This window comes from Fusibacter paucivorans (assembly GCF_018390735.1).
Taxonomy (GTDB): domain Bacteria; phylum Bacillota; class Clostridia; order Peptostreptococcales; family Acidaminobacteraceae; genus Fusibacter; species Fusibacter paucivorans.
In genome coordinates this window covers 1-50274 of record NZ_JAHBCL010000032.1, presented here as the reverse complement: position 1 = coordinate 50274, position 50274 = coordinate 1, and the positions used below count along the sequence as shown (strand labels likewise).

The window sequence follows — 50274 nt, the reverse complement described above, 5'->3', positions numbered from 1 at the left end:
TTTCTTCAGATTCCTCGTCGCCAAGGACACCCTTGCCTTAAGCTATACACTTCCCACTACCAGGGTGTGTTAGGGACTCTCACCCGTTAGATTACGCCCATACCGGGCACACCAAAAAAAGTGCCGTTGCTTATCTAATGGCTTAGATTTACAACAGCACTTTCTCACTAAATGCTCTAACGTCATGTGCTTAGCAAAATGCGACCAGCAATTCACCCGATTTTACAATTTGCTCCTGTTTGACGTAAATTTTTTCAATTGTTCCCGCTTGGCGTGCGCTGACAACCGTTTCCATTTTCATGGCTTCAATGATGAAGAGCGGTGTATTTTCTTCGACAGCATCCCCTTCCTGAACGAGAATTTTAAAGACTTTACCCGGAATTGGACTACCGACTTCACAAGGATTGTCTTCATCTGCCATGACGATACTAGATGTTTGCGCCACTTGTTTTGATGCCGTATCTTTAATCGAAACTTCTCTGCGATTCCCGTTCACTTCGAAAATAACGTTGCGCTGACCATCGTTTTGCAGTTTGCCAATTTCCAAAAGCTTCACAATAAGAATTTTGCCATCTTCGATTTCAACTTCACATGTTTCATTTTCCTTGAGACCATGGAAGAAGACATCACTGCCCATACGGCTAAAATCACCCGTTTTTTGAAGATAGTCAAAGTACTCATCAATCACTTTTGGATAGAGGGCATAACTGACGATATCCGACTTCGACGGTTTAATTTTATACTTATTTCTCAAATGCGTATCGATTTCACCAAAGTCTTCCGGCGGCAGCAAGTCTCCCGGACGACAAGTAATCGGCTTTTCGTCCTTGAGCACCAATTTTTGAAGCGGCTCAGGAAATCCGCCCTGCGGCTGACCCATAAGGCCTTTAAAATATGAAATAATCGAATCAGGATACGCTAGGTTCTTTCCTTTATCGTAAATGTTTTCCGGCGTCAACTCGTTCTGAACCATAAAGATCGCCATGTCGCCAACGGCTTTAGATGAAGGTGTTACTTTAATAATATCGCCTAACATATCGTTGACCGTTTTATACATTTCCTTCACTTCGCCAAATTTATGACCGAGGCCAAAACTCTCAACCTGTGGTTTTAGATTTGAATATTGGCCACCTGGAATCTCATATTTATAGATTTCAGCACTAGCTGTCTTAAGATCTGATTCAAACTGTTTGTATACCGGTCTAACATTGCCCCAGTAATCCGAAATCTGCTGAATATGATCAAGGTTGATCCCCGTATCCCGATTGGAATTCTGCATTGCCGCTACGATACTGTTCAGCGATGGTTGGCTTGACAGCCCCGACATGCTGCTGAATGCCGCATCGACAATGTCAACACCTGCCTCGGCAGCCATGAGCATTGCAGAAACACCGTTGCCCGTGGTATCGTGTGTATGCAGGTGAATAGGAATGGTCACTTCATTTTTAAGCGCCGTTACCAGTTTTTTTGCCGCATACGGTTTCAACAGTGCTGACATGTCTTTGATGCCGATCATGTGTGCACCCGTCTTCTCAAGTTCCTTTGCCATATTCACATAATATTTGAGCGAATATTTATCGCGTGACTCGTCGAGGATATCACCTGTATAGCAAATCGTAGCCTCTGCAACCTTACCGGTTTGAAGCACTTGATCAATGGTATATTTCATGCCGTCAATCCAGTTAAGCGAATCAAAAATTCTAAAGACATCAATGCCGCGCATTGCTGCTTCTTCTACCAAAGCCTTGATGACATTATCCGGATAATTCTTGTAGCCGACGCCATTTGAACCCCTGATTAACATTTGCAACAGGAGATTCGGAACGCGTTCCCGAATAACATCCAGACGTTCCCAAGGATTCTCTTTTAAGAAGCGGAACGCAACATCAAACGTTGCACCACCCCACATTTCAAGTGAAAAGAGTTCCGGTGCCATCGCTGCCGTCGCTCTGGCAATCTTTTTCATATCAACGGTTCGCACACGCGTCGCCATCAGCGATTGATGCGCATCGCGCATGGTCGTATCGGTAATGAGAAGATTCTGCTGTCCGCGAATCCAGTCCATTAGCCCCTTAGCACCTTTTTGATCGAGAATTTGCTTTGTCCCAAACTGCAGCGTTTTCTCATCAAATTTCGGAACGACAGGCACGTCGTACTCCTGTTTATTGCCCTTTGTTTCATTGACGACTTTTTCACCGATAAACGAGAGCACGCGAAGTTCTTTATCCGTCTTTGATTTAAAATCCGTCAAGGATTTATTTTCTGCGATAAAATTCGTATCACATTGCCCGGCTTTAAACGTCGGATGGTTGAGAACATTAATAAGGAAGTCCGTATTCGTCTTAACACCGCTAATCTTGATTTCCTTCACGGCGCGTATCGACTTGCGGATCGCATCTTCGAATGTTCGAGACCACGTCGTACACTTAACGAGTAAACTGTCATAGTATGGCGTAATAACGGCGCCGGTAAAACCATTGCCGCCGTCGAGACGAACGCCAAAACCGCTGCCTGTACGATACACATCTATTTTTCCCGTATCAGGCATAAAGTCATTTTTAGGATCTTCTGTTGTCACACGACATTGAATAGCATAACCGCGCGCTTCGATATCCGATTGTTTTTTAATGCCGATTTCATCTGAATCGAGTGCGTAGCCCTCCGCTACTAGAATTTGGCTTTGGACGATATCAATGCCCGTTACCATTTCTGATACTGTATGCTCGACCTGAATCCGCGGATTCATTTCAATAAAATAGTGTTTGCCGCTTTTATCGACGAGAAATTCTGCCGTTCCCGCACCACGGTAATTGACAGACGCCGCAATTTTAATCGCATCGCCGCAAATGGCCTCACGCTGCGCTGTCGATATACTAAGCGCCGGCGTAAACTCAATCACCTTTTGATGCCGTCTTTGGATGGAGCAATCGCGCTCATAGAGATGTACAATATTGCCGTGTTTATCCCCCAGCAGCTGTACTTCTATATGTTTTGGCGCTTCAAGATATTTCTCAATAAATATATCATCATTACCGAATGCCTTTTTCGCTTCATTCTTTGCCATGCGGTATTCTCCGAGCAATGCACGCTCATCTCTAACGATTCGCATTCCTCTTCCGCCTCCGCCTGCAGATGCTTTGAGGATCACAGGATAACCTGCCTGCTTTGCAAATGATACCGCTTCTTCATCCGTTGCAATTGGCTTTTCAACACCTGGAATAACGGGTACGCCTGCTGCCACTGCAACAATCTTCGACTTAATCTTATCGCCAACGGCAATCATCATCTCCGGCGTCGGGCCGATGAATTCAATGCCGGCATCTTGACATTTCTTTGCAAACTCCGGGTTTTCCGCAAGGAAACCATAGCCTGGGTGAATGGCATCAACACCCTTTTTTACAGCAATTCTTACGATTTCATCAATATCTAAATAAGCATCAATCGGCCCCTTGTTCTGGCCAATTAGATAGGATTCGTCCGCTTTTGTTCGGAAAAGTGAATTCTGATCTTCTCTAGAATAAATGGCAACTGTTCTAATGCCGAGTTCGTGGCAGGCTCTGAAAACCCGTATCGCAATCTCACCACGGTTTGCGACTAAAACCCTTTTAAACTTTTTCATTTGCTTGCCTCCATATATTTCATACTAATATAGCAATCTTTTCATAAAAATACAACCGTTTTGTTTAAGAAACTGTACTTTCGCCCCTTTATCATCACCTTTATCGAATATAATAAACAAAAGGGGACATTTAACTTTATTTAATTCGATTGCCTACCGCGGACAAAATAACATATCTTTATTTTTTAAAGCACCCACCTTGCATAATTATGCTTTTTATGCACTTTTCATTTATGGATATACGTTCTTTTATTTGCTTTCTATTAATAATGTTCATATTTTTCGTATTGTATCTCTACAGATCGCCGCTCTAAGCAACCATCATTTCGGTATTGTATCACTGCAGCTATGCTTTATGAACATTTTATACGGAATTATAAACAATTTATAAAATGCCTTGATTGAAGCTTCACAATCTTCTATACTTTGTATGTCAATTAGTTTGAATATCAAATGAATTTTATCATTATATAATTGAATATCAAGGAGGAACAAGCAATGACATTTGAAAAGGTAAAAGATTTACTGGTAGAGGAATTGGGTTTGGATGCAGATGAAGTAACACTTGAGAGCAATATCCGCGAAGATTTGGGTGCTGACTCATTAGATATGGTCGACTTAATCATGTCCATCGAAGATGCTTTCGGCATCAAAGTCGATGAGAAAGATACCGTCAATATTAAAACGGTTGGTGACATCGTTAATTATATCGACAAATAGAAACGGATTACTCATAATATAAATCAATTGAAAACATAAAAGTAAAAAAATCCTAGCCTTGTCTAGGATTTTCTTTATAAGGACATTTATAAACTTTTTATAAACAAGCGCCCTTATAATAAGGAAGACTAATGCGCTACTCCGGAGGTTTTATGATCAAGACATCTTTATGTGCAATGCTCGGAATTGAATATCCTATCATTCAAGGCGGCATGGCTTGGATTTCAGATGCATCACTTGCCGCTGCGGTTTCAGAAGCCGGCGGTTTGGGTGTTATTGCAGGTGGCAATGCTGAAAGGATCCACGTCGAAGCACAAGTAAAAAAAATTAAGACAATGACCACAAAGCCCTACGCGCTTAACGTCATGCTCCTCAGCCCGCACGCAGATGATATTATACAGCTCGCCATCGACGAAGCAGTTCCCATTGTCATAACCGGTGCAGGAAGCCCTGGTAAATATATCGACGCACTAAAAGCTGCCGGCATTATGGTCATACCAGTCGTCGCATCCGTTGCACTGGCCAGACGCATGGAAGGACTCGGCGTCAATGCCGTCATCGCAGAGGGCACTGAAGCCGGCGGACACATCGGCGAACTGACGACGATGGCGCTGACACCGCAAGTCATTGATGCCGTTCAATGTCCCGTAATCAGTGCCGGCGGAATTGCAGACGGTCGCGGCGCTGCCGCCGCCTTTATGCTCGGCGCTGACGGCATTCAAGTCGGCACGCGATTTCTCGTGGCAAAAGAATGTACCGTACACGATCATTATAAGCAAATGATCCTAGATGCCAAAGATACATCATCAGTGGTTTCTGGCCGCTCAACAGGCCATCCTGTCCGCATCCTGAAAAACAAACTGTATCGACAGTTTTCAGAACTTGAAAAAAACAACGCACCCGCTGAGGCGATTGACGCACTTGGCTCCGGCGCATTAAAACGTGCCGCTGTCGATGGTGATGTCGTCCTTGGCTCGGTCATGGCCGGCCAAATAGCCGGACTCGTTCGTCAATCGCAAACGGCATCGGAAATCATTACCGAGATGTTTGACGACTGTCACAAAGTCATTAACCGTACACTGTCAAAAATAAACTATTAATATAAGCGAACATAGCACACCGTTTGATTTAGAAGCTGCCTGATAACATTTGATGACATGCTGCCAAAAATGCTGTTTTCAGTATTATCGTTAAACGGTCACTGGTCTACCATCAATGAAAGTGAGGTTCAGAAGATGAAAATCGGTTATGTATTTGCCGGACAAGGCGCACAAAAAGAAGGTATGGGACAAGCATTCTACGATCAATTCGAAAATGCACGCGTGGTATACGACCGTGCAAATTTGGCTTTGGGTTACGATCTAAAAACCCTTTGCTTCAACGGTCCTCAAACAAAACTAAATGAAACTGAAATTACACAACCTGCGATCCTGACAACTTCCGTTGCCATGCTCAAAGCTTTCGAATCTAAAATCAATATCAAGCCGACAGCAGTTGCCGGCCTTAGCTTAGGAGAATATACCGCACACGTTGCATCGGGTTCCATTGCATTTGACGATGCCGTTCAACTCGTTAAAAAGCGCGGCGCCTTTATGCAGGAGGCCGTGCCAATGGGGGTCGGCGGCATGGTTGCCGTCATGGGATTATCCGTCGAAGATACAGAACGCGTTGCCGAAGAAGCGTCTGCCTACGGCACTGTCGAGGTCTGCAACTACAATTCGCCAAAACAGATCGTCCTCGGCGGTGAACTCAAAGCGCTGGACAAGGTCGAATCAATTGCAAAGGAAGCTGGTGCCAAACGCGCACTGCCGCTTCCAGTCAGTGCACCATTCCACACATCCATGCTTAAACCCGCAGAAGAACAATTAGCAGCTGAACTTGAAACCATCCGTTTCGGCGAGATGAAAGTGCCCGTTATTTCAAATGTCAACGGTCGTATCGTCCCTTCGGAAAACCATATTCCTAACTACTTGGCAAAACAGGTTACCAGTGCCGTTCGTTGGATCGAATGCATCGAGTCCATGACGGCGATGGGCATCGATACCATCGTTGAGTTTGGCCCGGGTACAGCACTTTCGAGCTTTATTGCAAAAATAAACCGAAAGATCAAAGTCCTCTCGATCAATGATATCGATTCATTGAATCAAGCTGTCGATTACCTGTCCGCTCAACACCAAGAGCGCGCCATCTAAAAATCGTCATCTACACTATTTCAGTTGTAATAATACAGAGTTGAGGTGAATACATGAAAGTTGCAATTGTCACTGGCGCCAGTCGCGGAATCGGCAGCGCCATCGCAAAGGCACTGTCTGAAAACGGATACAATTTAGTTTTAAATTACCGTGCGAGTCGAGATGAACTCGAAGCACTCGCCGCTACCCTTACCACAGAAGTTGTTTTGGTTCAGGGCGACGTCGGTTCCTTTGAAGAATCCGAAGCAATTATCAGTGCCGCCAAAACACATTTTGGCAGGGTAGACTTACTTGTCAACAATGCCGGCATTGCGCGCGATAACTTGATTATGCGTATGAGCGAAGCTGATTTTGATGCTGTTAACACGACCAATTTAAAAGGTACTTTCAACTGCACTAAACACGTCAGCCGCATGATGGTCAAACAGCGTTTTGGCCGCATCATCAATATTTCATCAGTCGTTGGCATTTTCGGCAATGCGGGACAAGCCAACTACGCAGCCTCTAAAGCAGGGATCATCGGTTTTACCAAAGCAATCGCAAAAGAACTCGCACCCCGTAATATTACCGTTAATGCCATCGCCCCCGGCTTTATCGAAACGCAAATGACCGATGCGATCAGCGAAGAAGCCAAAACAGCATCGGTTGACAGAATTCCGCTGGCGCGTTTTGGCAAACCGGAAGATATCGCAAAAGCAGTCGTCTTCCTCGCTTCAGATGATGCCAATTATATTACAGGACAAGTCATTCAGGTTGACGGCGGTATGACCCTGTAGCTTGCTCATATTACACATTTCTGGTTTATCGGTTGTTCAAAACCGCTTGATAACTATTCCTTATGAAATGGTTTTGAACAACTTATATCAACCAGATCAATCAAGGTTAAAATAAATCGGAGGATTAACATTCATGAAAAATAGAGTTGTCATTACAGGTATGGGAACCATTTCACCAATCGGGACCGGCAGAAAGAATTTTTGGGATGCCATCATGGCAGGCAAGTGCGGAATCAGTCCTATCGAATCCTTTGACACTGAAAACTTTAAAGTAAAAGTTTCAGGCGAAGTCAAAGATTTTGTCGTAACCGATTATATCAATAAAAAAGAAGCCAAGCGTATGGATCGCTTTACACACTTTGCCATTGCAGCATCAAAACTTGCCGTTGAAGATGCTAAACTCGAAATCAATGATGACAACGCAGAAAATATCGGCGTTTATCTCGGGAGCGGCATTGGCGGTCTCAACACGATTGAGGAAAATGCTGCAAAACTCACCACCGTCGGTGCAGATCGAATCTCACCATTCTTTATCCCCATGTCCATTTCCAACATGGCTGCGGGTAATGTTTCCATCGCATTGGGTGTTAAAGGATCGTGCTTGACATACAACACCGCTTGCGCTTCTAGCGCCAGCGCCATTGGTGAAGCACTGAAAGAACTGAGAGGCGGCTATCACGATGTCATCATTGCCGGCGGCGCAGAAGCTTCAATTTCAAAACTTGGCATCGGTGGCTTTCAAGCGATGACAGCACTCTGTGAAGCACATGATCCTATGCGCGCCTCCATTCCATTTGACAAAGAACGCAGTGGTTTTGTCATGTCGGAAGGTGCCGCAATGCTCGTGCTCGAAACACTGGAACATGCACAGAAACGCGGTGCTACGATTTATGCCGAGGTATTGGGTTATGGTTCTACCAGTGACTCCCATCATATCACAACACCAGCACCAGGCGGCGAAGGCGGCGCACGCGCCATTAAACGCGCACTAAAAGACGCAGGCTTAGCGCCAGAACAAATTAGCTACATCAATGCACACGGCACCAGCACACCGTATAATGACATCTTCGAAACCGCTGCGATCAAAGCAGCATTTGGTGATTATGCTTACAAAGTGCCCGTTTCATCCACCAAATCGATGACAGGCCACTTACTCGGTGCAGCGGGCGGCATTGAATCAATGGTGTGTGTCGAATCCATCTTAAATAATTATATTCCGCCAACCATCAATCTCCAAGAACTCGATCCCTTGTGCGATCTTGATTACGTACCAAACGAAGGCCGCCATCAGCCTGTTCAGTATACATTGACGAACTCACTCGGTTTTGGCGGTCATAATGCGACGCTAATCTTCGGAAAATTTGAAGCGTAGGTGACCATAATGTTAAACAGCAATGCCATTCAATCTATTATCCCGCACCGTTACCCCTTCATGCTCGTCGACCGCATCGTCGAAATCGAAGAAGGTCTCTCTGCAACGGGGATCAAAAACGTGACAGCCAATGAATACTTTTTTCAGGGACATTTCCCTCAGGAACACGTCATGCCCGGTGTACTCATCGTTGAGGCACTAGCGCAAGTGGGCGCGGTCACCTTGTTAAAAAAACCGGAAAACAGCGGTAAAATTGCCTATTTCGCCGGTATCGACAAATGTAAATTCAGAAAAAAGGTTATCCCTGGTGATACGTTGACACTTACTGTCACCATCATTCGCTCCAGAGATAATTACGGCATCGGAAAAGCAATCGCAACTGTAGATGGCAAGAAGGTCTGCGAAGCAGAACTCTCTTTTATGATCGGCTAATACAGTCCCGATACCATTCAAATAAGCGTTTAATACCCATTCTCTATATTGCCAGCAGGCGCATCGGCATGGTCTACCCCTTTAGACCTATCCCGTGCGCCTGTTGCTTTTACTGTGACATTTTAGCGCTTGTATCGGCTTCGAGCAGTCTTCTTTCCATTGTCGATTAAGACTTTACAAAACGGGCAACCGCATAGCTTTGACACCACTTTACAGCACCGCCTCAATATGTTATAATCACAGGATTAATTACAAAATTTTTGACAGATTATTTACATTAGGGGGCACGATATGAGAAGTAGTATTATTGGACTCAATCGCATCGTCATCAAAATCGGTTCTTCTTCACTTACCCATGAAAGCGGTCTCATCGATCTCTGGAAAATGGAAAAGCTCGTGAGACAGATCGTAAACGTTTACAATAGCGGCAAGGAAGTCATCATCGTATCTTCCGGCGCCATTGCAGCCGGCATGGGCAAGATGAAACTCAAGGAACGACCGAAGACAATCCCCGAGAAGCAAGCAGCTGCAGCCGTTGGTCAAACAGACCTTATGCACATGTACGAAAAGCTTTTTTCAGAGTACGGTGTCGGCGTTGCACAAGTCTTGCTCACCAAGGAAGATATGTATGAACCAACGCGTGTGGAACACTGCAAAAACGCGCTTGATAAATTATTAGAACATCAGGTTATTCCAATTATCAATGAAAACGATGTCGTTGCCATTGATGAAATCAAAGTGGGCGACAACGATACACTTTCAGCAGAAGTCTGTAAGCTCACCGATTTCGAAATGCTCATTATTTTATCGGATATTGACGGCGTCTTTAATAAAGATCCACACCGCTACGACGATGCTGAACAGCTGTTTGAAATCAAAGCACTCAGCGAACTCGAATCCATTAACGCCTCAGGCACCGACAGTAATGTGGGCACAGGCGGGATGATTACAAAATTCAACGCTGCGCGAATCCTGCACGGTGTTTCAAAAAGGCTGCTCATCGTCAACAGCGCAACAGAAAACGTCATCAACAAAGCACTCAATGGCGAAAAAGTCGGCACTTACTTCAACTTTCATTAAGGAGTTAACAATGGGATACATCGAAACGTTAAGCCAAGGGGCAAAACGCGCTTCCGTCCAGCTCAGAACACTCGATGAAAAATCGAAAAATGCGCTGCTGACAAATATCGCCGATGCACTCAACGATTATAAAACGCGAATCTTCGAAGCCAACGCGGAAGATATCGAACGCGCTCGTGTAAACGGCACCAAAGAAGCGATGATTGAACGCCTTGCCATCAATGAAAAAGTTTTTAAAAGCATCTTAACCGGTATTGAAGATACGATTAAACTAAAAGATCCAATCGGCAATGTCGATAAAATGTGGGTCAACGAAAACGGCCTGCAAATAGGGGTTAAGCGCGTCCCCTTAGGCGTTATCGGCATCATTTACGAATCGCGCCCAAATGTCACGGTAGATGCGGCGGTTCTCTGTCTCAAAACAGGAAATGCCGTTATCCTGAAAGGCGGTTCAGACGCATTAGGTACCAACCGCGTCCTGATTGAAGCCATTAAAGATGGCCTCAGGCGCTCTAATTTGCCTGTAGAAGCAGTTCAGTTCATTGATACAACAGATCGTGAAGCAACGAAACTTTTGCTCTTACAGACCGAATACGTGGACTGTGTCATTCCACGAGGCGGCGCCGGTCTCATTCAGTTCGTTCTGGAAAACGCCCGGGTTCCCGTCATCGAAACCGGTACGGGAAATTGTCATATCTATGTGGACAAAGGGTATGATGTACAAAATGCCATTGATATTATTCTCAATGCAAAGATGCAAAAACCAGGCGCTTGCAACGCCGTTGAAACCATTCTCGTCCATACGGATGAAATGGCAGCTCTGGCTGCACCGCTTGTCAAAGCGCTGGCGGAAAACGATGTTAAAATGCACGCTTGTCCTGCCTTTGCGAAAGTTCTGGATGAAACGGCACTTGCGTACAGCCCCGCAACTGAAAAGGATTACTTCACAGAGTATCTCGATTACGAACTGGCGTTAAAATGTGTCGATTCCATGACGGACGCCATTGATCACATTGAACAATATAGCACGCACCACTCGGAAAGCATTTTAACTGACGATTACAGCAATGCGACAACCTTTTTAAACAAAGTTGATTCCGCGGCTGTATACGTTAACGCATCAACACGATTTACTGACGGCAGCGTCTTTGGTTTTGGCGCAGAAATCGGCATCAGTACGCAGAAACTTCATGCAAGAGGCCCAATGGGACTCGAGGCATTGACCACGATTAAGTATATCGTCTATGGTCAAGGCCAAATTCGCCCTTAAATCAATACGTTGACATTTTTGTAAGAAAACGAAACTTTGAGATTACGAATTGCATTTTGGGCTTCAAAAATCTATAATCTATATAAGGAGTGATTTTATGAAGGACAAAAAAATCAAAAACATCATGAAGCAAGTCATTATCTTCAATGATATATATGAAGAAGTCATCCAAAACAGCTTTAAGAAAAATCAAAACGCTGAAGTCAGCAAATTGGAATTTAACTTGCTCCATACCGTTTACCGTCATAATGAGCTGACGATCTCTGAAGTTTCTGAACTCTTGAATATCTCACTTCCAAATTGCAGCCGTTACGTTAAGAACGCAATTCAAGAGGGCTATTTGAACAAGAGAGTCGATTCAGGCGACAAACGCATCTACTACATTTCGCTCAGCGAAAGAGGCCGACGTATAGTCGAAACAACACTTGACGATTTTTCAATGGATATCAGTACACATTTGAATTCGCTTGATCCAAAAGATCTAGACCGCCTGGATGAATCATTTTCAAACTTAAATTCAACACTAGCAGATACACTGCTCAGCAGCACAAGTTTAACGCGTCGCAACTAAAAACGCAATAAAAACAAATGCTGCGATAACCTTTGAGTACCTCGTAAGACAAATGCCTTACGGGGTGTTTAACATGAAAAAAACAATTTTGTAAGTTAAAAGACGCCAGCGGCGTCTTTTGTTTTATCAATCTCTTCACTTTTAACCATTCGCTTCAAGTAATTACGCCTTTGCCGTTTCAGATGCAAGTTCTGCTTTTAGAGTTTCTGAATGTTGACGACCAAAGATTTTATCATTCAGCTTTACATACCAAGCCGCCGACTGAACCTGAATAATATAAGCAGCTGCGATAACCAGTGCCGCATCAGATCCGGCTTCTGCAAAGACATTAATTGCAACGGCAAGTGCAATGGACAAGTTGCGCATCACCGTCCCATAGACAAGCGCAATAGCATTGCCGCGGTCCAATAACTTAAGGCCCACAAAAGTGCTGATTATATAATTGATCGCATATAAGATCACAAGCGGGATCAGCAGCTGCAAAAGCATGCCCGGCGATGCCGCAATGGTCTTGGCTTTTAAAGCGATGGAGATGAAAACAATCCCTAAGACGCCAATGGATGAAAGCGCCGGAAAACGAGGCGCCAATGTCGTTTGAAATGTCTTTTCTCCATAACGCCTGATGAGTCCCTGCTGCGTTATAAACCCAAGTACCATTGGCAAGAAAACAATTAGTACAATTTGTCTGACAATGCCGATCAAATCAATTGTCACATAGGCACCCATTAAAAATTTTAAATAGAAGGGCGTTAGCAATGATCCCAGTGTCAAACCAATAACCGTCATTTTGACCGCTGACGCGACATTGCCCTTCGCAAATCCAGTCCAAGATATCGTCATGCCGCTCGTTGGCAGCAGTGATGCTAACACAAGGCCCAACGCCATGTAGGGATAGTTTGCGAAAAACACTTTGCCAAGTGCATAGGCAATAAACGGAATGATTAAAAAATTAATCCCCTGCGACAGCAACTGCGCTTTCGTATCCCCCGCCGTCAGTATTTGTTTGACTTTTAATGTCACCATCATTGGATAGACCATTAAAAAAGTAAAAGGCAAAATAAAGCTCTTTAAAAATGCCGTTTGATTAAATAGTCCATAGATAAAGCCAATGACCATAATCGTCGGAATCGCAACGATAAGATTTTTGTTTATTTTTTTAAGTATTTGCCACATAATATTACCGCCTTTCTACCTCAATTGTTACTGACATGAATCCGCATCCAGTAATGCAGCCAATTCTTCTTTAGCCTGATCAAGCATTATTTCTCTAATCAGCGTACACGCCTCCAAGAGCTTTGGACTCGTAAGCCGATAGTATACTTTTGTACCTTCTCGTGACGTTGAAACTACATTTTTATCACGCATTAAAGCCAGATGCTGAGATACATTGGCAACGCGAACATCCATTTTCTTTGCAATCTCATCCACGCACATCGCCTCTTTGCCAATTAGAAAAATGATCTCCAACCGCTTTGGATTCGACATCAGCTGACAAAAAGCGGCATGTCTTTTATAGATTTCTTTCGCATCCATCGATAAACTCCTTCTATCATCTATTTGCATTATTTCGAATATATGAAACAAAAACAGTATAATTCACGTTCGAAAAAATGTCAATGAAAAAGATTATCATTTTCATTCGCGCTCTCTAAATTCAACGCTTTTACAGCGCCAACATGCCTCATTCCGGCTGTTTTAGCAATATCATCTCTTGCAGAATTAAAGAGACTATGATATAATTTAAACAATAACATATGAACAGTTGCTCATATATTCAAATAAAAACGAGGTATCTATATGGAAACAACTTGTCAATGCAATACCGCCAACAACGATACAGTTACCAAAGGCAAAGCAGTCCTTATGACTGAGCATGTTGCAGGGGATCTCGCTAACTTGTTCAAGGTTTTCGGCGATCCAACAAGGGTCAAAATCCTGCATTTGCTTTCTGTCACCGAGCTCTGTGTCTGCGATATCGCCAACGTGCTGGATATGACGCAATCTGCCATTTCTCATCAACTCAGAGTGCTCAAGCAAGCAAAGCTCGTTCGCAATCGAAAAGACGGCAAAACTGTTTATTATGCACTTGACGATGATCATGTGCATACCATCCTGCGACAAGGATTGGATCACATTTCACACGTCCTATAAGAGGTATTAACATGTCAAAAATTACTTATGTCCTAGAGGGACTAGGATGCGCTAACTGCGCCGCAAAAATTGAATCGGCTGTCAAAGCTGTTGAAGGCGTCGAAGAAGCTTATGTAGACTTCTCAAAGTCAAAACTCGTCTATGCTTTTGATGAAACACGTCAGCAGCAGCTTTCCATGGACGCCATTGTCAAAATTGTTCATACTTATGAACCCGATGTCATTGTAAAAACACCCGAAGCAGCCGTAAGCGAAGAAACAACCTCCAGCGAAGGGCGCGAACGCCTGCGTCTATTGTCAGGGCTCATCTTCTTTGCTGCTGCAATACTGTTAAAAGGTCTACCTGAAAGTGTAACGCTTGGGCTCCTGCTATTCACTTATCTGCTGTCAGGTTATCCAGTTATCATTAAGGCGATTAAGCATCTGGTTAACAGGCAGTGGTTCGATGAAAACTTTCTCATGTTTATAGCAACCATAGGTGCCATTGGCATTGGTGAATATCCCGAAGCCGTTGCCGTGATGCTATTTTATGAAATCGGCGAATACTTTCAAGATCTCGCCGTGGGCAAATCGCGCCACGCCATTGAAGCTCTGATGGATATCAGACCCGAAATCGCCCATCTCGTCGCAAACGGTGAAACAGTGGATAAATCCCCCGAATTCATTGCTGTGGGTGATATCATCCGTGTAAAACCGGGCGAGCGAGTCCCCCTTGACGGCACTATCCAAAAGGGTGAAACCTCTGTGGACACTTCAGCCCTGACAGGTGAATCAAAACCTGTTTTCCTTACGCGCGGCGAAGCGATTTTAAGCGGCAGCGTCGTTATTACAGGCGTTGTCGAAATCGCTGTAACAAAGCGCTACGAAGATTCCACTGTGACCAAGATACTCGAACTCGTTGAGGACGCCACTGCTCAAAAATCACCTACAGAAAATTTTATCACCAAATTTGCACGATATTATACGCCAATTGTCGTTCTGCTCGCAGCCATAATCATCATCATACCGCCATTTATACTCGGTTTTGATCAATTTAGCACATGGCTGTATCGCGGGCTTATTTTCCTCGTCATCTCCTGCCCTTGTGCCTTGGTTATTTCAATTCCACTGGGTTTTTTCAGCGGTATCGGCAATGCCTCCGGCAATGGCATTCTCATCAAAGGCAGCAACTATTTAGAAGCACTCAATACCATTGATACCGTTGTTTTTGATAAGACTGGTACACTGACGTATGGAAAACTTGCAGTTGCAGCTATTACACCCGAAAATGACTTAGAAGCAAATGCGCTGCTGTCTATCGCCAAACGCATTGAAGCACACTCTAATCATCCCATTGCCAAAGCGATTTTGTCGGCTGGCGAAACCGCTCATCCTCAGTTTAATTCAAGCGAGATGGGTTTTGTCGACTTAAGCGAACGGTATGAAGAACTGAGTGGGATGGGCATTAAAGCGACATTGGATGGCAAAACCTATCTAGCAGGTACTGAAAAACTTTTAAAAACGCATCAAATTGACTTTACACCACTGGTTTCACCAGCCAATACAGTTGTTTACATTGCCGCTGACGGCCTATACCTTGGCAGCATCACACTTGAGGATCATATAAAGGACGAAGCGCGTGCCGTTATTGAAATCTTAAAGAAAGCACACAAGAAAACCGTCATGCTTACAGGTGATCAAATTGCAGTCGCCAGCGCTGTTGCGAATGCCCTTCATCTCGATGACTATCATGCAGAGCTCATGCCGGCGGATAAATATAAAATTGTCAATCAACTTATCGAAAAAGGTCATCAGGTGGCTTTCGTCGGCGACGGCATCAACGATGCACCTGTTCTCGCAGGCGCAACACTTGGTTTGTCCATGGGCGACCTCGGAAGTGATGCCGCCATTGAAGCCTCCGACATCGTCATCATGAAGGATCAGCTCACAAGTATCCTTGACGCTTTCGATATTGCCGCTCAGACGAAAAAAATCGTCACGCAGAACATTATCTTCGCCATTGGCATAAAAGTCGCTATCATGGCGTTGGGCGTCTTCGGCCTCAGCTCGATGTGGATGGCCATCTTTGCCGACGTCGGCGTCGCATTACTCGCCGTACTCAATGCAATGCGTGTTTTAAGATTTAAACCAAAGCATTTGACATTCGCATCATAAACTGTCAATATCGTGAGCATGTCAACCAAACTTGGCATTGAATATACCGTCGACATTGCTGTCCGTCAAATGCGCAATATTATCCCTCAAACAATGATCAAAAAAATAAAAGGATACCCTTGGCAGGGTATCCTTTTTCACATACTAACCTATTCATCTATTGAAAACCGACTTCCGTCATTACCTTAAAATGTATTTATCAATTGACTGTCCCGGCGGTACGATTGGATAAACATCCTCATTCTGATCAATGGTACATTCTACGAAGAGTGCTTTCCCCGTTTCTCGGTACTGTCGTACAGCATCTTCAAGCGTTTTAAGATTATCTGCCTTAATGCTGTCAATCCCGTAAGCACCCGCCAGTTTACAATAATCTACATTCTGCTCAATCGTCGTTTCAGCATAACGCTCTCCTTGGAAAAGCTTTTGCCACTGACGCACCATACCCAGTGCATGGTTGTTCATGAGCACGATCAAAATTGGCAGGTTATAGCCCGAAACTGTTGCGAGCTCATTGCAATTCATCCTAAAGCTCCCGTCACCGGTAAACAAGACAATTGGCTTATCCATATTGCCAAGCTTTGTACCAATCGCCGCACCCAGACCAAATCCCATTGTGCCGAGTCCACCCGATGTGATAAACTGCCTTGGCTCCGTAAATGGATAATACTGCGCCGTCCACATCTGATGTTGACCGACATCGGTAACGATTACCGCTGAATCACCAACGCCTTCTGCAACGGTTTGTATAAGGTTTTTAGGCGTCATAACATCGCCCGGTTTTTCCTGTTGAATCTTCGAATACGCCACGATTTCATCAATCCACGCCTGCCTTTTCTTAACGTTAACACGTTCGTTAAAGGCTGCGAGTATCTCATTGAGGCTGCCACATAGATCAATGTCCGAATCGATATTCTTGCTGAATTCGGTCAAGTCAAAATCAATATGGACAACTTTGGCATTCGGTGCAAAGTCCTTTGGATTGCCAATGACGCGATCACTAAAGCGCGCACCAATGGCAATAATAAGATCCGAATGCGTAATGGCGAGATTCGCTTCGGGATAGCCGTGCATGCCAACCATACCCAGCGACAAATCATGTTTTCTCGGGAATGTTCCTAAACTCATCAACGTATTGACGATTGGAATTTCCTTTGATAAGCAAAAGGTTCTAAGCGCCTCAGAAGCATTGGCAATGCGAATGCCGCCGCCAGCGTAGACGATTGGCTTTTCCGATGCATTAATCAGTTCAACTGCCTTCTGAACTTTTGCCATATCAACCGTTGGCGACTGCATTTCAAAAGACATATCTGCCTCTGAAGGATACGTCGTCTGCTTAATAAACAAATCTTTCGGAATGTCGATGAGTACTGGCCCCGGGCGTCCGGACGTCGCAATTTTAATCGCCTTTCGAACCGTTTTTTCCATATCCTTCAGGTCTCTAACCAAAAAAGTATACTTTGAAACAGGCATCGCAATTCCAGTAATATCAACTTCCTGAAATGAATCTTTTCCCAACAGTACAGAAGGTACTTGCCCTGATATGACCAAGAGCGGCGCCGAGTCCATATAGGCTGTCGCAATACCCGTGATTGTGTTCGTCACACCCGGTCCGGAAGTGACAACACAGACACCGAGTTTGCCAGTCGATCTCGAATAACCATCCGCAGCGTGTACAGCCCCTTGTTCATGTGATGTCCGAATGTGCTTAAAGCGATCCATTTGGTCATGCAGCTCATGATAAAAAGGAATGACAGCACCGCCGGGATAACCAAAAATCGTATCTATCTGATGTTCATGGAGTACTTCCAATATGATTTGTGCACCGTTCTTTTCCATTCAATTATCCCCTTAACATAACAGTGCTTTAGCCGATTATTCCTCTTCGACCCAAGCCATCATCTTTCTAAGACGTCTACCGACTTCTACAACCGGATGTTCGAGCTCATTTGCTACGATTCGATTGTACATTGGACGATTTAATTCATTTTCCAATAAGAATTTTTGTGCAAATTCGCCAGTTTGGATTTCTTTTAAGACTTGGCGCATTTCAGCTTTTGTATCATCCGTAATAATACGAGGTCCAATCATATAATCGCCATACTCAGCTGTATCACTGACAGAGTAGCGCATTTTTTCAAAACCGCCTTCATAAATCAAGTCTACGATGAGCTTCATTTCATGGACACATTCAAAGTATGCAACTTCCGGTTGGTAACCAGCATTGACAAGCGTCTCAAAACCAGCTTTGATCAGCGAAGAAACACCACCGCATAATACAGCTTGTTCACCGAAGAGATCCGTTTCTGTTTCTTCTTGGAACGTCGTTTCCATAACACCAGCTCTTGTACCACCAATGGCATTTGCATATTCAAGCGCCAGTGAAGTGGCATTGCCTGTTGCATCTTGATAAACGGCAAACAGACATGGCACGCCTTTGCCATCTTGGTAGACGCGTCTTACTAGGTGACCAGGACCTTTTGGCGCTACCATGAAGACATCAACATCTTTGCTTGGCGTAATTTGCGTAAAGTGAATATTAAAGCCATGTGCAAAAGCCAGTGCCTTGCCTGCTGTTAAGTATGGCTTAATTTCTGCTTCGTAAACTTTGCGTTGTTTCTCATCGGGAATCAAGATCATAACAACATCAGACTGTTTTACAGCTTCCGATACTGAAAGTACTTCAAGACCCTCTGCTTCAGCTTTCGCTTTCGACTTGCTGCCTTCGTATAAACCGACACAAACATTGACACCACTATCCTTCATATTTAAAGCATGTGCGTGACCTTGCGATCCGTAACCAATTACCGCTACTTTCTTGTCATTTAGCAATTGTGTTGCGACGTCTTCCTTGTAATAAGCTCTCATTACTGTTCTCCTCCACCAATCATAATATTTTGAATGTCTATTATTTTCTCAAGCTGGTACTTCGCATACTCCGCGTTGAGTTTTGCTTTTTCCCGAAGTGTGATACAAAGTTCCGCTTTTTGATCATCCACATAATCCATACTGACGCCCACCACGTCAAATTCTTTTCTTCTTAGTGTGCTGACGACGTTCATCAATGAGTGTACACCATTCTCTGTGCTCGCATAAATTTTCTTAACCATATTGACCTCCCAATCAATCATCTAACCGGATATCAGACCCAAATTTTTAGGTTCAAGTTCTTGATTTAGAGGTATTAAAAAGTCCCTATAATCAATTGACTTGACTATAGGGACGAAAATTTTTCCGCGGTACCACCCTGATTTAGCTAAAAGCTACACTTTATTACAGTCGGCCTTTCGGCGAACCTTATCTCGATAACGGGAGAACCCGAGAACTCCTACTCTTATAATGCTTTCAGAATTCCGATTCAGGAGGGATAATCACAAAGGCCCGTTACCACACTTTCACCATACTGCGGCTCGCTAAAACGTTAAAAATTGCGACAGTCTCCATCAACATCTTTTGATGGTCTATCAAATTGTGGTTAAATGAAACAAAACGTGTTTAAAGAATCATTTAATTACCAGTGATTATAACGATAAAACCGCTTTTTGTCAATATTTTAAAAAAAATTAATTTAAAAAAAGTCTTTTTTTCTTTTTTTGTTTAAATGTTAATTTTTAGGGTAATCTACCAATACCCTCAAATCAATTTTCTTTAATACTTATTGCTTTAGCGAAATGAACAGCATCGCTTTCATTTCGAAATTTGTACATCTGTGTGTCACTCGGACAAACGCTTTTGACCGCCATTCAAAAGCGTTTGTTTTTTTTTGCACAAATAGCGCATAAATAAAAGGCGACTTCTGACACTTTATCATCGTTTGCACACAACCGCCTAAAAGTGCAGTGGTTTTTTATGCAGGGCATGTCACGGCAAAATCCGTCCGAATTTTCTAATAATTTCTGCAAAAGTTTGGTTTTAGAAAGGAAATGCCTTAATATTTTAAACTCAAAAACGCGAAAACGGCATCTGAAAAAATCTTCAAAAAAAATTGACAAAACACTAGTATTTCTATAATTTTCTGTTATAATTGAACTTGTGAAAAAATTAGTATTAGTATACTTAAGGGTTAATATTTTAAGTAAAATAACGGAAATTTAAAGAAGGGGGTCCACATGAGAATTCACACGGTATACGACGGCTATTTAACAGAGTCGTCCACAATATTATTCTGGACTTATATTTCTCCTCACACCCCCGTCTATCATTAAGATTTTACATTTGCAAATACGTTTAATATAAAAATCAATCATTGGCAATTATAAAGGAAATCATTTTAAAATCCATGCAGGAGAGGAGACGATAAATGAAACATTTACTAGATCAAACGAAAACACCGGTCTTTAGCGCAATGAAAGCGTATCGGGAAAAAAACGTCGTTCCCTTTGACGTTCCCGGTCACAAACACGGCAAAGGCCTTAACGAATATACAAATTACTTTGGCGAAGCCATGATGGAACTCGACGTTAATTCAATGAAACCACTCGACTTCCTTGGCAATCCCGTCAGTGTTATTAAAGAAGGCGAAGCCCTTATGGCCGATGCCTTTGGTGCCGATAATGCCTTTTTCATCGTCGGCGGTACTTCATTTGCCGTTCAGGCAATGATTATGGCAACCGTTACCTGCGGACAAAAAATCATTTTACCAAGGAATTCACATAAATCAGCCATTAACGGCCTCATTCTCTGCGGTGCGGAACCCGTTTACATGAATCCCGTTATCGACGATGAAATGGGCGTCTGCCATAATGTCACCATCGAAAGTCTCATCGAGGCGCACGAAGCACATCCGGAAGCCAAAACTGTCCTGATCGTCAACCCGACGTACTATGGCGCAACTTGCAATCTTGCCGAGCTCGTCGACTATTGTCATCGCAATGATCTCACAGTTATCGTCGATGAAGCGCACGGAACCCACTTTTCATTTCATGAGGACTTCCCCATGAGCGCCATGCAGGCTGGTGCCGATATGGCCGCCGTCAGCCTTCACAAGACCGGCGGCTCATTGACACAAAGCTCAGCACTGCTCGTCAACGCAAAGCGTGTTGATCCAATGTATGTTCGCAAAGTCATTAACCTCATGCAGACGACCAGCCCCTCTTATTTACTGATGGGATCACTGGATGTCGCCAGAAAAATGCTGGCGACAGAAGGTCGTGAAGTCCTCTCGCATGTTATGGAAATTGCAGACTATACACGGGCAGCGATTAACGATATCCCAGGCTGTTACTGCATCGGCTACGAAGCGGTGGGCACACCCGGCATCTTTAAATTCGATACGACAAAGCTCTCTGTTACAACGCGTGATATGGGACTTAACGGCATGGAGCTATACGACCTTCTCCGCGATGAGTACAATATTCAAATGGAAACCGGCGACATGTACAACTCCCTCGCGATTTTCAGCGTTGGCGACACTTATGACAATGCAAACGCATTGATTGCTGCATTGAAAGATATCAGCAAGCGTTTTAACCGCGGCCGTCTCGACTATCAAAAGATTGACCTTCACTTTCCGAAAGTCGTTATGACACCGCGTGATGCCTTTTATGCTGAAAAGGAGATGGTACGCTTTGAAGACAGCGTCGGCCGTATCAGCGGTGAAGCGATCATGGCCTACCCTCCGGGAATTCCGGTGGTCAGCTATGGCGAACGCATCAACGAATCCGTCGTGGCACAGGTTAAGCTGTTTAAAGCATCTCACAGTATTCTTACAGGGATGGAAGATCCGCAGGTCAACTACATTAAAGTGATTAAAGAACGTCCCATTAAATCTTTAAAATAGACATAAAAAGCTAAATCATATCACGCAACATTCTAATTTAGCGATCATTGATATATTAAACGCCCGCAGTTTCAAACCGCGGGCGTTTTTAATGCTGTCTTTATACGATTGAGCATTCTTACTTTGACTTCTTAATTTGTTTTCGTTTCCTATTTGTTTTCGCTTTCCTTTGATTTATCTTGAACTGCTTCCGATTCTGTTTCAGACACTGCCGCTTTCATTGATGCACTTTCATTATTTTCTAAAGTCATATCTTGATCTGCTGCTTCAAAAGGCTCTTCTTCAAAAGGCTCTTCTTCAAAAGGCTCTTCTTCAAAAGCCTGTAGCGCTTTCAGCGAAATAAGGTTTGTTTTGAAGATCAAAAGCGCATAGATCACAACTGCCGCAAGAATACTGAGCAGTAACGAAACGCGCATGCCGGCATGCTGTGAAACAATCGCATATAGTCCCTTAGCAGAAACGATCATCACGATATTGGCAGCAATAACCCCGGCACCCTTTTTCAAAATAACCGCCGGACACTTAAGCCCTTTGAAAAGTACGGATAAGTTGAGAAGCGCCGCAATCGCATACGCTGTAAGTGTCGAAATCGCCGCTCCTTTGATATTGACATCTACCATTCCCAAAAGAATATAGGCCAGAATAATTTTGACGACAGCCCCAACAAAGAGATTGCGCACAGGTTTCTTATACTGATCAAGCCCTTGCAGGATCCCCGTACTGGCTTGATAAATTGATAAAAAGACGACGCCAAGGCCTAGAATCGCAAGTACCGGGGTCGCTTCAACAATGGTTTCTGCTTTCGCCGGGTATAAAAATAATAAAATCTGCTCTGCAAACCCAAAAATGCCGAGCCCCATAGGAAGTCCAAGTGCAATGGACAGCAGAACGCCATAATATACTTTTTCGGCGAGCTTTGGATGCTTAACCGTATAAGCACGGGTAATCATCGGCAGGAGACTAACTTGAAGCGCTGTGAAAATCACTTGCGCTAAATTGATAATCGGTACCGAATAAAACTGAATATAGGTAAACATAACGCCAGACTGATCTCCAAAGCCAATGGAACGCAGCCGTGCGACGATCATGGTTGAATCAATAATCGATAGGAGCGGCATAATTGATGCGCCTATAGCGATGGGGATTACCATTTTGATAACTTTAACAATCAACGGCTTATAGTCACTCAGCTTCACAGTGACGCGCTTATAGCTCTTTTTATAGCGACTAGTGGAATATATCCAGCTTACAACAGCACCGAATGCCGCGCCCGAAGTTCCTGCTGCTGCCGTATAAGCATCGACACCAGTAAAGATTACCATAGCCGCAACGGCCAGCAAACCGCAAATAACACGACCAAGCTGCTCTAAGAGTTGTGAAATACCAAACCACTCTAAATGCTGCGTTCCTTGAAAGAACCCACGGTATGCTGCATTGAGCGCAACAAAGAAAGATGCGATCCCCAAGACGTAAAACGAATAGACGCTTTCAGGATAACCATTGATACCAGAGATGATCTTAGCCCCTAAAATGAGGAATATAAAGGTGAAAATACCAAAGAGCATCATTAAACGTTTGCTGACTTCAAAGATCGTCAGTTGCTCATCCATCGCCGTTTTTGCACCGGCCTCAGCTGTTAGCTTTGCAATGACAGCAGGCAAGGCAGACGTTGAAATGACAATCAGTGCCGTATACCACGGATAGGCAATTGCGTAATACGTCACCGCATTATTTGTCATAAAGTTGCCAAGCGGCACGCGATACAATGCACCGATAATCTTAATTAAGATACCCACGATGCCTAAAAATCCTAATTGCTTTGCAAATTTGTTTTTCATAAGGTTGAATGATGTCCTTCCATATTTTCTAAATCTTGTTTGACAATCAATTTAAGCAGGAATGTTAAAATAACATATGTGATCGCTGCCAGTAAAATAGATGTAATAAGACCTAATCGAAAGCCAATAATCGGCGTCATCAATCTGAAGCTTTCTTTGGCTACTGCCAGCATTGCCACATTGGCAATCACAATTTTGATCATTTGCAGTATAAATCCCCGAGGCATCACCACCGTCTTCGTCAGGGCGATAACATTCAGTACAGCCGCGATTGTGTACGCCACCAGCGTCGAAATCGCAGCACCATTGACATTAATTGACGGAATTCCCAGCAGTACATAGCCGAGCACGACTTTCACACATGCGCCAATGACAAGGTTAATCACCGGTATTTTATACTTGCCGACGCCTTGAAGCATGCCGGTCGTCGCTTGATAAACAGATAAAAAGACGACGCCGAGTCCCAGCCACATTAAGACAACACCTGCATCTCCCATCAGTTCAGCTTTTGAAGGATACAGCAACAGCAAGATGGGTTCAGATAATCCAGCCATGCCCAGCGACATTGGCAGTCCAATAAATACAGACAGCCGAATGCCCAAATAAATTTGACGATCCAGTCTCGAATCCTTTAATGTAAAGCTTCTTGAAATCATTGGCAGCAGACTGACCTGTAGAGCAATGATCACCGCTTCGGCAATGCCGATGATCGGCGCGCCATAAAATGACAGATAGGTGTACATAACCCCCGCCTCATCGCCAAAACCCGTCGCACGCAGTCTTGCAATCACCATCGTCGAATCAATAATCGTCAGGAGCGGGAAAATCGAAGCCCCCAATGCAATGGGGATAGCCATCTTGATGATATGCTTCACAAGCGCTTGGTGATCTCTTAGTAACGCCTTATGCGGCTTATATTCCCTTTTGTAGACCCAGAGGGCAAAGAGCCAGCTTACAATGGCACCGTAAGCGGCGCCTGATGTCCCTGCTGCCGCTACCATACCATCTCCCAAGCCGATTTTTACAAAGCCCCAAACCATTAGTAATCCAAGGCACACTCTGCCCAATTGCTCAACCAGCTGTGAATAGCCAAAATGGTTCATATGCTGTGTCCCTTGAAAAAGCCCTCTGTAAGCTGAGTTCAGTGCAACGAAGAAAGATGCAATCCCAAGAACGACAAATGAATTAAAACTTTGGGGATAGCCTAAAAAGGCTGTAATCCCTTTCGCACCAACGCTCAAGCACAATAGCGTAAAACCGCCGAACAGCATCATGAGCTTTTTGGCAATAACAAAGGTATCGTATTGCAGCGTCTCATCACCAAGCGCACTTGCTTCTGCTGTGAGTTTTGACACAACTGCCGGCAATGCTGTTGTGGAAATGACAATGAGTGTCAGGTACCATGGATAGGCAATGGCATAGTAGCTTACCGCCTCTTCACTCATAATGTAAGCTAGCGGCACCCTGTAGAAGGAACCGATAATTTTAATGAGGATGCCGATAACCCCCAGCATACCCAATTCTTTTGCAAATTTGTTTTTCATGATGTCCTCAACTGTCCTGTATTAAACCTTGTGATAATTTTCGCCTTTGTTTCGTAGTAAATTTATACTCGCCTTAAAGTCCATACACTTAATATCCAATTGTTTGTAAGCAGTCTATGGGTAAGCGCTTCGTTACGCTATAGGGGCACCATATTTCTTTGAATGCTTACTTTACTATTATAATCTATCTTGGCGATAATTCAATTTACGTTTTCGTCTCAGCGATTAATGACAATTGATCTTATCGTACATGTGGCATTTACATAATAGCAAAAGAGGCTGTTTCACAAACAAACGTTTATGCAACAACCTCTTTAACGATGCACTAACTGCCATCCTTTAAAAAATGAATGTCCCTGCACTTAAGCAGGTATCCACCAACCATCTTACCGATACCAATGCGTAAGACTTATTAATATAACCATTCACTGCGTTTTTTTCCTAAAGAATATTAAACGACGTCGACATTACTTGCGCGAAGCCATCAATCAATGCCACGAATTCTGTGGGTTTTTCATACATGGAAGCATGACCGCATCCCTGAATAACCGCAAATTTCGCGTCCTTGAGCATCGATTGCAGCTGTCGTTGACATCTGAGCGGCGTTATCTGATCCTGATCGGCTCCAATGAGGAGGACAGGACAGGTAATTGCAGCAAGTTCTTCAAGTGCATTATGCTTTGCCGCACTGTCGACGAGTCTTGTAAAACCATCATACCATGCCGGTGTCAAATTTTCCGTAAACATTTTTTCTCTTGCCGTGAGCCAGTCGAGCTTCGCTTCATAAAAAGTCGCCGAATAAATCGGAGGGATCGTCGCTTTGAAGAAAATACTGCCGTCTCGCGTCGATGCAGCGTAATTCCAGCTGTCGCCGATCGTTTTGAGCTGAGGGTCTGTATAAGCAGTCGTATTGGCGAGCACCAGTCCTTCTAAAGCGCTGCCGTGTCGTGCTGCAACTTTCATCGCAACTTCACCGCCATAAGAGATGCCGACGAGCAGTACCCTTTGAAGCGATAGCGCTTCAATGGCATGCGCCACCAGCGAAACCTGAAGATCCTGCGTATAGGAAGCACCTTCGAGATACTCTGATTTTCCCTGATCAAAGAAGTCGATTAAGACCAGTGTATAGCGCTTTGAAAAATAATCGACAAATGCCTGCCAACTCGCCGTACTCATCATAATGCCGTTGAGAAACATCAGCGTCTGCTCACCCTCACCATGCTTTTCAAAATAAACTTTCTTTCCCTCAAATGTTAAATATGGCATGCTGTACTCCAATCATTTCTTAATGATGCGCACCAACTCGTCCAATTGATCAACCATGGGATTATGACCGCTTTTCTCAAGATTATGGTAAGTGGCCTTTGGCGATAACGCCTTATAAATCCCCTCGCCCATATAGGCCGGTACGACGAGATCGTCTTTGCCCTGAATAATATCAGCTTCACATTGAATGCGGTTGACATCACCCGTTCCCTTGCCGTAAGCATTGGTCTCATCGGAGATGTTAAAATACATCAGGGCATAATCAACATCGACGAGGTTGCGCTGTAATAACATTTCTGCTACATACTGTTCATATAATTCCGGCTTTGGAATATTGCCAACATTGTAAATGGCACCATTCCAAAGTGCTTTGTAAAAATCACCGTCTTTGGCTGCAAGCGCATCAAGTACTGGTTTGACTTGAATCGGGTCCGCTTCCACTTCTTCCTTCGTCATTAAAAACTGATCTGGAATCGGCGCACCCGACGCATCCTTCTTATTTATAGGATAGCCCATGAGCCCAACACTTTCAACCAATATAAGGCGGTTCACCAAATCTGGATTGTCTGCGGCAAATTGCATGCATATGCCACCCCCCGTTGACCATCCCAAGAGCTCAAAATCCTTCAATCGCAGCTTTTCTACAAAGTGTTCTAAATCTTCGCTTAGCGTTTTCAGTGAATCAAATCGCTCGTGATAGGACGAGTGGCCAAACCCCCTCAGATCAGGTGCGTAAATTTTAAAATCGTCTTTCAGCCTCAGCATCAATTGATCAAAGTGCAGTGATGATGACATATTGCCATGGACTAAAATAAGGATTCTATCACCTTCGCCGCCTTCTCGATATGCTAAGATTTCATTGCCTATTTGCATTTTTTTAAATTCAAAATCGATCATACTGCCACCTTCTCTTATGGGTCACCGCTTGCAATGCAAGCGGTGACATCCAATGCCTATTTTAAATCATCAACACCGTTGAAGCCAGATACAGCTGTCCATTTTGAAGGACTGTTTACATCAACGCGTGAAAGAACCATTTGCTGTGTACCGGTTCTCATCCCATCTGAGAAATCTATTGAACCACCAAATGGGTTGCTGATTGGCGCATCTTCAAGTGCATTCATATAGTTTTCCCAAGTCAGCACTTCACCGGATTCTGCAACACGGCGGACACCTTCTGAGAAGAAGTTCCCTGCAATCCAGCCTGTAGCAGAATATGCGTTGAGTTCATCTTCATAGCCAAGCTCTGTCATATATTTTGTAAATTCATCCCAAACTGCTGGATTGCCTTCGAGGTCAACCCATCCCAAACCGTAGAGATTGTCCATTGTATTTGGTGCTTCGTTGTAATTGCTGTCAACGAAAACACTTGATACGTTAGAGTAAGTTGTAACAATTGGTACATCCGTGAGGCCTTGTTGTTCCATGGTTTTAATAACAGGTGCAAGTTCAGCTGAAAGTGAAGGAATAACCAAAACATCTGGATTTGCTTCTTTTACTTTAAGGACTTGTGCTGTTGCATCAGTAAGACCTGGTGATACTGATTCTTCTGCAACGACTTGAATATCTGGGTATTCAGCCAGCTGCTCTTTAATGCCTTCGTAAGTATTTAGGCCAGCTTCGTTGTTCGTATAGATAATACCAACCGTTTTAGCATCAAAATAACTAACGGCATAAGCTGCCATGATTTTGCCTTCATACGGATAAATTGGTTGTACTGGATAAATGTTGCGATCAGGATCATCCGTTGAATAAAGATCTGCAACGCCACCTGCAAAGTATACCGCAGGAATACCTGAATCTTCAAGGTCAGGAAGTGTTGCCGCGATACATGGCGAACCAAAGTGACCGACAATCGCAAAGACTTCATCTTCATAAATGAGTTTTTCAAGGTACTGTGACGTTAATGCAGGGTCAAACTCATCATCATAATGAAGAAATTCAATCTGTCTGCCGTCTACGCCGCCACCTTCGTTGACATATGCGAGATAGGATTCAATACCATGAATGAATGGTAAGCCGATAGGGGCAAATGCACCACTTGTCGCAGCGCTGTTCCCTATGAGAATTTTGTCGTCTGTAACGCCTTGAGCCGTTTCTTCAGCAGGTGCTTCTGCCGATGTTTCTCCAGCGCTTGAAGATGATGACGATCCACTTGATGCAGCAGGTGTTTCCTGTGAACCACAGCCTGTGAATGCCATTGCAGCAAGCATGATAACGAGTACCATCACTAATGATCTTTTTAAATTCATGTTCATTCTCCTCCCAAGTTTTAATTATCTATTTCCTCCAAGATAAGCTTCAATTACCTTCTCATCCTGTAGTAAATCTTTGCCGGCACCCTCTAAGATGATCTTGCCCGTTTCCATAACATAGGCATAATCTGCAATTTTTAGGGTTTGTAATGCATTTTGCTCAACGATTAAAATCGTGACGCCTTCATCGTTTAACCGCTTGACAATTTGGAAGATATCTTTGACAATCAGCGGCGCCAACCCAAGGGATGGCTCATCTAAAAGCAACACTTTAGGATTTGCCATCAGTGCACGCCCAATGGCCAGCATCTGCTGTTCGCCGCCAGACAATGTCCCCGCAATTTGTTTTCGACGTTCTTCAAGTCTTGGAAAATAGCCAAAAATGCTTTTCATCCGCATATCAACGGCTTCACGGCTCTTTTCAGTAAAAGCACCGACCTTTAAATTCTCCTCAACCGTTAGCGATGTAAAGATTTGCCTTCCCTCAGGGGACTGAACAATGCCGAGTCCGGCAATCTTCTCCGGCGCCATACTGTGAATGGGCACCTCATCAAGTTCAATCGCCCCCTTTTCCAGCGGCATTAAACCTGAAATCGCCTTAAGCGTCGTCGTCTTGCCGGCACCGTTTGATCCCAGCAGTGCGACGATTTTGCCACTTGGAACGTCGATGTCAATGCCCTTGACCGCTTTAATGTTGCCATAAGCAGCGTGAATGTTTTTAATTTTCAGCATCGTCATCATCCTTTCCCAAATACGCTTCTTGAACTTCCTTATTCTGTTTAATCTCATCCGGCGTTCCCTCAGCCAATTTCTTGCCGAAGTTAATCGCACAAATGCGTTCACAAGTACTCATGACGAGCCCCATATCATGCTCAACCATTAATACTGCACAATGATAGTAGTCTCTAATCTTTTTTATCATTTCAGCCAGCGCTTCGGTTTCTGTTTCATTCAATCCGGCCGCCGGTTCATCAATAATAATGAGCTTTGGCCTAGACATTAGTGTTCTGGCGAGCTCTACATTTTTAAGCACGCCATACGGTTGAGAACCTGCAATTTCATTCGCCTTGTCAGCAAGTCCCAGTTGGTTCAAAATATCCATCGCGCGGCCACGGTGTTCTTTTTCTTCACGTCGTGCTCTCGGCGTTAAAAATGCTTGCTGGAGCGCTGACGTCTTGTATTGTGAATGGGCACCAATCAAGAGATTATCAATGATGCTGAGATCATTAATTAACTCGACATTCTGGAATGTTCTCGCCAATCCGTAATTGATAATTTGATGGACACTGTGCTCAAGCAGGTTGATTTGTTCACCTGTATTCGTTTTAAAAGTCACTTTCCCTGAATTAGGCGTATAGAATTTTGTAATACAGTTGAAGACTGTTGTCTTTCCGGCACCATTGGGGCCGATTAAACCGTAGATCATCTTATCACCTATTTCAAAACTGAGATCGTCAACAGCTTTCAATCCGCCAAAACTAATCGAGAGGTTTTCTACCTTGAGTACCGAATTCATCATGCCTTCACCTCCTCATTTTCTGCCCGCTTCCGCTTGAAAAATTTGTGATAGAGATCATTTGGTATATTAATGAGCCCTCTTGGATAGAACATGACAAAGACGACGATGGCAACGCCGGTCAACACAAAAGCCAAACCGTCAAAGTCACCAAACACTGGCAGCATCTGCAATACAGTCGGCAACACTTTTAGAAATGCGACCCCGACCACGGCACCGCCAATTGTTCCCAGACCGCCAATAACAGCAGCTGCCAAGAGATCTAGCGAAAGCGTAATACCCCAGAGTTTTGGCTCTGCAAACCTGAAGAAGTGAATATATAAGCTCCCCGCAATCCCCGCATACATCGTACTGATGGAAAATGCCAGCAATTTATATTTAAAAAGGCTGACGCCCATCGCCTGGGCTGCATGTTCACTTTTCTTCATTGCGACGAGTGCACGCCCTGTTGCAGATTTCATGAAGTTATACGTCAGGATCATTAAGATCACCAAAATGATAATAATGAGAATATACACACTTAATTTATCAAACTTATGCCCAAAGATGATCGGGTAAGTTGTCTTCGTCCCAGACCATCCACCTGTAAATTCTGAAAGCTCAGCAAAGATTTCTTCAATAACCACTGCAAACCCTAAAGTCGCAATTGCCAAGTAATGGCCTTCAAGTCTTAATGCAATAAGCCCCAATATGAAACCGACGAGAAATGGGATAATCGCCGCAAGTGCCAACGACAGGAAAAACGGCAGTTCCATTTGTGAAACGAAATAGGCCGATATATACGCACCAAGCCCCATAAACGCACCATGTCCTAAAGAGATTTGCCCTGAGAATCCGAGCAACACATTGAAGCCTAATGTTGCGATGGCTGTAATGCCAATGGATGCAAGCAATGTTATCGTAGAGCCTTTTGCCTGTGTTAAAATAGGCAGCAAAACGGCAATGACGCCAAAGATGATATATTGTATCTGTTTTTTGTTAAGTATGGACATCGTTGCACCTACACTTTCTTAATATGTTTCTTGCCGAAAATACCAGTCGGTTTAAAGATGAGCACGATGAGAATAAAGACATATAAAATCGCTGTTGCCCATTTTGACGAAATATAAAAACCGATGAGATTGTTTAGGATCCCGATGATAAACGCCCCGACGACCGGTCCGTAGAAAGTCGCAAAGCCACCGAGCACTGCCGATATAAATGACTTAAGATGAATGTCTGCCATCATCGTTACACTAACAGTTGTCAGCGGTGCTACCATTGTCGCCGCCAGCGCCCCAAGCGCTGTACCAAGCGTCCACACGGCAATGGAAACATATTTTGTCGGTACACCCATTAATTTTGCCGTTTGAATATTCTCTGCTGTAACGCGAATGGCAAGACCCCATTTAGATTTCTGCAAAACATAAAACAGTGCTGCCATAATGCCAAGTGTGATCGCAATAATCAAAATCGTATTCGGCAATATAGAGACGCCGCCGATATTAATTGGATCACCTTGCAGCAATTTTGGAAAATACAATGGGTTATTGCCAAAGAACATCGGCGCTAGTCCCTGTGCAATCATAACGAATCCCATCGTCATAATCATTTTGCCAAGAGGATCAATCTTAACGGCGTGTCGCATCACACCCCATTCAATCAGAAAACCAACGATACCCGCTATGATTAGCGTGAGCAGCACTGCAATAACAAGCGGTACGTTATTTGCGTATAGCCAAGCGGCTACAAATGCATTGAACATGCCGAGCTCGCCTTGTGCGAAATTGATAACGCCTGTCGTCTTATAAATGAGCACAAGCCCTAAAGCCGCCAAGCCATACATGCTGGCCGATTGCAGTCCTCCTACTATATTTTGTAAAAACAAATCCATGAAGACCCTCCTTTATCTTTCCCCTGTCGGATATACACTTTACTAATGTTGCAAGTTTAATGCCAAGTGCATTTTTTCGCGTACATACCGCGATCCTTGAAAATATGCCATTTTACCTAATGGCATTTTTGATTTCTGGGCACAAAAAAAGCGGATGTCCAGATTATGCACAGTTTTTTGTACATAATCTGGACATCCACATCCCTCACAAAGTTTTATATCGAAATACTGTCCTTTAAATGCGACAGCATTTGATCTTGTTGCAAATCCGGCATTGACAGCCAGAGTTTTTCAGCTTCAACCGCTTGAATCATCAACATGTCCAGACCATTTTGATGCGGCACGTTTTCTTCGTTCGCATACGCTAGCAATGTGGTGACTGCCGGCACATAAATGAGATCAAACACACTCGATTGGCGGCCTACGACGGCCTTTGGCACTGGGCTGGCATATTCATAAGTCTCCATTCCCACCGGTGTACAATTTACTAACAAACAGCCGCTAATATCCATTGTTGCCAGCATTTCGTAGTCCAATTGTCGAATATTTTCGCCGACAATATTGGTTTCCGGTGTTCTTGAAACTTGATAAATCGGTTCAATTTCCAATGCTTTTAGACATTGCATAACCGCTTTCGACGATCCACCAGTCCCAAGCAGTATAGCGCCGGTCGCCTCCGAATACGGCAGTGCCTTTAATGAAGCAAGTGCACCAAAGTAATCGGTATTATACCCGATTAATCGGCCGTCACGCTTCACGACGGTGTTAACGGCGCCTATTCTCGCCGCCGCTGGATCAATTTCATCCAGAAAGGGCATAATATGTGACTTATATGGAATCGTCACGTTAATGCCATCGTATACGGCCATAATGTCATGAAACGCTTTTTGATCCAGCAATTCGGGTTCGCGTTCAATCAAAGAGTAGGTTGCATCCAGTTTCAAATACTCAAAGATCACACCGTGAATCACTGGTGAAAAGCTGTAAGAAAGTTTTTGCCCCAAAAGTCCAAATTTTTTCATTTACCCTCCCCTGAACAATAGTTGCCCAATATTTTAAATGTCCTCGCATTGTATTTCAATTCATCGACTGCGCGCTTAACGTTTTCATCATTGAGATTGCCTTCAAAATCAATGTAAAAACTGTATTCCCAAGGTCGTCCTCGGAGTGGTCTCGATTCGATTTTCAATAAATTCAGATGTGCATTTTCAAAACAGCTGAGCATCTTGTAAAGCGAACCCGGTGTATGGTCGACAACAGATACAATGGAGATCTTATCTGACGCTTCCGTTTGCCCATCTTCAAGGCTGATAATGATAAAGCGCGTAAAGTTATTGTTTTGATCATTAATGTTTTCTTCTATTATATGCAGTTTATGAATTTCTGCTGCCAATCGGCTCGCCACTGCAGCCTCATCTTCCCTGCCGGATTCAGAAACCCGTTTGGCACTAAGGGCTGTATTCTTATAGGGAATAAAGTTGAGGTGCGGGTGCGCTTTAAAAAAGTTCTTGCTCTGCTCAAACCCTTGTATATGTGAATAGACCGTTTGAATATTAGCGACGTCTGTCATAACAGGTGCTACGAGATGATGGGTAATACGCAAGGTTACTTCACCAACGATGTTGACCGTATGCTGGTTGAGCAGATCAAACACCGTCGTGATACTCCCGGTGGATGAATTCTCTATCGGTAAAATCCCATAGCGTGCTTTTCCAGAAATAACCGTTTCAAATACTTCTTCAAATGTATCAAAACAGTTATAATCCGCCTCAATGCTGCCGCCGTGATATTTAATGAGCGCTTCATAACTGTATGAGCCCTCTGTGCCCTGTAGAGCATAGGTTTTATCGTAGATTTGCATACTAATACTGCCTCCTATCGCCTTTTACTTTCTAGCCATAAATCATATGTGATAATAGCGGTCATCGCCCTTACAACAGTCGCCGCTCTCAATGCGACGCACGGATCATGACGCCCTTTAATTTCCAGTGTTTCTGTTTGCATTGTTGATCGATTAAGTGTTTCCTGCGGTTTTGCAATGGACGGTGTCGGTTTAAAAGCACATTTGAACCAAATGGGCATTCCATTGCTGATCCCGCCATTAATGCCAGCGTTGTTATTCGTACGCGTTTTCACCACATCCCCGTCTGCATAAAACAGGTCGTTTGCCTCGGAACCTCTCATGTTTACAAAGTCAAATCCTTTGCCAAAACTAACGCCTTTTACGGCTGGGATCGCAAAGAGGCCATGTGCCAATCTGCTCTCAAAAGCATCATAGAAGGGCTCTCCCAAACCAACCGGAACATTTAAGATAACGCCTTCGACAATACCGCCAATGGAATCGAGCGCCATCCGCGCATCGTCTACTGCTTTTAGAAAATCAGCCTCAACACTTTTTTGAATTGCATAACCTTCACCGTCGAGCTGATTCACAACGGCATCAGTCAATTCAAGGGTTTCAAAACTTTCCGCACGCAGCGGCCCAACCCCTTGTACCTGCGTCATCACCTTAATACCCTGTGCTTCAATAAGCTGTTCTGCGATAGCGCCCGCAAAGACGAGTGCCGCGGTTAAACGTGCAGAGAAATGTCCACCGCCTCGATAATCATTGGCGCCACGATACTTTTCACCACCGGTAAAATCTGCATGACCCGGCCTAAAGTGCATTTTCAAAGACTGATAATCTTTCGAGCGCGTATCTGAGTTGCGAAAGACCGCACACAACGGCGTTCCCGTTGTATGATCCATAAAATAGCCGCTGAGTATATCGAACGAATCCGCTTCCTGCCTAGGCGTACTGTATTGATCTTTGCCGGGGCGTCTCTGATTCAGTCTTTTTCTAATCTGCTCAAGGTCAAGCGGCGTTCCGGCTGGAATGCCCTCGATAACACATCCAATACCCGCGCCATGTGATTCACCAAAGAGACTCACTGTAAAACACTGTCCAATACGACTACTCATAAACAACGCCCCCTACTTTTTTGAAATCTTCCCAAAACATCGGATACGATTTATTCACAGCACTTGCACCATCTATGATGACATCACCCGTCGATCGCGTGCTTGCAATCGCAAGCGCCATGGCGATACGATGATCATTCCAACTCTCCACTGCCGCACCTTTAAAGCTGTCTATGCCCTGAATAATAAGGCCATCCGGTGTTTCTTCTATCTTCGCACCCATTTTATTGAGTTCTGTGGAAATTGCCTTTAGTCGATCTGATTCTTTAATGCGCAGGCGTTCAGCATTGATAATGCGTGACTCCCCTTTGCACATGCTGCACAGTACTGCTACAACCGGCACGAGATCCGGGCATTGAGAAGCGTCAATCACGACGCCGTTAAGCTTATTCACCGTTACTGTTAATCGCTGATTTTCAAAGGTTACTTTTCCGCCCATCGCTTCAATAATATCGATGATCGCGCGATCACCTTGCAGCGATTCCCATTTCATGCCGTCCAGTTCAACTTCATTGCCGATTGCCGCCGCGACGAGCCAAAAAGCCGCTTGCGAATAATCGCCATCTACGGTAAATTCACAGCCTTTATAAGATTGACCACCTGGGATGACAAATGCCTCGTAATCTTTATTTTCGATTATGATGCCAAAAGCACGCAGCGCTTCCAGCGTTAAATCAATATAACCCTTTGATTCGAGCTGTGTCGTAATCTCGATAACAGAATCGCCGTCCAAGAGCGGCAGCATAAACATCAACCCCGTGATAAACTGCGAGCTAACATTTCCTTCAACCGCATAGCGTCCGGCTTTTAGTGCGCCCTTGATCGTCGTCGGCAATATACCATTCGTGGTTTCATAGACAATGCCGCGTTCATCAAAGAGTCTGTAAAAGGTCGTATACGGCCTTTCCGCCAGTCTACCGCGGCCTATAAATGTCACCGCTTCAGAAGAAAGGTGAAAAAAAGGCATTAAAAAACGAATCGTGGACCCGGATTCATGACAGTCAATCGTAATAGGTGATTGAACTGGCTTTTGACTGAGCGCCGCCATTTTATGATTGACGAGCGCAAGCGTATAGCGATCATTTTTCTGAGTTTCCGATTCGATTGTCATTCCAAACTGAGACATTGCCTGAAGACTTGCCTTAATATCATCTGAGTAAATTAAATTCTTTATGGTGGACTGCCGTGCAGACAAACCGGCGCAGATCACCGCGCGATGGCTGATACTCTTCGACGGCGGCACGGTTACAATGCCCGATATGGTTTTGGGTTGAATGGTCACTTTTGCTGATTTCATCATCATCTATTCCTTATGGTTTAATTTTTATGTCAGTTGACACTTATTTTTTCATATGATGCGCATCATCACATGGTGCGCACCAACACTTAATACGTTTTGCATCAAGACGCTATCGTTATTCAAAAATACAGACCGCTACGCGAGCATCGCTACGAGTGCGTCATAAGTGTATGCTGCGATTTTCACGCTCCCAATGGTTTCAAGCTCAATGAGTTTAAAGACATCGCCTTCCGCTTTCTTGTCGTGAATCACTTCTTTTAAAACTTCCGGCATCTGTTCGGGTTCGTCAATGGCAATGGGTAAATTAAATTTCTTAATCGTCTCCACAATCAAACGATACTGTACAGGATCAATGATGCCGTTATTCATGGCAAGCTTTGCTTTAATTGCCATGCCAATAGCAACGCCATGACCGTGTGTATATGTTTTATAATGATAGAACGATTCGACTGCATGTCCTACTGTATGGCCAAAATTTAAAATTTGTCTAAGTCCTCGGTCTTCTTCATCCGCTGCGACAACTTCTGCCTTAATGGCACAGCACCTTGCTATAATAGAAGCAATCTGTTCGCGGACTGCCTTAACAGGCAAATCTGCCAACAATGCAAAGAGCGCTTCATCCCGAATGAGACCGTATTTTATAATTTCCGCCATGCCGCAGGCAAATTCTGCATCCGGCAGTGTTTCCAGAAACGCCGTATCCATATAAACGGCATCCGGCTGATAAAATGCTCCCAAAATATTTTTCCCAACACTGTGATTAATGGCAACTTTGCCGCCGACACTGCTGTCTACCATCGCCAGCAATGTCGTTGGTACTTGTATAAAGCCAATGCCGCGCATATAGGTAGCAGCAACAAATCCCGCTAAATCACCTACTACGCCGCCGCCAAAAGCCACAACAGCATCAGATCGCGTTAGATGATGTTCAATCAGATAACTTTGGATATCACTGTAGCTCGCCATACATTTTGACGATTCACCCGCTGTAATCACGAAGACATCAAAACCCTCGAGCAGCTCACGATAGCATGCATAGACGTTTTCATCTGTTATCATAACAATTTTTCGGTTGACTGCCAACGCTTTGAAAAAATCGCGGTCAATCCACTTTTTATCAATGGTTATCTTGTATTGCTTTGATGGTGCTTCAACTGTTAGGGTTTGTCGTAAGCCCTCTGTCATTATAAACTCCTTAATGCCCTTCAAAGAGTGCCACGAGCGATTCTGTATTATGAGACTGGATCGCTTCTTTCACGGCATTGATTTGACCGTTAAAATCATCCAAGTACTTCAATACATTCTCCTGATTGCTCATGATTAACTCCTGCCAAAGCAGTGTATTCATTTTACCGACGCGCGTCACATCTCTAAAGCTTCCGCCTTCCAGCGATTTTGTCACCGTCGAAGGCTTTCGAACCAGTAGTGCATTGGCAATGATATGCGGCAGGTGACTCGTGTAGGCAACGAGTTCATCGTGCACCTGTGCTGTCATCTGCGTCACTTCGCCAAATTGCATCGCCACTAGCAGTGACGTCAGCTTTTCAACCGCTTTATCGGTGTTGCCTTCATGCGGTGTCAGAATAAAGGGTGCCCCTTCGAGCAAAGTGCTGCTGGCATTTTCATAACCCTTTTTCTCACTGCCCGCCATGGGATGACCGCCGATAAACTCCAAGTCTTTATCATTTTTCACCATTTTGTTGAAGAACGCTGTCATTTCCATCTTCAGTCCGGCGCAATCCGTGATAATCGCGCCATCTTTAAAGGCTCTGTAGTGCTCTCGTATAAATGTGATGGTTTCTTTTGGATATAAGCAGATAAAAACAATATCACCTTGTGACAATACATGTTCGGCATCGTCGCTCACTTCGTCGAGAATACCCTCGTCACGTGCAAAATTCAATGTATGCGCGTCAATATCAAACCCAATAACGCGATGCGGTGTGTTTGCTTTAACGGCTTTGGCGATTGATCCGCCAATTAGCCCGAGTCCGATTACAGAAATTGATACCCCAATGTGTTGCCTCCTTTTTCAGTCGTCGCATTGCCTCAATGCGTTCGTCTCTGCTCAGTCGTTTAATCGTCATGAACTGAGCCCTTGTGATGGTTTACTTATTTATGATCATTATGATAATGATGGCGGGATGATAGGATCATAACGGCATCATATCCCATTATTAACAGAATCCTTAGCCAACCGTTTTGCCCATTATTTTGGCAAGCTGTGTTACTTTTTCCATAACAGCATTAAACTGAACAGGTGTTAAGGATTGTTTACCGTCAGAAAGCGCTGTTTCAGGATTATTGTGCACCTCGATCATCAAACCATCTGCACCTGCTGCAACAGCTGCCAGCGCCATGGATTCAACATAGCGTGAATCGCCGGTAGCGTGAGATGGGTCAATGATAATCGGCAAATGTGAGTAACGTTTAATAACGGGAATCGCACTTAGGTCTAACGTGTTGCGCGTGTACTTTTCAAAGGTTCGAATGCCGCGTTCGCAGAGAATAACCTGATCATTTCCCTCTGATAGAATGTACTCTGCCGCCATGAGGAATTCTTCAATGGTAGCCGACATGCCGCGTTTGAGTAATACTGGCTTTCTGAGCTGCCCCGCCGCTTTTAAAAGGTCAAAGTTTTGCATGTTTCTTGCACCGATTTGAATAATATCAATATCATCTGCATGATCTTCCAGTGTCTTAACAGCCATCACTTCAGTGACAATCGGCAAGCCCGTCGCTTTCTTGGCTGCCCTGAGCAATGCCAGCCCTTCTGAACGAAGTCCCTGGAAGTCATAAGGTGAAGTTCTCGGTTTGAATGCACCACCTCTTAGGAAGTTAGCGCCTGATAATTCAATTGCCTTTGCGACATCGACAATTTGAGATCTGCTCTCGACAGAACACGGTCCTGCAATAATGCCAAAGTGACCATTGCCAATGCTTCTGCCGTCAACGGTAACGCAAGTGTCTTCCGCTTTAAATGCCCTGTTTGTCATTTTGAAAGGTTCTTTAATCCGCTTAATGATTTCGATCACTTCTTGATCTTCTTTCCAGTTCATGTTCATTGCTACAGCCATTTTATCCTCCTCTTGTCAGACAATTAGCAGGCCATTTAAGTATTAAAAAAGAGACCCACTAATGAGTCTCTACTTTAACCATCTTCTTAAAGTGTGTCGTTAACCTATCGAAAGGCAACTTAATTGCTCATCAGCATTTTTCAACCCTATTCTTTTGCAAAACAAATAGCCAGCGCTAAAATAAAAATAGCTCCAGCTAAAATAAAAGAAATAGTTGTTGTTCGCCAATACGTTAAGTTTACCAGACATAATTGTTACCTATCCTTAATGAATGAATAATTACTTGATTTGTGAATGATTATACCATGCTACAGCCGCGTGTCAACCCTTATTCAAAAATTTACACGGAATTTGTTATTATTCAATTTTTTTAATAGGTGAAATTTTTAAATGCTTTCGAGGCTCCTGTTAGAGTGCAAATATGTGCTGGAGAGATCTCGCTACGGCATCATCATGGTTTTTGCCAATAACTTTAAGATGCGGCAGCTGTGATTTCAGTTGTTCATCCGCATTGCCCATAATATGCCCCACGCCCACAAAATCAAGCATTTCTAAATCATTTAGCCCATCGCCAAACCCTATGCACGCTTCCGGTTCAATATTCAGCCCCGTTAGCAAGCTGCTGAGCGCCGTTCCCTTATTGGTCCCCTTTGCCATGACTTCAAGCACGACGGGCAGCGAAAACGTCACGTCGACGACATCACTGTAGTTTTGCTTAATTGTCTCATAAACAGGTTTTAATGCGTCGGGATCTTCACTTGTAAAAAATACTTTATTCGTATCAAAATGCATACGATCTTCAAACTGACAAAGTGTATAACGAAAAGCGCCATCTTCGTAATAATCGTCAAAAAGATGACTTTCACGTTCCATCAGCCATAAATCATCCTGGTAGATGTTTTTATAGACGATGTCCGGAACGTCAATGGCTAAAATTGATTTTACCACTTCTTTTGGAATGGCAGACTGGTAAATCATATCCCCTGAAGGTGCACAGACCGTTGCACCATTGGCTGTAATCATATAGGGCATCACGCCCAGCTTTTCTTTAATCATCATGACATCTTTGAAATGTCTGCCTGTTGCAATAATAAACAGGATTCCCTGCTTTTCAAGACCTCTGACCACTTCAATGGTTCGTTCACTCAATGCGTGGTAACGGTTGAGCAGTGTGCCGTCCAGGTCAGAAACGACCGCTTTGTATTGGTTCATCTTTATTTCCTTTCTTGTCGTTCAAACGCTTCTCTTCATTAAAGCGTCGCAATTTATAGGGCATATGGGGTTAGCCTTTATTAGCCCATTTTAATGTTCGATACACGCGCGCACAACCCGTTACCATTCAGGCAAGCGATTGCATTTCCAAACATTTGTAATTAAGAATACTCTATTTCTAGCGTTTTATGCGCTGAATCATTTGAATGACCGATTCCCTGTCATTGTCTTTGTCTTTGTATTATGATTAGTATACACAAATTCCATGAACACGAGTGTATCATTTTTGTTAATTTTATCTTATGCGATCATAAAATTCATTTAACGGGGCTATTGCAGTCCTTGTATAATTTTCAGAATTTTTCGCGAATTTTCTCAAAAACCCTATTGACTTCTATTCTGAGCACTGTTATAATACATCTTAATTAACAAAAAGACTCCACTAAAGGAGTGGTACAACATCAGCATTGGATCACGATGGTATTGTGCTAGAATAAGATGGGTGGTTCCTATATCAACCGTTATAATTAGTGATCTCGCAACGGAACTCGTCTAAATTGTGATAGGACGGGTATTTTTATACCCATTTATGTATATTTATACAATATAAGTGTATAAAGTTTCAAGGAGGTATGACCATGGAAAATCAAAAAACGACAATGACAACAGCAGCACCCGCAAACAGTATGCTCACGCTTAGTGAGTACAGTAACCTTATCAAACCTACTGCGAATTATTTTGGAGCAGGTTTAAATAGCTTAACTTCCTATCTTGATGATTAAGCGCTAAATCCCATCCAATTTAGCGCTTATTCTACCCTTTTTAAGATCATGTAGAATGGTCTTCTCTTTTTAAATCAATGTCTCTACATAGATGAAAGGCTGCCAATAATGGCAGCCTTCTATGTTTTTTGCTATTTTATGCAATCGTAGTTGCCTTGTATGAGGCTAACTTTAATAAGCGATTCTATATTCTATTATACTCAGCATTTTGATAATCACGCATATTTCAGCTCTGCATACTGCCGAATGGGACACTTAACCTAAAAATTGAACGATATCCGTCTGCACATCTGTAATACCATTGATACCAAAGCTTTCGACGAGTACCTTCGCGACATTTGGCGACAGGAATGCAGGCAGTGTTGGCCCAAGTTTAATGTTTTTGACACCTAGATAGAGCAGTGCCAACAGCACGATTACCGCTTTTTGCTCGTACCATGCAATATTATATGAAATTGGCAGCTCGTTGATGTCGTTGAGTTCAAAGACTTCTTTCAGCTTGAGCGCAATCACCGCCAACGAATAAGAATCGTTGCACTGACCTGCGTCGAGTACGCGTGGGATTCCGCCGATATCGCCTAAATTCAATTTGTTGTAACGGTATTTTGCACAGCCTGCCGTCAGAATAACTGTATCTTTCGGCAATGCTTCTGCAAAAGACGTGTAATAATTTCTCGACTTCATGCGACCATCACAGCCCGCCATAACGAAGAACTGTTTGATTGCACCGGTTTTAACCGCATCGACCACTTGATCTGCAAGTGCGAGTACTTGGTTATGTGCAAAGCCGCCGATAATTTTGCCCGTTTCAATCTCCGTAGGCGCCGCACAGCGTTTCGCATGTTCAATGATTTCAGAAAAGTCTTTCGTCTTACCGTCTTCCCTATTTGGAATATGCTTAAAGCCTTCAAATCCAGCGGATCCCGTTGTATAAACGCGGTCACTGTAGCTTGCCTTTGGCGGTACGATGCAGTTTGTCGTAAAGAGAACAGGGCCATTAAAGGTTTCAAATTCCTCTTTTTGCTGCCACCATGCATTGCCGTAGTTGCCAACAAAGTGTTTGTATTTTTTAAAAGCTGGATAGTAATGTGCCGGCAGCATTTCGCTGTGTGTATAAACGTCAATGCCCGTTCCCTCTGTTTGTGCCAGCAACTCTTCCATATCTTTTAAGTCGTGACCGGAAATCAAAATGCCCGGATTGCTGCCAACGCCAATATTAACTTCTGTAATTTCCGGATTGCCATAGGCCGTTGTATTCGCTTCATCCAAAAGTGCCATGACATCAACGCCAAATTTACCTGTTTCCAGTGTTAACGCGACTAAATCGTCAGCTGATAAACTGTCATCCAGTGTCGCAACCATTGCCTTCTCAATAAAAGCATTGATTTCTGGTTTTGCAAAGCCTTGATTCAATGCATGCTCTGCATAAGCTGCCATACCTTTGAGGCCATAGGTTATAAGTTCTCTCAACGAACGCACATCTTCATTTGCCGTTGCCAATACACCAACTTCTGATGCAGCCGCTTTATCGGCAATTGACCCTTGCCATGTCGCCGCGTCATGTGTTGACATCGGCACCGTGACGCCTGCTTCTGCCAATTTAGCGCTTAGGTTATCTCTTACTGTCCTCGCATTTTCAATTTTTGCTTTAATGGCATACTTGTCAAAATTCGCATTGGTGATGGTTGCAAATAAGCCATCCAGCATTGCGTATTCCGCATCATTAACCGGCAATTGATTAGCGCGCGCCGTACTGCTAAATATGGCAACGCCTTTTAATGTATAGACCAGTAAATCCTGTAAATTTGCAACTTCATCGGATTTGCCGCAAACCCCGATTTGCGTACAGCCTGTGCCTTTACTCGCTTCTTGACATTGGAAACAAAACATTTTTTGATCTGCCATGATAGATCCCCTTTCGATTTTTGTTTTCACGTGGATGTTTCATATACTTCGGTTATTTTTTAAATTCAAATTCAATTTCAAATTCATTTTAACGATTTTCAAAGACAATGTATGTAACCTATGTTACAAAAAGAAAGACATCTAATCTTGACGAATGTCAAAAACCAAATGTCTTTACAACACGATTCTCATTTCTCGATGCATAAATGATTTAAGTCAATTGCATTATTTAAAAAATCGCCTGTTAAGATACAGATACAGCGCGTTGATTAAAATGCCAAAAATGATGACCACAAAAAAGCCGCACCAGCCAATCGGCGAAAACAAAGCCAGCATTAAAGCGACCATTGCCGCTAATCCGAGTATCACGTTGACGAGAAAGAGCGGTATTTCCCTTCAGCTCATTTCCTTATTCCTTCCACAGACAACAGGCATCACTAGGCCTGCTGTTTCTTAGTTGACTATTGTATTTACAGCTGATTGATCTGTGATGCCGCATAGGCTGCGCCAAATCCATTGTCAATGTTTACAACCGTTATACCGCTGGCACAGCTGTTGAGCATCGTCAGCAGCGCACTTAGACCATTAAAGCTTGCGCCGTAGCCGACACTGGTGGGAACGGCGATCACAGGTTTATCGACGAGACCGCCTAGGACACTTGCCAGTGCACCCTCCATGCCTGCGACGACTATAATGACGCGCGCTTCACGGATCAGTTCAAGCTTATTAAACAGCCGATGAATGCCGGCAACGCCCACATCAACAATTTTATCGACGCGATTGCCAAAGCACAGCACCGTTTCATAGGCCTCTTCCACGACATTTAAATCCGATGTACCGGCAGAGACGATGGCAATTTTGTGCGGCGTCTCCTTTTGAATACCCTGATAGAGTGCAACAGTTCTGCCAAGGGGATTATACCTTGCCGATGGAAAATCATTTAAAACAGCTTCCGCAGCTTCTTTTGATATGCGCGTGGCCAGTACATTATGTCCCTTTACAGCGAGCGCCTTAAATATTGCCGCCACTTGCGGTGTCGTTTTATGCTCACAATAAATGACTTCCGGATAGCCAACGCGTTCAGCACGGTGATGATCCAGCGTGGCAAAACCCATTTCCTGCAAATCCGTTTTGTCTAATTGTGCAATCACCTCATCGGTTGTCATTGCACCCGCTTTATATGCTTCCAGCAGTGCATGTTTATTCTCATTCATCCGGCTATCCCCCATTTGATCTTTCCCTTTATTAAAGATGCGTCACTTTTCACTGTAATTGATTAAACAACGCATTATGAATCTTGCTCAGATAACGGTTTCATTTCTGTAAGTGTTTCATTAAAACTCCCCATGCGGTAGCCTGCAAGATCCAGTGTTACGTGTTTAAAGCCAAAAGCGATAAGCGCTTCATTAACCGCTCTCATGGTCTCCGGCAACAATAGTTTTGGCAGTTCACTTGAATTCGCTTCAATTCGTGCAAGATCACCGTGCGTTCTCACACGAACAGCGCGAATCCCCTTATCCATCAGATATTTTTCTGATTTTTCAATGCGCCTTAAGACATCCGTCACCACTTCCGTCTGGTAGGGCAAGCGCGTTAAAAGACACGCATACGGCGGTTTATCCCACGTCGGCAGTTTCAGCATTTTGGAAAGTGTCCGAATCTCTTGCTTTGTCAGGCCGACTGCCAGCATTGGGCTTTCAACTCCCAGTTCTTTTAACGCCTGCATCCCAGGACGATAATCCTGTAAATCATCTGCATTCGATCCGTCCACAACGGTCTTAAAACCGCGTTCAGCCGCAGTCTGTTTAATCGCTGTAAACACAGCTGTTTTGCACAAGTAACAGCGATTTTCAGGATTATGCGTGATGCTCTCCGGAATCGCAAGCGATAAATGTATATGCTGAACACCCATTGATTCCGTCAGCATATTGGCTTCATCCAATTCCCAAGTTGCAATATAGGGTGCTTCAACTGTAATGGCACATGCGTCATCCCCAAGCGCATCATGTGCCGCTTTGAGCAGAAACGTGCTGTCCACACCACCCGAAAAGGCGACGGCAACAGGCGCCATATCCTTCAATCTCATTTTCAGCGCTTCATATTTCTGCATCATCACTTTTTCTAACATTTCAATTCCCTCTTTCATTTGCAGATCAATTTGATTGCAATGCGATGTTACAATCAATAAACATGCCTCTGCCGTTTTAACGTTACCGTTAAGACCATTTAATCAGCATCTCAATTTCTTTCAACAATCTTTGCAGGCTGATTCCCTTTTCATTGGCAATGGCCTTGCACTGCTCATATTCGGGTTTGGCATTGACACAGACCCCATTGAGATAGGCGCGTTTAACCGTGACGACACCATAAGGCGTCTCAAGTTCCTCGAACGATCGTTTCAGCATTCGCTTTTCAACAGGATATTTACGAAGTCCAATGGTTGTGGTTTCCTCAAAGAGTATTTGTTCAAGTTTCTCGAGATCATGCTGCCTTGACAGAATTGAAATCATGCTTGCAGGACGTCCTTTCTTCATGACAATCGGCGTCATAAAGACATCAAGTGCCCCACCGGCAAACAAACGGTCTGATGCAAAGACAAGCATCTCAGAACTCATATCATCAATATTTGCCTCGATTATCCACTGTTTTGCCTCAACTGTTTCCGTCTCGGCAATAAAGACGCGAAGCACGTTGGGAATAGCCATATCGCGCGTTCCTAGACCATAACCTATTTTTTCTATTTTAAACCGGCGTTCCATTGTATAGTGTTCCACATAATAATTGAGTATAGTTGCCCCCGTCGGCGTCGTCATTTCCTTGCCGTGAACCTTTGAAACCATAGGGACGCCTTTTAGCATTTCAGCCGTTGCAGGTGCAGGAATCGGCATAAGACCGTGAGCACATTTTACAAAACCGCTGCCGGTTTCAATAGGAGCGCTTTGAACAGCGTCTACCGCCAGTGCCGACATGCAAATTGCCGCGCCAACGATGTCTACAATCGAGTCTACTGCGCCTACTTCATGAAAATGAACGTCTTCAATTGGCTTGCCATGTACCTTTCCCTCAGCAACAGCCAGTCTTCTAAACATCTCTAAACTATCGTATTTGACACGTTCACTCAGCGTACTGTTTTCAATTCTTGCAACGATATCCGGATAATTTCGGTGGTGGTGATGATCGTGGGATTGCTCATGTGAGTGTCCGTGTGAATGTTCGTGTGAATGTTCGTGTGAATGCGGATCGTGATGATGATCATGCAAGTCGTGGGCATGACTTTCATGATCATTATCATGTCTATGCGAATGGCTGTGCTCGTGTGTATGCCCGTCGTGATGCCGGTCGTCATGATGGTGGTCGTCATGATGGTGATCATCATGGTGATGGTGACCATCATGGCTGTGATCGTGTTCAACCGTTTCATGGGTTAACAGCACATCTACCTTCGTCCCTTCAATGCCCATTTTTTGTTTTCGTGTTATGACGAGCTCAAATTCATCATCAAGACCAAGTTTGCTGAGTTCGCTTCTTAAATGGACTTCAGAAACACCCAAATCTATCATTGCCCCTAAGTTCATATCACCACTGATCCCTGCAAAACAATCGTAATATAATATTTTCATCGCTACCTCTTCCATGTAAAAAAGGGAATGCAGACACGCCCAGCGCCGCCTGCATTTGTTTACATTTACCAATCCGTCTAAAAATCAATCCCCTTCATAGTCAACAACTTCAAGGATAAGCCCCTGAGCCGGCGCCGTCTCACCAGCATAGCGTCTGTCCAAATGCTCTAATACCTCTAAAACGCTCTCTGGCTCGCGCTTGCCTTTACCAACTTCCAAAAGGGTTCCCATGAGAATTCTTACCATATTATAAAGAAAGCCATCTCCGGTAAATCGACAAGTTATGATGTGCTCTTGCCGTTCAAACACAATTTTATGTATGGTTCTCACGGTCGACTTTTTTGTTTTATCAGTGCAGAAGCCCTTAAAATCATGTCGGCCAATTAAATAGGCAGCACATGCTTCCATTCGCGCCAAATCAATCGGCTCCGCAACCTGCAACACATACTGTCTTTCGAAAATAGGCGGGTACGGTGCCGTCCAAAGCATGTAAGCATATGTCTTCGAAACCGCATTAAATCGGGCATGAAAACGCGAATCAGCCTGCGTTACTGCCGTTACGGCAATATCTTCAGGAAGATAGCGGTTCATATATTGCTGCAATACGACTACCTCCGTCTCTGGTGCTGAAAAACTGCAAACCTGCGCACGCGCATGAACACCAGCATCTGTTCGACCGGCGCCGTCAATGACAATCGCTTCATCAAAGTACCGCGAAAGGACACTTTCAATTTTATCCTGTATGGTTTCCCGCGTCTGTTTTAGCCTTTGCCAGCCCTTGTAACGCGTCCCGTCATAGCTTACGGTCATACGGTATTTTATTGTTTTAAGCATCGTCATATTATAAAGTCATGGTCTGATCGGCATCTAAAAGGATAACTTCTATACCTAATCCCAATTGTTCTACTTGTTTCTTGAAATATTCCGGATTTGACTGTATTACCGGAAAAGTATTGAAGTGCATCGGCATGACACGCTTTGGCTTGATCATAGCCACCGCTTTCACAGCATCTTCAATGTCCATGGTAAAATTGCCGCCGATCGGCAAGATCGCAAGATCCACATTCATATCTTCTAAAAGCATCATTTCCATACTAAGACCGGTATCGCCTGCATGATAAACTTTCAAGCCATCTGCCATGACCACAAAACCGCATGGATTGCCGCCCTCATGCATTTTGCCATCAATAACAATGGATGAACCATGCAATGCCGGCGTCATTTTGACGTTGCCGAAATTAAAATGGGCTTTACCACCAATATGCATACTATGCGTTTTAAGTCCCATACCGGAAAAATGCGTTGAAAGCTCTGCATTCGAGATGACAGTTGCACCGGAAAGGTTTGCAATTTCAGGTGTCGAACCGACATGGTCGCTGTGTCCATGCGTCACGAGAATATAAGTCGTGTCTTTGAAGTCTTCTACCTTCTTTGATGTGTGACCATTGTCAATGAAGGGATCAATTAAAAGATTTGCATGATTCGTAATCATTTCGAAGGCTGCGTGCCCGAGATAAGTAATATTCATTATGCCCTCCTTGTTAAAAAAAGCTGACATATCGTCAGCTTATCATATACGTTGTTCAGTCCAAATATTGGATAAACCTACAACTATTATATCAAATTTGAAATCGCTTTGCACCACACTATCGCGATGCAAATATATAATCCTCCATGGATTTTAACCCAAGAATCACATCGGATTCAAGCTGTTTATAAAGCTCATGCCGATAGTGAAGACTCAGGGCTGAACGCTTTCGAATATTCGGCAATTGTACATCTTCCCAGCGTATTCGTTTTTTATTGTAGAAAACATCAAAATCCACGATTCGCTCGCCATTTTCCAAATATTCAAGCGACAGGAGTATCTTCTTTATTTCAACGGGCGCTAAATGAGTAAACAGCGTGATTTTATAAATGCCCACAGTTTGAAAAAGACGTCTCGTCTCTTCACTCCACCCTTCTTTTAAAATTAAATTTGAACCAACGTGATCGAGAATGTATGTCAGACGATCATACTGAATTTTATAAGCTTCCTTTTCGTCATAAATCTTAAGTGTCAACTCATACCACATGTCACTGCCAACATTGCGATTAATGTATTTGAGTCCATGGTGATCAATACTGTCAATAACTTCTGTAAAATGCGTCTTCGTGTAGAATGCATGTTCATAAAATTCTTCAAACTGCACTTTTCGATTGATATTAACACGTGTAAAACAGACGATGGTCCCATCTGAATGGCGATGAAAGATTTGGCGTGTCGGTTCGGACATTGCACCAAAGTCTTCAGATACGGAGCGTACCGTCCCATCCATATCTCCCAGCACTTTCATAATCACGATCCGCGGTCCTTTTCGAATGTACGCAATCTCAGATGCGCCCCCCTGATTAATGGAGTGCATAAAGAAGTTGTTATCACCCTCACTGATGATCATGGTTCGTTCAATGTCAAAGCCGTCGACGTTATCTGCCGCATTGTCAACCATATAGACAACCGTTTGATCATATGACGCTTCTGAAATAACATCTTCGAAGGTCTGTACATCTTCAGGTATTTTTTTGCATGAAAAATTCAATTGGATGAACTTTTTAAGTTTCTGAAAATCTCTGGGTTGAATGACGAGAATTTTGGGGCCACTTCTAACAAATGATAACATTTTAATCCTTTCCGGTTCCTAATTTCTTGTCTTATACACATTAATTGATCTCATTTACAATTTGATACCTACTGTATAGTGTAATCCCAAAAGCACTCTAAAATCAATTGTTTTCCATAAAAAATTCATTGTTTTACACTTGATTTTTACAAAGTCGTATGATTTTTTGAGCAATTGAGATTATTGCTCTCCAAAAGCGGGCATAATGCATGTATGAAATAGATTAATAGAAAGACTAACTATAAAAAGTCAAGTCTTAAAAAAAATAATTCCAAGGAATAATTATTGAATAAAAATGCATGACAAAAAGACCTAATCACTGGATAGGCTACACTATGTCTAAGCCACCC

At 43.7% G+C, this 50274-nt stretch carries 44 protein-coding genes and 1 other annotated feature; of the genes, 14 read left to right on the top strand and 30 right to left on the bottom strand.

The window, feature by feature from the left end; all coding sequences use genetic code 11:
• Positions 1–190 precede the first annotated feature (190 nt).
• Positions 191–3619: a pyruvate carboxylase gene (locus KHM83_RS15885; RefSeq protein ID WP_213238025.1), complete on the bottom strand. Its 3429-nt coding sequence runs from the start codon at positions 3617–3619 to the stop codon at positions 191–193.
• 498 nt (positions 3620–4117) lie between these two features.
• Between KHM83_RS15885 and acpP the strand changes: the two genes are divergently transcribed.
• From acpP to KHM83_RS15840, 9 genes are all read left to right on the top strand, one after another.
• Positions 4118–4339 carry an acyl carrier protein gene (gene acpP / locus KHM83_RS15880; protein ID WP_213238024.1) on the top strand — a complete coding sequence of 74 codons (222 nt, stop codon included), beginning with the start codon at positions 4118–4120 and terminating at the stop codon, positions 4337–4339.
• 152 nt (positions 4340–4491) lie between these two features.
• Positions 4492–5439, top strand: a complete 948-nt coding sequence (gene fabK / locus KHM83_RS15875) for an enoyl-[acyl-carrier-protein] reductase FabK (protein ID WP_213238023.1) — start codon at positions 4492–4494, stop codon at positions 5437–5439.
• A 135-nt stretch (positions 5440–5574) separates the two neighbouring features.
• Entirely contained in the window at positions 5575–6531 is a 957-nt protein-coding gene (gene fabD, locus KHM83_RS15870) for an ACP S-malonyltransferase (protein ID WP_213238022.1), read from the top strand.
• 53 nt (positions 6532–6584) lie between these two features.
• Entirely contained in the window at positions 6585–7307 is a 723-nt protein-coding gene (gene fabG, locus KHM83_RS15865; RefSeq protein WP_213238021.1) for a 3-oxoacyl-[acyl-carrier-protein] reductase, read from the top strand.
• Between the two features lie 133 nt (positions 7308–7440).
• Complete coding sequence (gene fabF / locus KHM83_RS15860; protein WP_213238020.1) at positions 7441–8679, top strand: beta-ketoacyl-ACP synthase II; 1239 nt, start codon at positions 7441–7443, stop codon at positions 8677–8679.
• Complete coding sequence (fabZ, locus tag KHM83_RS15855; RefSeq protein ID WP_213238019.1) at positions 8680–9111, top strand: 3-hydroxyacyl-ACP dehydratase FabZ; 432 nt, start codon at positions 8680–8682, stop codon at positions 9109–9111.
• 291 nt (positions 9112–9402) lie between these two features.
• Positions 9403–10191, top strand: coding sequence for a glutamate 5-kinase (gene proB, locus KHM83_RS15850; RefSeq protein ID WP_213238018.1), 789 nt, complete (start codon positions 9403–9405; stop codon positions 10189–10191).
• A gap of 10 nt (positions 10192–10201) precedes the next feature.
• Positions 10202–11461 carry a glutamate-5-semialdehyde dehydrogenase gene (locus KHM83_RS15845; RefSeq protein ID WP_213238017.1) on the top strand — a complete coding sequence of 420 codons (1260 nt, stop codon included), beginning with the start codon at positions 10202–10204 and terminating at the stop codon, positions 11459–11461.
• 97 nt (positions 11462–11558) lie between these two features.
• Positions 11559–12032, top strand: coding sequence for a MarR family winged helix-turn-helix transcriptional regulator (locus tag KHM83_RS15840; RefSeq protein ID WP_213238016.1), 474 nt, complete (start codon positions 11559–11561; stop codon positions 12030–12032).
• Positions 12033–12194: 162 nt separating this feature from the next.
• Here the strand turns inward: KHM83_RS15840 and KHM83_RS15835 are convergent, their stop codons facing one another.
• Positions 12195–13205, bottom strand: coding sequence for an arsenic resistance protein (locus KHM83_RS15835; protein ID WP_213238015.1), 1011 nt, complete (start codon positions 13203–13205; stop codon positions 12195–12197).
• Positions 13206–13232: 27 nt separating this feature from the next.
• Complete coding sequence (locus KHM83_RS15830; protein ID WP_213238014.1) at positions 13233–13565, bottom strand: ArsR/SmtB family transcription factor; 333 nt, start codon at positions 13563–13565, stop codon at positions 13233–13235.
• 264 nt (positions 13566–13829) lie between these two features.
• Here KHM83_RS15830 and KHM83_RS15825 point away from each other — a divergent pair, with 264 nt between their 5' ends.
• Together KHM83_RS15825 and KHM83_RS15820 are read left to right on the top strand one after the other, a co-directional pair.
• A complete protein-coding gene (locus KHM83_RS15825; protein ID WP_213238013.1) occupies positions 13830–14183 on the top strand; it encodes an ArsR/SmtB family transcription factor in 354 nt (117 codons plus the stop codon).
• An 11-nt stretch (positions 14184–14194) separates the two neighbouring features.
• On the top strand, positions 14195–16336 hold the full coding sequence (locus KHM83_RS15820; RefSeq protein WP_213238012.1) for a heavy metal translocating P-type ATPase: 2142 nt from the start codon (positions 14195–14197) through the stop codon (positions 16334–16336).
• Between the two features lie 180 nt (positions 16337–16516).
• Here KHM83_RS15820 and ilvB read toward each other — a convergent pair whose 3' ends face one another.
• The 3 genes from ilvB to KHM83_RS15805 are packed head-to-tail and all read right to left on the bottom strand — an operon-like array spanning position 16517 to position 19446.
• Positions 16517–18175, bottom strand: coding sequence for a biosynthetic-type acetolactate synthase large subunit (gene ilvB / locus KHM83_RS15815; RefSeq protein ID WP_213238011.1), 1659 nt, complete (start codon positions 18173–18175; stop codon positions 16517–16519).
• A 36-nt stretch (positions 18176–18211) separates the two neighbouring features.
• Positions 18212–19204 (bottom strand): ketol-acid reductoisomerase, encoded by a 993-nt coding sequence (gene ilvC / locus KHM83_RS15810; RefSeq protein ID WP_213238010.1) that lies wholly within the window; start codon positions 19202–19204, stop codon positions 18212–18214.
• Complete coding sequence (locus KHM83_RS15805) at positions 19204–19446, bottom strand: hypothetical protein (RefSeq protein ID WP_213238009.1); 243 nt, start codon at positions 19444–19446, stop codon at positions 19204–19206. The genes ilvC and KHM83_RS15805 overlap by 1 nt, the downstream gene beginning before the upstream one ends.
• 105 nt (positions 19447–19551) lie before the next feature.
• Positions 19552–19792, bottom strand: a binding site (T-box leader).
• 844 nt (positions 19793–20636) lie between these two features.
• Between KHM83_RS15805 and KHM83_RS15800 the strand changes: the two genes are divergently transcribed.
• Complete coding sequence (locus KHM83_RS15800; RefSeq protein ID WP_213238008.1) at positions 20637–22115, top strand: aminotransferase class I/II-fold pyridoxal phosphate-dependent enzyme; 1479 nt, start codon at positions 20637–20639, stop codon at positions 22113–22115.
• A gap of 149 nt (positions 22116–22264) precedes the next feature.
• Here the strand turns inward: KHM83_RS15800 and KHM83_RS15795 are convergent, their stop codons facing one another.
• The 17 genes from KHM83_RS15795 to KHM83_RS15715 all read right to left on the bottom strand — a co-directional run bounded on the left by KHM83_RS15795 (position 22265) and on the right by KHM83_RS15715 (position 40957).
• Complete coding sequence (locus tag KHM83_RS15795) at positions 22265–23953, bottom strand: polysaccharide biosynthesis protein (RefSeq protein WP_213238007.1); 1689 nt, start codon at positions 23951–23953, stop codon at positions 22265–22267.
• Entirely contained in the window at positions 23950–25497 is a 1548-nt protein-coding gene (locus KHM83_RS15790) for a putative polysaccharide biosynthesis protein (protein WP_213238006.1), read from the bottom strand. Before KHM83_RS15790 ends, KHM83_RS15795 begins: the two co-directional genes overlap by 4 nt.
• Positions 25498–25938: 441 nt before the next feature.
• Complete coding sequence (locus KHM83_RS15785; RefSeq protein ID WP_213238005.1) at positions 25939–26763, bottom strand: alpha/beta fold hydrolase; 825 nt, start codon at positions 26761–26763, stop codon at positions 25939–25941.
• Positions 26764–26775: 12 nt separating this feature from the next.
• A complete protein-coding gene (phaZ, locus tag KHM83_RS15780) occupies positions 26776–27660 on the bottom strand; it encodes an intracellular short-chain-length polyhydroxyalkanoate depolymerase (RefSeq protein WP_213238004.1) in 885 nt (294 codons plus the stop codon).
• A gap of 56 nt (positions 27661–27716) precedes the next feature.
• Entirely contained in the window at positions 27717–29015 is a 1299-nt protein-coding gene (locus KHM83_RS15775; protein WP_213238003.1) for an ABC transporter substrate-binding protein, read from the bottom strand.
• 24 nt (positions 29016–29039) lie between these two features.
• Positions 29040–29750, bottom strand: a complete 711-nt coding sequence (locus KHM83_RS15770; protein ID WP_213238002.1) for an ABC transporter ATP-binding protein — start codon at positions 29748–29750, stop codon at positions 29040–29042.
• Positions 29737–30537, bottom strand: coding sequence for an ABC transporter ATP-binding protein (locus tag KHM83_RS15765; RefSeq protein ID WP_213238001.1), 801 nt, complete (start codon positions 30535–30537; stop codon positions 29737–29739). Before KHM83_RS15765 ends, KHM83_RS15770 begins: the two co-directional genes overlap by 14 nt.
• Positions 30534–31526 carry a branched-chain amino acid ABC transporter permease gene (locus tag KHM83_RS15760; protein WP_213238000.1) on the bottom strand — a complete coding sequence of 331 codons (993 nt, stop codon included), beginning with the start codon at positions 31524–31526 and terminating at the stop codon, positions 30534–30536. The genes KHM83_RS15765 and KHM83_RS15760 overlap by 4 nt, the downstream gene beginning before the upstream one ends.
• Before the next feature lie 8 nt (positions 31527–31534).
• Complete coding sequence (locus KHM83_RS15755; RefSeq protein WP_213237999.1) at positions 31535–32407, bottom strand: branched-chain amino acid ABC transporter permease; 873 nt, start codon at positions 32405–32407, stop codon at positions 31535–31537.
• 215 nt (positions 32408–32622) lie between these two features.
• Positions 32623–33429 (bottom strand): shikimate dehydrogenase family protein, encoded by an 807-nt coding sequence (locus KHM83_RS15750; RefSeq protein ID WP_213237998.1) that lies wholly within the window; start codon positions 33427–33429, stop codon positions 32623–32625.
• Positions 33426–34268, bottom strand: coding sequence for a prephenate dehydratase (gene pheA, locus KHM83_RS15745; RefSeq protein WP_213237997.1), 843 nt, complete (start codon positions 34266–34268; stop codon positions 33426–33428). Before pheA ends, KHM83_RS15750 begins: the two co-directional genes overlap by 4 nt.
• 14 nt (positions 34269–34282) lie before the next feature.
• Positions 34283–35368 (bottom strand): chorismate synthase, encoded by a 1086-nt coding sequence (gene aroC, locus KHM83_RS15740; protein WP_213237996.1) that lies wholly within the window; start codon positions 35366–35368, stop codon positions 34283–34285.
• Positions 35361–36665 carry a 3-phosphoshikimate 1-carboxyvinyltransferase gene (gene aroA, locus KHM83_RS15735; RefSeq protein WP_213238030.1) on the bottom strand — a complete coding sequence of 435 codons (1305 nt, stop codon included), beginning with the start codon at positions 36663–36665 and terminating at the stop codon, positions 35361–35363. The genes aroC and aroA overlap by 8 nt, the downstream gene beginning before the upstream one ends.
• A 138-nt stretch (positions 36666–36803) precedes the next feature.
• A complete protein-coding gene (gene aroB / locus KHM83_RS15730; RefSeq protein ID WP_213237995.1) occupies positions 36804–37853 on the bottom strand; it encodes a 3-dehydroquinate synthase in 1050 nt (349 codons plus the stop codon).
• 10 nt (positions 37854–37863) lie between these two features.
• Entirely contained in the window at positions 37864–38664 is an 801-nt protein-coding gene (locus tag KHM83_RS15725) for a prephenate dehydrogenase (protein WP_343213166.1), read from the bottom strand.
• Positions 38665–38857: 193 nt separating this feature from the next.
• Positions 38858–39745 carry a 3-deoxy-7-phosphoheptulonate synthase gene (gene aroF / locus KHM83_RS15720; protein WP_213237994.1) on the bottom strand — a complete coding sequence of 296 codons (888 nt, stop codon included), beginning with the start codon at positions 39743–39745 and terminating at the stop codon, positions 38858–38860.
• A gap of 408 nt (positions 39746–40153) precedes the next feature.
• On the bottom strand, positions 40154–40957 hold the full coding sequence (locus KHM83_RS15715; protein ID WP_213237993.1) for a Cof-type HAD-IIB family hydrolase: 804 nt from the start codon (positions 40955–40957) through the stop codon (positions 40154–40156).
• A 638-nt stretch (positions 40958–41595) separates the two neighbouring features.
• Between KHM83_RS15715 and KHM83_RS15710 the strand changes: the two genes are divergently transcribed.
• Positions 41596–41739, top strand: coding sequence for a hypothetical protein (locus KHM83_RS15710; protein WP_213237992.1), 144 nt, complete (start codon positions 41596–41598; stop codon positions 41737–41739).
• 255 nt (positions 41740–41994) lie between these two features.
• Here the strand turns inward: KHM83_RS15710 and hcp are convergent, their stop codons facing one another.
• Complete coding sequence (hcp, locus tag KHM83_RS15705) at positions 41995–43629, bottom strand: hydroxylamine reductase (RefSeq protein ID WP_213238028.1); 1635 nt, start codon at positions 43627–43629, stop codon at positions 41995–41997.
• 298 nt (positions 43630–43927) lie between these two features.
• Between hcp and KHM83_RS15700 the strand changes: the two genes are divergently transcribed.
• The gene (locus tag KHM83_RS15700; protein WP_213237991.1) at positions 43928–44101 is read left to right on the top strand and encodes a hypothetical protein; all 174 of its coding nucleotides are present in this window, start codon (positions 43928–43930) and stop codon (positions 44099–44101) included.
• A gap of 13 nt (positions 44102–44114) precedes the next feature.
• On the opposite strand, the gene larB is transcribed toward KHM83_RS15700, so the two are convergent.
• The 6 genes from larB to KHM83_RS15670 form a co-directional block, all read right to left on the bottom strand.
• Complete coding sequence (gene larB, locus KHM83_RS15695) at positions 44115–44858, bottom strand: nickel pincer cofactor biosynthesis protein LarB (RefSeq protein WP_213237990.1); 744 nt, start codon at positions 44856–44858, stop codon at positions 44115–44117.
• Positions 44859–44932: 74 nt separating this feature from the next.
• Positions 44933–45757, bottom strand: a complete 825-nt coding sequence (gene larE / locus KHM83_RS15690) for an ATP-dependent sacrificial sulfur transferase LarE (RefSeq protein ID WP_213238027.1) — start codon at positions 45755–45757, stop codon at positions 44933–44935.
• A gap of 103 nt (positions 45758–45860) precedes the next feature.
• On the bottom strand, positions 45861–47264 hold the full coding sequence (larC, locus tag KHM83_RS15685) for a nickel pincer cofactor biosynthesis protein LarC (protein WP_213237989.1): 1404 nt from the start codon (positions 47262–47264) through the stop codon (positions 45861–45863).
• Between the two features lie 84 nt (positions 47265–47348).
• A complete protein-coding gene (gene truA, locus KHM83_RS15680; protein WP_246543150.1) occupies positions 47349–48098 on the bottom strand; it encodes a tRNA pseudouridine(38-40) synthase TruA in 750 nt (249 codons plus the stop codon).
• A gap of 7 nt (positions 48099–48105) precedes the next feature.
• A complete protein-coding gene (locus tag KHM83_RS15675) occupies positions 48106–48792 on the bottom strand; it encodes a metal-dependent hydrolase (protein WP_213237988.1) in 687 nt (228 codons plus the stop codon).
• A gap of 118 nt (positions 48793–48910) precedes the next feature.
• Positions 48911–49924 (bottom strand): hypothetical protein, encoded by a 1014-nt coding sequence (locus KHM83_RS15670; protein ID WP_213237987.1) that lies wholly within the window; start codon positions 49922–49924, stop codon positions 48911–48913.
• Positions 49925–50274: the final 350 nt, after the last annotated feature.

Bases quoted from the DNA above. Each gene is read 5' to 3' on its own strand.
- KHM83_RS15885 (WP_213238025.1), bottom strand. From the start codon at position 3,619: ATGAAAAAGTTTAAAAGGGTTTTAGTCGCAAACCGTGGTGAGATTGCG.
- acpP (WP_213238024.1), top strand. From the start codon at position 4,118: ATGACATTTGAAAAGGTAAAAGATTTACTGGTAGAGGAATTGGGTTTG.
- fabK (WP_213238023.1), top strand. From the start codon at position 4,492: ATGATCAAGACATCTTTATGTGCAATGCTCGGAATTGAATATCCTATC.
- fabD (WP_213238022.1), top strand. From the start codon at position 5,575: ATGAAAATCGGTTATGTATTTGCCGGACAAGGCGCACAAAAAGAAGGT.
- fabG (WP_213238021.1), top strand. From the start codon at position 6,585: ATGAAAGTTGCAATTGTCACTGGCGCCAGTCGCGGAATCGGCAGCGCC.
- fabF (WP_213238020.1), top strand. From the start codon at position 7,441: ATGAAAAATAGAGTTGTCATTACAGGTATGGGAACCATTTCACCAATC.
- proB (WP_213238018.1), top strand. From the start codon at position 9,403: ATGAGAAGTAGTATTATTGGACTCAATCGCATCGTCATCAAAATCGGT.
- KHM83_RS15845 (WP_213238017.1), top strand. From the start codon at position 10,202: ATGGGATACATCGAAACGTTAAGCCAAGGGGCAAAACGCGCTTCCGTC.
- KHM83_RS15840 (WP_213238016.1), top strand. From the start codon at position 11,559: ATGAAGGACAAAAAAATCAAAAACATCATGAAGCAAGTCATTATCTTC.
- KHM83_RS15835 (WP_213238015.1), bottom strand. From the start codon at position 13,205: ATGTGGCAAATACTTAAAAAAATAAACAAAAATCTTATCGTTGCGATT.
- KHM83_RS15830 (WP_213238014.1), bottom strand. From the start codon at position 13,565: ATGGATGCGAAAGAAATCTATAAAAGACATGCCGCTTTTTGTCAGCTG.
- KHM83_RS15825 (WP_213238013.1), top strand. From the start codon at position 13,830: ATGGAAACAACTTGTCAATGCAATACCGCCAACAACGATACAGTTACC.
- KHM83_RS15820 (WP_213238012.1), top strand. From the start codon at position 14,195: ATGTCAAAAATTACTTATGTCCTAGAGGGACTAGGATGCGCTAACTGC.
- ilvB (WP_213238011.1), bottom strand. From the start codon at position 18,175: ATGGAAAAGAACGGTGCACAAATCATATTGGAAGTACTCCATGAACAT.
- ilvC (WP_213238010.1), bottom strand. From the start codon at position 19,204: ATGAGAGCTTATTACAAGGAAGACGTCGCAACACAATTGCTAAATGAC.
- KHM83_RS15805 (WP_213238009.1), bottom strand. From the start codon at position 19,446: ATGGTTAAGAAAATTTATGCGAGCACAGAGAATGGTGTACACTCATTG.
- KHM83_RS15800 (WP_213238008.1), top strand. From the start codon at position 20,637: ATGAAACATTTACTAGATCAAACGAAAACACCGGTCTTTAGCGCAATG.
- KHM83_RS15795 (WP_213238007.1), bottom strand. From the start codon at position 23,953: ATGAAAAACAAATTTGCAAAGCAATTAGGATTTTTAGGCATCGTGGGT.
- KHM83_RS15790 (WP_213238006.1), bottom strand. From the start codon at position 25,497: ATGAAAAACAAATTTGCAAAAGAATTGGGTATGCTGGGGGTTATCGGC.
- KHM83_RS15785 (WP_213238005.1), bottom strand. From the start codon at position 26,763: ATGCCATATTTAACATTTGAGGGAAAGAAAGTTTATTTTGAAAAGCAT.
- phaZ (WP_213238004.1), bottom strand. From the start codon at position 27,660: ATGATCGATTTTGAATTTAAAAAAATGCAAATAGGCAATGAAATCTTA.
- KHM83_RS15775 (WP_213238003.1), bottom strand. From the start codon at position 29,015: ATGAATTTAAAAAGATCATTAGTGATGGTACTCGTTATCATGCTTGCT.
- KHM83_RS15770 (WP_213238002.1), bottom strand. From the start codon at position 29,750: ATGCTGAAAATTAAAAACATTCACGCTGCTTATGGCAACATTAAAGCG.
- KHM83_RS15765 (WP_213238001.1), bottom strand. From the start codon at position 30,537: ATGATGAATTCGGTACTCAAGGTAGAAAACCTCTCGATTAGTTTTGGC.
- KHM83_RS15760 (WP_213238000.1), bottom strand. From the start codon at position 31,526: ATGTCCATACTTAACAAAAAACAGATACAATATATCATCTTTGGCGTC.
- KHM83_RS15755 (WP_213237999.1), bottom strand. From the start codon at position 32,407: ATGGATTTGTTTTTACAAAATATAGTAGGAGGACTGCAATCGGCCAGC.
- KHM83_RS15750 (WP_213237998.1), bottom strand. From the start codon at position 33,429: ATGAAAAAATTTGGACTTTTGGGGCAAAAACTTTCTTACAGCTTTTCA.
- pheA (WP_213237997.1), bottom strand. From the start codon at position 34,268: ATGCAAATCTACGATAAAACCTATGCTCTACAGGGCACAGAGGGCTCA.
- aroC (WP_213237996.1), bottom strand. From the start codon at position 35,368: ATGAGTAGTCGTATTGGACAGTGTTTTACAGTGAGTCTCTTTGGTGAA.
- aroA (WP_213238030.1), bottom strand. From the start codon at position 36,665: ATGAAATCAGCAAAAGTGACCATTCAACCCAAAACCATATCGGGCATT.
- aroB (WP_213237995.1), bottom strand. From the start codon at position 37,853: ATGACAGAGGGCTTACGACAAACCCTAACAGTTGAAGCACCATCAAAG.
- aroF (WP_213237994.1), bottom strand. From the start codon at position 39,745: ATGGCTGTAGCAATGAACATGAACTGGAAAGAAGATCAAGAAGTGATC.
- KHM83_RS15715 (WP_213237993.1), bottom strand. From the start codon at position 40,957: ATGAACCAATACAAAGCGGTCGTTTCTGACCTGGACGGCACACTGCTC.
- KHM83_RS15710 (WP_213237992.1), top strand. From the start codon at position 41,596: ATGGAAAATCAAAAAACGACAATGACAACAGCAGCACCCGCAAACAGT.
- hcp (WP_213238028.1), bottom strand. From the start codon at position 43,629: ATGTTTTGTTTCCAATGTCAAGAAGCGAGTAAAGGCACAGGCTGTACG.
- KHM83_RS15700 (WP_213237991.1), top strand. From the start codon at position 43,928: ATGATGACCACAAAAAAGCCGCACCAGCCAATCGGCGAAAACAAAGCC.
- larB (WP_213237990.1), bottom strand. From the start codon at position 44,858: ATGAATGAGAATAAACATGCACTGCTGGAAGCATATAAAGCGGGTGCA.
- larE (WP_213238027.1), bottom strand. From the start codon at position 45,757: ATGATGCAGAAATATGAAGCGCTGAAAATGAGATTGAAGGATATGGCG.
- larC (WP_213237989.1), bottom strand. From the start codon at position 47,264: ATGAAAATATTATATTACGATTGTTTTGCAGGGATCAGTGGTGATATG.
- truA (WP_246543150.1), bottom strand. From the start codon at position 48,098: ATGCTTAAAACAATAAAATACCGTATGACCGTAAGCTATGACGGGACG.
- KHM83_RS15675 (WP_213237988.1), bottom strand. From the start codon at position 48,792: ATGAATATTACTTATCTCGGGCACGCAGCCTTCGAAATGATTACGAAT.
- KHM83_RS15670 (WP_213237987.1), bottom strand. From the start codon at position 49,924: ATGTTATCATTTGTTAGAAGTGGCCCCAAAATTCTCGTCATTCAACCC.